This window comes from Acinetobacter sp. yr461 (genome assembly GCF_900110445.1).
GTDB classification, from domain to species: Bacteria; Pseudomonadota; Gammaproteobacteria; order Pseudomonadales; family Moraxellaceae; genus Acinetobacter; species Acinetobacter calcoaceticus.
In genome coordinates this window covers 173015-230685 of record NZ_FODU01000003.1, presented here as the reverse complement: position 1 = coordinate 230685, position 57671 = coordinate 173015, and the positions used below count along the sequence as shown (strand labels likewise).

The following is a 57671-nucleotide window of genomic DNA, read 5'->3' as shown; positions in this document are numbered from 1 at the left end:
CGGCATCAAAAGCCAAAGTCCATGGCACAGTGTTGTTACATAAAACTTTGATGGCTGTACCACCTGTCGTTGTAGTGTCTGCATCGACGTTGCTAGCAAGAGAACTTAAAGTACCAAAATCTAAAACTGCGTTAGCTGTTGTACCTGTAGCTGAAGTATTCAATACACAGCTATTTGTAATTGTTGCTTTAACAGTCAAGGTGCCTGTTGCTGTTGCAGCATTTGCGGCAGTGATAGACATTAAACCCATAGCAATTGCTGGTAAACAAATGAGAGACTTTTTCATGGTAAAAAACCTTTTTTACATTACGCCAATAAAATTAATAGATGTAAAAACTAGCCTTCCCCATCACAATCACTAGCTTTTCTGATTGTTTTTTCAAAGCATTATTTTTTTACTCTACTGACCGCGCATAATACAAAAAAACAACAAAAACACTAACATAAGTTTCATTTTAAATATCAATTAATAATTCAACTTCTGATGAATTTCTCAATTAGAAAAATTTTTATGTTTTATTACACTTTTTATATGAATTTTCGATACTTCTATTCAGCTTTTATTAGTTTTACTAAAAAAATGATAGCTTTTCATTAGTTAAAATTTACCATAACTTTTGATATTTTATAATTTTTTAACCTTTGGTCAAAAAAACAAGAACAAAAAGTAAGCTACTGATTGTTCTATATATTTCAAATGAATAAGAAAATAATATTTTATGAATAAGAAATCTAAGTAATTTATAGCAGTTCTAGGATTTTTTTTAAATTTTCAGTAATTAAAACAACTTATCACCTACCAAAAGAAGTTAGCATTAACTTAACTACTTCTAAAAATTAGATGAAAAAATAAGCCAAGAAATCCACCAACCATAGCAAAACCTAACTGTATATAAGCTTTGCCATACCAAGCCAGTTCCCTAAATTGATAGTCTGCACTGCTAGAGTTGATCACAAACATATTCCTAATATCCCAACTATGAAATCCTTTGGGTCTTTCAGCAAAAAAATCTAAAATAGGTGTAAATCCCAAAACAAATACAATGCCAAGTAAGGGATAAACGATACATCCCGGAAAAATAGGATTATTCTTTCGTTCCATAGAGTCAAAGATGATAGCCGCAGCTACTAACAAACTTTGTATTAGAACGACTCTTTTAAAAGTATCTAAATCAAAACCTAAATAGAACATTAAAGTTAGGAAAAAGACTCCAGTTAGAAGAATAGAGCATATTAATAATTTCCAATTCATTTCAGTCCTTAAATAATTTTTAGAATCTTATATAGTTGTAGTAATGTCTATTAAAAAATATTATTTCAATTTATTTATATTAGCAAAAAACAATTAAATAGCACAGCCTTAATTAAACCAAAAATGTACAAATAGTATTCAAATATTTTTTATTTTTAAATAAATCTAAATTTACATTTAGTTTGTATATATAGATTTTAGAAAATGATTTAACAAAATATATTTTTTAGTACAGCTAAACATTTATAAAATCCATTAATTTTATAATTTATCTTAATGCTAAAAAATTCAGATTAAATATTATTTATAGTCAAAATACTTTCTATTTAAAAATATATTTCTAAATCGAGCGAACCTTTGAATGTACTCTTTCTTATCTCCTAAAACTAACAATTCCATACTTGTAGTTTTACTTGCTTCTTGGCAAGGTATGTGCCAGTAAAACATTAGGAATTTGTTCCAATATGGCGAGTCCAGCACAAATCATTCGACATAAATTTCTCAATACATTCTTTTCACGCCATTCTCTCTGGTTCTTATGTATTTTTACTGCACTCAGCATTACGTGGTTTCGAACCGTATATACGCCTCATAGTATCTATTATTTTATTTCAGATACTCTACTTAACGGTTTATGGGTGCTCACGGGTACACTAAGCTTATTAGGCCTTTATGATGTTTTGCAGAATAAACATTCAATTTTAAGAAACTACCCAATTATGGGGCATTTCCGTTTTTTGTTTGAAGATATACGCCCAGAAATTCGTCAATACTTTATTGAAGCGGATCAAGATGCTCTGCCTTTTTCTCGTATGCAAAGAAGTCTAGTTTATCAACGCGCTAAAAATGAAAATGCAGATAAACCTTTTGGTTCAATCATTGACGTTTATCAAGAAAACTATCGCTTTATTGTCCACTCAATAAGCCCTTGCCCACCAGCAGATCCAAAGAGTTTCCGTATTCAGGTTGGTAATGCACAATGCCTTCAACCTTATAGCGCATCAATCATGAACATCTCTGCCATGAGCTTTGGTAGTTTAAGTGCCAACGCAATTCGTGCGTTAAATAAAGGTGCACAGTTAGGTGGTTTTTATCATGATACTGGCGAAGGTAGTTTAAGCCCTTACCATCTAGAAAATGGCGGTGATATTGTTTGGCAAATTGCCAGTGGTTATTTTGGTTGCCGTACCCTAGACGGAAAATTTGATGAGCAAAAGTTTGCTAAACAATCTCAATTACCACAGATCAAAATGATTGAGCTGAAGCTTTCCCAAGGTGCAAAACCGGGCCATGGCGGTATTTTACCTAAGCATAAAATTACCGCAGAAATTGCCGAAATCCGTGGCGTTTCGCGCGATCATGACTGTATTTCTCCTGCAAAGCATTCTAGTTTTTCTACCCCAATTGAAATGATGCATTTCTTACAGAAGTTGCGCACATTATCTGGCGGTAAACCAGTTGGTTTTAAACTGTGTATTGGTCAGCCTTGGCAATTTATGAGTATTGTTAAAGCAATGCTTGAAACAAAAATTGTTCCTGACTTTATTGTAGTTGATGGTTCTGAAGGCGGTACAGGCGCAGCACCAATTGAGTTTAGCGATAATATTGGTACACCATTACGTGAAGGCTTGCGTTTTGTCCATAACACGCTTGTCGGCGCAGGGCTAAGAGATCAAGTTAAGATCGGTGCGAGTGGTAAAATCATTAGTGCATTCGATATTGCCAGTACTTTTGCACTAGGTGCAGATTGGGTTAATTCAGCACGTGGTTTCATGTTTGCTGTTGGATGTATTCAAGCACAAAGCTGTCACACTAACCAATGCCCTGTAGGTGTTGCAACTCAAGATAAAGACCGTCAAAAAGCCATTGATGTACCGACCAAATCAGAACGAGTATTTAATTTTCATAAAAATACCTTGCATGCTTTGTCAGAAATGATTGCTGCGGCTGGTTTACGCCATCCTTCAGATATTAAAGCCCACCATTTGGCTCAGCGAGTAAACGATCGTGAAATTAAGAACTATGCTCAATTGCATTTTTTCTTAAAAGAAGGTGAACTTTTACAATCTGAACTTAATAACGACGATGATAATTTTTATTATCGAATGTGGAATATGGCTGATGCCAATCATTTTTGATTTATATTAATCCTATAATTTGAGCATTACATTCATAGTGTGATGCTCTTCCATATTTAAAACTAATATGTGATTTTTGATTAAATTCGACTCTCCTTTTAATTTGTATTTAATCGATTTTTCACCTAATATAAAAGTATAAATAACGTACAAATTTTAATTTTATTTAATAAAAACTTTTTAATGCTTATAACAAGAAGGTATCTCATCATGTTGAAAAAAACATTCATCTCTTCTTTTGTTGCACTGGCGATAGGCTTAAGTAGCTATGCTGTTGCTTGTACACGCGCTGTATATTTGGGCAATAACCAACATATTATTACTGCTCGTTCGATGGACTGGAAAGTTGATACGGGTACAAATTTATGGATTATGCCAAGCGGGGTTACCCGTGATGGTAGTGCAGGCTCCAATTCAATAAAATGGACATCTAAATATGGAAGTGTGATTGCTACAGGTTATGAAGTTTCCACAACAGATGGCATGAATGAAGCTGGATTGGTTGCCAATATTTTATGGTTAGTGGAATCTCAATATCCAGATGTGAAAAAAACAGATAAGCCTTTACTCAGTATTGCAGCTTGGGCGCAATATGTACTCGATAATTTTGCAACTGTAGATGAGGCTGTTAAAGCTTTAGAAAAAGAACCTTACACCATTGTTACCGACAATGTTCCAGGTGAATCAAGGCTTACCACCCTGCATTTATCTATTTCTGACAAAACAGGTGATAGCGCAATTATTGAATATATTGACGGAAAGCAGATTATTCATCATAGTCGCAGCTATCAGGTCATGACTAACTCGCCTACTTTCGATAAACAACTTGCACTTGCCGAATATTGGAAACAAATTGGTGGAACGATCATGCTTCCTGGTACAAACCGAGCATCTGATCGCTTTGCACGCGCATCTTTTTACATTAATGCAATTCCTAAAAATGATGATAGTAAACAGGCTCAAGCCTCTGTATTTAGTGTGATTCGAAATGCGTCTGTTCCCTATGGACTAAATACTCAAGAAGAACCTAATATCTCTTCGACTCGCTGGCGAACTGTGGCCGATCATAAACAGCTGCTCTATTTTTTCGAGTCTGCCCTATCACCAAATGTGTTTTGGGTTGACTTAAAAAAGATTAATTTTAAAGATGGTAAAACGCGTAGACTTGATTTAGGGCCCGATCAAAGTCATATCTATGCAGGTGATGCTACTTCTTCCTTTAAAATTGCAAAACCATTTGTATTTTTAAGCCCAACTACACGTTAATTTATGTCAAAATTATTGGTCTTAACATAAATAATATTAAACATACTATCTTGGAATTTATATGATGAAGAAATCTCTACTCTTATTGAGTTCTTGTCTACTTACAACGGCTTGCAGCACCACACAATTTGGTACAGATAAAGCAACAGTTCCTACAGTAGTAAAGACAGCTGGTCAACTCAACTGTTTACCAACTGAATTATGTCCTAGTTTGCTCGTTAAATGGAACGAGAATCAAAAAGATCAGCTGCGTGTAGATGTTCATTTAAGTAGTAGTTATAACTTTTATGATATTAACGAGTTAATATTTGATATTGATGGCAAACGATTTACTTATCAACCCGCTCAAGCGACTGAAAAAACGAATGTAAGTCGATTAGTACCTAAACATTCAACAACTTTCTTTATTATTCCAAGCCAATTCTTGCAAGAGTTTAAAAGTGCTCAAAATGTAAACGTTTTGATAAAAACGGATAAAGGAACGATTGAACGCAATATGTATAGTCCACAAAAACAATCTTCAGTTTATAAAAACTTTATTCAGCTTTATCAAAATTCAAAATAAAGCAGATAGATTAAGCCATGCATCTATCCAGAATTATTGGATAGATGCATTATTTTTTAATAATAAAAATGTTTTGGTTTCGCATGTAAAAAGGCTGGAATCAATCCTGTTAAAGCCGCACGTATATCTGCACGTTCATTAATTAATTGATGTGAACCTTCTTCAAGCATTAATAGCGTTTGAAGCCTAAATTTACGACGAATAAATTCAATGTTGTAACGCCAGTCTACAGTCTGATCGAGAGCACCTTGTGCAAGCCAGACAGGGATACGGCAAGCGGGCCGTTCTTCCATTTCCTGCATCCATTTTGACATTGCCAAAATCCAGTCCATCCCCATCATCCGAGGTTGCAATGGATCTTTTAAGCGAACAAAACGCAAGAATTCAGGATTATGATTATTACGTCTAAAGTGTCTTGGTACTTGGCGTTTAATACGGCGAATAATGCCTAACCCGACCGGATTATGCCACCATGCGGTTTTTGCAGGGCGAATCAAAGGAGAAAGTAATAAGACTCTATCTACAATTGGATCTTGGCGTTTTTCAGCATATTCTAATAAATGATGCATCCAAATTGCCCCGCCCGTGCTTTGTCCAATTCCCACCCAAGGTTTAGGCAACTGATCTGCATGTTTCACATATTGATAAACCGCCATCAGTACTTGTTGATAGTGATCAAAATTTTGAATACTTGCTGGTGAACCATTGCTTAAACCATGCCCTGGTAAATCGTAGGTAATAACACTAAAACCTTGTTCAAGAATTTCACGAATGATGGGCTGATAAATACCGCTATGCTCAAGATAGCCATGTAACAAACAGACGGTACCTTGTATTTTGTCTATTTTAGGTTTGAAAACCTGCACATGTAAGCGAAATAAAGGCATTTGAACATAACCCTGCCAATGGTCACATTCAAGTAAATGCAAACCATACAATTTGCGGTAGGCCAGCAAATCTCGCGATGGTTCCTCTAATGTATTTAAATTGAGGGGACTTAAAACCTGTGGCGTAAGATCACGGTTGGGAACCGGCAAATCTAATTGTTTTAATACGGCAGGATTGAGAAATGGGATATCTGACATTAAGGTACCTCTCGACAATCACTTGAGCCAAACAACATGTCGCGAATTGTCGCAAGTAATTCATAATTCGCACGACGGCTATGATCGTAATTTTGCACACTTGGTTGCCAACGTGTTAGTGCTGTTGGCATTGGAGCCACAACAGGAATTGTTTCTATGCCATTTAAAGCAAATAGTCGACGTGTACGCGGCATATGATATTCATCAGTAACCAACATAACCGTAGGAGCGCCCCCTTTCTTCTGAAGCAACAGAGAGCTAAATCGTGTATTTTCACATGTATTCATACTACGTTTTTCTAATAGTTTTGCTTCCACCCCACGCTCTTTTAACCAAGTTTGCATATAAGGCGCTTCAACACCGCTAAGTACAATAGGAAGATGACTTTGTTTTTCAATTTCTAAAGTTTTTTCCAAGCGTAAGCGTGTGTAGCCATTAACAACAATATCTTTACCATTTTTATCTAAGGTTAATCCTCCCCCCAATACAACAATTGCATAAGGTTCTGATAACTTTTTAGGTTGCACTGGTAATGGATTTTTACGCACATATTCGATTTTCTGTTCAGGTTCACTAACAGCTTTTTGATGCTCTGGTACTTCAGGTTTTCTTGCTAAAAACTCAGTATATTGCTCTGTAAGTGCTTTATTTTCCGAACTATTAATAAAGAGAGCTTCATCAATGGGAGCACTTGCTTCATCGGCAGCATCAATTTCTGAGTTTTTAACCACTAAAGGAACCGTTACAGAAGCGGCTGCCTCTGAATCTTGTTCCTTTTCTTCTAAAAGAATAATTTGCTGCAAAGCCTTATAGTTTTCTTGAAGATAGGTCAGATCTGTTGTCTTTTTTTCACGTAAAGCTTTTTCAGTCAGCTTTAAATATGCTTGACGAGCAATCCATAGATTTGAGCCTGGTTCTAAATTGTCATGCTCACTTAATGCAGCCTGTCTCTGGCTTTCAGCAGCGACTTGATTAACATCAACCGGTACAAAATAATTAAGTCCAGCCACAATTAATTTTGAATAAAACGGCGAATATAAAAAAACCACGAAACAGCCCAATAGTAAAAATAGCACGGTGACTACTTGTACTAAACGTACCATTAAGTGTACTTGTGGCATAAAACTATTCCGTATGATTTTCAATTAAACCTAAACTGTTATAAAGCACAGGCTCTGGTTCTAACATAATATGGAAACGCTGATCAACATCATGTTGTACAGCCTGATAAGTTTTCTTTACATCAGTAAGAGATGCATTGGCATAATTGACCAAAACCAATGCCTGTTTGTAAAACATACCCACCATATCAAGTTGTTTACCTTTCCAACCCACCTGATCAATTAACCATCCTGCTGCAATTTTAACGTTTCCACTCGCTTGAGGATAATGTGGAATTGTTGAGAATTGTGTGACTAACTGCTCAAACTCTTGAGGATTAACTATCGGATTTTTAAAGAAACTTCCTACATTTGGATATTCTTTTGGATCAGGTAACTTACTTTGACGAATATGAATGACTTGATTTTGTAAATTTTCGGCAGTCTGATTATCTCCAACTGCTTGCTTCAAATCACCATAGTTAAGCTTTAAATGGGGATGTTTAAGCAATTTAAAAGTCACATGCGTAATGATATAACGGTTCGGATCATCTTTAAAAATGCTATGACGATAGGCGAAATGGCAGTCTGCTTCTAAAATTGTCTGAGTTTGTTTAAGTTTACGGTCATACACTTGTACCGACTCAATAAACTCACCTACTTCTACCCCATAAGCACCAATATTTTGTACTGGTGAAGCACCAACTAAGCCTGGAATAAGTGCTAGATTTTGCAAGCCAAACCAATTTTGCTGAGTACTGTACAAAACGAAATCATGCCAGACTTGGCCTGCACCGACATTAACTCGAACAAAATCATCATCGTTAGATAAAACTTCGATACCTTGAATATCTAGATGAATAACCAACGCATTGATCTGTTGCGGCAGTAGCATATTACTACCGCCCGATAATACAAGTACATTTAAATTATGCTGTTCAGCAAAACCCAAAGCTTCCTCAATATCCTGAATAGTTTGGACTTTGGTGTAGTGAGACGCTGTTGCATCTAAACTCAAAGTATTGAATGGCTTAAGCTGTACCTGATTTTGAATTTGCATTGTATTAAAAAACCTACTCATAAACATTCAATTGTTTTTTTAAAATATTAATCCATGCCAAACTACTGGACTCGCATTGATTGAGTACACGTTCAAAGCCTTCAGCTCCGCCATAATAAGGGTCAGGCAAGGCTTGTTGTGGATATTCAGGATCATGCTCGCTCATTAAAGCTACTTTTGCACGAATTTGATGAGTCCCAAACTGAGAAACTGCACTTTGTAGCATGTCATGAATGTCATTAAAGTTTTGATGATCCATTGCCAAAATCAAATCAAATTCTAAAAAGTCTAGAGTTGAAAGCTGTCTTGCACGTAAAGAAGATAAGTTATAGCCTCTTTTTTTAGCGTGCAGCTGACTACGCTGATCTGGTGCTTTATTTGGATGATAATTACTCGTTCCAGCAGAATCGACAATTACATTGAGTTGATGTGCATCACAATAATGTCTAAAAACCACTTCAGCCGTGGGAGAACGGCAAATATTTCCTAAACAGACACATAACACCTTATATTGTGTTTCCATTAGAAATTACTTCCAAATATTTGAATTACATAGAAATAAATATGGTGCATGCAACATCCTGACAAAACTATAAATTATTGTCAGAATTGAATTGACCATTGTGACGTGTTGCATTTTGTCAAAACTCACAGGGCTTGAAAAGGAAAATAATGTTTATCAATAGATTAAAAGTTGATAAATCAGTCGATAAACGATCCGATCTTCTAATTTTTAAGAAAATAATAAAGCCCTCATTAGAGGGCTTTCCCACAGAGGAATAACTTTTTTATATTATTTTTTATTAGGTTAATGCCCCTTCTAAGGACTTTAAGGCAAACAATCAAATTAACATTGTTATTAATCGTATGAGCATATTTTTTAATAGAAGAACAAAAGCCTTCACAATGCAATCTGGTTAGCAATTCAACTATAGAAAAATTGTTCTTGATTAGTTTTTTGTTCACAGATTTCAATGTAGCAATGGTCTTACAAGATAACGCCTTTTACATCGCCTTGGTGATAGTTAGTAAGCAGTACCAAGCACTTTAAAGCTTCTTTATTAGCAGCTAAATTTTAGAGGAACATCTTGCATAATATTCTTTTCTTAATATTTAAATTACAAATACTTAAACTGACTTAATTATGAATTTAAGAAAACATATTTTGATATAAACAAAAACATAAACATAAAAAACTCAACGACTAGGATTTAGCTGCCCTGTAGAATTGCTTTCGATTTTAATAACAACAGTCAATACGGATATGCTCTTATCAATTCCCCGGACTAATAATTTCGACCTCATTCGACTTCTAGCAGCCTGTCAAGTCGTATATATCCATAGTCTAAATCACCTGAAAATAAATGGTTTATTACGTGAATTTTTTGATAAATTTTTACAATATTTTCCTGGTGTCCCAATATTCTTTACTGTCAGTGGATTTCTTATCTTTTGGGCATTTGATCGTAATCATGATATTAAAAAATACAGTATTAATCGAATATTAAGGCTTTATCCTGCTCTATACGTATGCTTATTTATTACAGTTTTACTTCTCATTTTTTTCTCTTCATTTTCTCTACTTACACATACAAGTTTTTATATATGGTTAATTAGTCAATTAACAATTTTACAGTTTTATACACCAGAAATTTTAAAATTCTGGGGTGTAGGTACACCCAATGGAGCTTTATGGACAATTACAGTTGAAGTTCAATTTTACATTCTTGTTCCCATTATATTTTTTCTTATGAAAAAACTAAAAGGAGCATTTTTTTACTTCTTCTTTTTATATTATCCCTTATTACAAACTTCTATTTTGCTGGGCTCGATGAAAATATTATTAAAAAATTAAGTTTTGTATCTATCATTCCTTATCTTTTTAATTTTTTGATCGGTTCATCCTTCTATATTTTTTGGACAAAATTATCTAAATTTATTGAAAATAAGTTTATTGTTTGGTTCACGATCTATGTAGTTTATTTTTTAATATTCGGAGTGTATTTAGGTAAAGAGACACATGCTTATGAGATGAGTAACATTTTCCAAATAATTACAACAGTTTTGCTTTCTTTGGTCACTCTATCATTTGCATTTTCTCATAAAAATCTCAGTGATAAGTTGTTAAAACACAATGACATTTCTTATGGGATATATATTTATTATATGCTTGTTGTAAATACTCTTGTGACCATTGGGTTGTTGCATGAACCAATCTATATATTTCTTACATTCATAGTCACAATAATTTTAGCTATATTAAGCTGGAAACTAATAGAAAAACCAGCTCTAAGTTTAAAGAACAGATTCTAAAAAAAGGCCCTGCAATTTGCAGGGCCTTTTATATCAATAAATTATTCGTTAAATGAATAGAATAGAATAGAAATTATTCATAACTTGTCGAGACTTGCTAAATTCATACGAAGCCCGTCTCCTAAAAAGTGACTATTGGCATCACTAACTTCTATGATTATATAGTTTTCATGGTGATTTTCTTAACTTTGTCTTCTGCCTGTTTAGCTACATCAAAACTAAAACTAGTCGTTTTTTTCTTTCCCCCCATAAATTTCTCCCATAAAAAAACCACTAAAATGAGTGGTTTTTAATTTAATGAAATTCTTAACTGGTACTGCCACAAATATCAGTGGTACCTGTTGGATAGGTAAACTGCATATTTGCTTTATCAGTAATTAGCCGAACTGAAACAGTTTTACCAAGAAATTTAGAGTTGGCATTTGGTGATTGTATTCCTGCCCCTTTAAATCCAATACTTTTTAAAGAGTTTTCAGCAAGTAAGTTAAGGTATCCATAATTAGTACCATTGATGATATAACCTATTTGTTTACTAACCTGATTAAAATAAAGTCCAACTCTAACTTTACCATCTGTTGGTACCGTAACAGGAATTACCTTTCGATCAAGCTCCTTTGCAACTACTGAGCCAGAAGTATCTCTTTTAGTACTTGCTCCCGTGAGAGTCACATAGCTTCCATCAACATAATTTGCATCTTTATTAATTAACCCATAACCAAGATCTAAACTAATTTCATTCTTTAAATTAGAGGCTCCCAATACATTAAAAGCTAACTGTTGAACTTCATGGCTATCTCCTAATGCAATGTTTTTAATATTCAAAACATCAAATATAAATTCTGCAGCAACAATATTTGTTCCTATTACTGACTTATCAACTAAAGTAGTCTGTATAGAAGGTAGGCTTATCATTTTACCTGAAGCTACAATCTGGTCAGCTGGTGTACTTCCTATATAACCAATTGTTGCCGTACCTTTTTGCTCAGAAATACTGATCGGAGACATTAATTTAATCGGTCTCCCTCCTGCTGCATTTACCGCATCGACTTGAGCTTGAGTTGCATCAAAATTATAAGTACAGACAGCATAAGTATTTACTGAAAGTCCACTGCAGATTAATAAACCCAAAATAATTTTATTCATGTAATCTTCCTTTTTTATTTGAGCAAATAGTATAGCTAAGCATTTATAAATATTGATTAAAAACTGATAAGCGGTAATTCAAAAAAAGCTTCTATTATGGAATATCAATATTTAATTTCCACTATAATAAAATGAATGGTCATTCTTTGAGCTTTTAGGCTCATCTGGATGAAATAACTATTTTTAGGTTTTGCTTCTAATGGAGTAGTCTTTAGGCTAATTGGAAACACACCCAAAAACACTAAAAGTAATCAGGCAATTTATTAGATTTTTTCATCACCTAACTTTTTAGATTCATTTTTAATATTTAATAATCGTTTTATTAAAATTCAATTTAAAATATTCATCTAGAAAAAAGCCCAATATTATGGGCTTTTTAGTAAAACTAGGATAAAAATCATTTATTTTTAAAAAGTTTATCCGTCATTTTTCTATCAACTTTACTACGATGTCCATTTTGAAAGTATCGATCGACATGGCATAGTTTTGTTTTGGTATCACAGAACACACCATTTGAGAGTGTGAATGCAGAAGTATCAAAATCGCCTTGAGAGAATGCTTTGTTTGCTTTGTTAGTTCCTAAGTATTTGGCTGTAAGTTTTTTAGATACACCTTTCTTGTCAACGCAGATATATTTGTCACAAATTACACCATTTTTAGGTGAATAGACGCTAGAGCTGGTTTTCGCCATTGCTGCTGAGCTGAGCATTAAACAAGAGCATCCAATAAGACTAAGTACAGTTTTAGAAATTTTCACTTTTGAACCGAATAAAATTATAAATTGTTTGGTCATTATATGAATTAGTAGCCTTCAGGAAAATCTACCGAACAGTATAAATAACAAAAAGCCCACCTTTCCATAAACGTTTAAATACCTTGCATGATCTCCGCCTACCTTCCCCCCTCTACCATATGAAAGTAGTGCTTATCTCATACAACACTCAACATAATCACTTCAGAACTACTTTATTTTAAAGTGTCTTATGCTAAGTTACTTAAAGATTGAATCCTAAAGAACCCTTCTACAATAATGTTCAAGAATAAGGAAATAACGTATATGAGCCATTTTCAATTTCAAACCGTTCCAAATATCATCTCAGGCTTAGGCTCTATACAAGAATTACAGAATGTTTTGTCATCAAAAGCTTACCGTAAGTTGTTACTTGTCACCGATGCAGGCATGATCAAAAACCAGCTACATCTACCCATCATTCAAATTTTAGATACCCTTAATATTGAACATGTCATTTATGCCGATGTTCAGGCTGACCCTCCAGAACAAGTGGTATTAGATGCAGCCAATTATGCAAAACAGCAAAATGTAGACGCCATTATTGGTTTTGGTGGTGGCAGTTCTTTAGATGTTGCAAAAGTAATTGCCTTGCTCGCACACCCCGACCAGACTCAAAGCTTGCAAGACATGTATGGCGTAAATCAGGTAACCACAGCTCGCCTTCCACTCATTTTAATTCCCACTACCGCTGGTACAGGCTCAGAAGTGACCCCAATTTCAATTGTGACTACGGGCGAGACAACAAAAATGGGGATTGTCTCTCCAGTGCTTTATGCCGATGCTGCGATTCTTGACGCGACCTTTACTCAAAATTTACCCGCTCATATTACTGCCGCAACAGGTATTGATGCGATGGTGCATGCCATTGAGGCATATACCTCTAAGCATAAAAAGAATATTTATACTGATATTTTAGCCAAAAATGCTTTGAAGTTACTGAACCATAACTTACCGAAAGTTCTTAAAAACGGAAATGACTTAGAAGCCAGACAAAATATGTTGTTCGGTTCGATGCTCGCAGGTCAAGCATTTGCAAATTCACCCGTTGCCGCTGTGCATGCTTTAGCTTATCCACTTGGCGGACATTTTCATTTATCGCATGGGCATACCAATGCCTTAGTGTTGGTTGAAGTATTAAAATTTAATGCACCAAATGCAAAAAAATACTATGCAGAGCTGATGCAATGGCTCGATCCATATAGTAATGGCAGCACCGATGGTCTGTGTGATCTGTTTATTGACCATATGCAGAATCATTTAGATCGTAGTGGTTTGGTCTTAAAACTTAGAGATTTGGATATTGAAGACTCTAGTCTACCTAAGCTAGCTCAAGATGCCATGCTACAAACTCGCTTGCTACAAAATAACCCTCGTGACATGACAGAAGCTGCTGCTTTGGCAATTTATCAGGCGATTCATTGATGACTAAACCAGTTTTAAAAAACCGCGATCAATTTAAGTTCTTTTTAGATATTCAAACCCGATGGGCAGATAACGATATCTATGGTCATGTGAATAATGTGACTTACTATAGCTATTTTGATACGGCAGCAAATGCCTTACTCATTCAAAAAACAGGTTTTGATATTCATCAATCACAATCAATTGGCTTAGTGGTCGATTCAGCTTGTAGTTTTTTTCAGGAATTATCTTTTCCCGAAATTATTCAAGTAGGTGTTGCTATTGGTAAAATCGGTAACACTTCACTGCGCTATGAACTGGCCATCTTTAAACAAGGGCAAGAGCAAGCTTCAGCTCAAGGACATTTTGTGCATGTCTTTGTTGATCGTGAAACGCGTAAGACCGTTCCAATTTCTGAATCTACTCGTGACGTTTTAGAGAAATTTTTATTATAAAAAATGAGGCAAAAAGAAAATGAGTTGTTCTTTTTGCCTCTTTATCATTTAGATCATTGCTGGGTCACTAAACGAATCTTCACTTGTTTCAACCCGACCAGCAAAGCGTCGATAATAAGACACATCACTTTGGCATGTAATTTCAAAATCATACCAATGTCCTACATCAGCCAAAGCCCAGTGTTGTTTAACGACTTGACCCGCTTTTACGGTAAGTTGTAATGGAGCATCCTGTCTGTATGCACAAGGTTTTACAATCAATATTGCATCCTTAGTCCCATCATTCATAAGCTCAACATACACATCGCCATTAGCAATGTCATAACACACTCGAATTTCAGGTTTAATTCCACTATCGACAAGACGTTGAGTGTCTCCTTTAAAATGACGATGATAACCATTTGGGCCTAACACCCATAAATCATAGCGACCTAAGTTATCTTTTAAAGCATCCCATTCATCATCTAAGGTTTTATTCGGCTCTACAATATAACGCTTCGGAATACGGTCGAGATTGAGCTTGTCATATACATGAAAAACCGCCGCTTGCTGACCTGTATTAGAGAAAATCAATTGCACCTTACCATCCGCTTTACAACGCGCACTGGTATGCAACTCATAAGGCAATGCTCGTGACAGACGTATGCCACTTTGCTGAATCGGTAACTTAATATCTGTCGGTACGGGAACAGCTGGCAGAGCTTCTTGATGCTCTCTTAACTCATCTGCCTGCACACGTGTTTGTTTTCCATTGAGCTGCGGTAGAACATCTGCATTTGGAGTTTTAAAATTAAATGCGCTGGTTAAATCACCACACACTGCACGGCGGTATGGACTAATATTCGGCTCTTTTACACCAAATCGTTTTTCTAAAAACATAAGCACGGACGTATGGTCAAAAACTTGAGAGTTGACCCAGCCACCGCGGCTCCATGGAGAAATCACATATAACGGAACACGTGGGCCTGGACCATAAACGCGCCCATCAGATGTAGGTTGAGAATGACTACCCTCTGGTGCAGCATGATCAAAATATTCATCCTGCATATCGGCACTGCTTAATGTTGATTTCCCTGCGTATTGACCATTTTTAAGTCGAGATGGTGCAGATGGTGATGGTACGTGGTCAAAATATCCATCATTTTCATCAAAATTGATAATCAGTGCTGTTTTACTCCAAACTTCTGGTACAGCAGTTAATGCATCAATTATTTCTTGAATAAACCACGCCCCTTGAACTGGGCTTGAAGGGTCTGGATGTTCACAATAAATTGACGGCGCATTAATCCAAGAGACTTGCGGCAATTTGCCTTCACGAATATCTCGTTTAAAAGCGTCGAGATATTCTTCAGGTTTATTGCCCGGTAGCGTATTTGCGATGCCCTTATATAATGGATTTTTGGCATTATCAGTCACAGCATCATAAGCTTTATACGGTAATTTTTGTCCCGTGTCGGCATATGGTTTGTTTGGTTCACCACCGCTTGCAACCGGATAACCAGATGCGATATTTGCCTTTCTAAATGAGCGGAATGCACCAAGCATATTATCGCCCCATTCATCTGGCATATTTTGATAACAAATCCAGTTTACACCGGCTTCTTCCAAACGTTCTGCATAAGTCTTCCACGTATAACCACGATCTGCCGTGGCTGGATTACCATCAATCCAGTCCCATTCATTGTTTACAAATGAACGCTTGGTCGGTGTCGCCCCATTTGTACCCGTTAAATGATAAGAACGGTTCGCATCTGTTCCAGTGTGCATAGAGCAATGGTAGGCATCACAGATGGTAAAGGCATTTGCAAGCGCAAACTGATATGGAATTTCTTTTTCTTTAAAATAGCCCATTGATATATCGGTTTTATGAGCTGGCCAATTCGCCATACGCCCATTGTCCCAAGCTAACTGACTGTCATTCCATGTATGAGGCGTACCATCTGCACGCTGTGCATTATTGGCTGTGCCATCTAAGTGAAAAGGCGTTAAAACTTGCCCGTTACTTCTAAGCTGCTCCCAAACACGGCGTCCACTTGGTAGAGGAATCGTAAAACGATCAGCAAAGCCTCGAACGCCTTTTAATGTTCCAAAATAATGGTCAAAAGATCGGTTTTCCTGCATTAAAATAATAACGTGTTCGACGTCTTGAATTGTGCCTGTTTTATTGTTTGCAGGAATTGCCAAAGCTTTTTGAATACTAGATGGGAAAGCCGCCAATGCCGCAGCACCAAAGCCCATATTTAAAGAGTAATTTAAAAATTTACGACGTGTAATCATGATCAGGTTCTTTTTATTATTTAAGTTTAAGGAGCACAGCGCATTACAGGCTTTTTACCTGTGTCTGGTGCATTTGAATTATCATTTGATGAGTCGTTACAGCCACTCAGCAAAAGTGCGCTGATCAATAAAAAATATGAATATTTAAAAGAAGTTATTCCCGCGTATTGCCTTTTCATATCTATGCACAATCCATTTAAAATCTAAAATGGCTAACATAGAAAAGTACAATGACAGTGACGTGACCTGAATGTTTCAATCCCGTGAAAAAGCATGGAATTGTATAATTTCCAAGCTCATCACAGGACTAAAAAGTTAAGGCTTTAATTGAATATTTTGTAATTCGCCATCAAAGGTCTCTATAAGGCTTTTAATGACTGGCTGTTGTTGTAATAACTCAGCTGCTCTTTGAAAGGCTTTTTCTTTACGCGCACTTTGAATGATATATGGTGTAGCCGTATTTACAGCACCATATTCAACTGTAAATTGGGTATCAGGCCATTGCTCATTTAATGCATCAATAAGACCTTGTTGTAATTGAGTCAACATATTTTCATATTCTTGAGGAATATGGAAAACTGTATTGCCACCAATTTGACCTGTCATCACACCATGCTGAGCAAGCTCTTGAACGGCTGGAGAAAGTTGACTCGTTCTAAACCAATATTCCCATTTTGCTAGTGTCCACTCGCCTTCTAAGGTTTGCGTGGTTAGCTTCAAAATGTCTTGAGGCATAAGCTGCCCGTTATCAGTTGCACTAACTTCTTTTACAACTTCGACCTTCTCAATCACCTCTGGGTTTTCCACCAGTAACGGTTGCTCGACAACGGGTTTTAAGGCTAAATCATTAGTAACAGGCGTATCTTGGGCAAGTGAAAAATCAGTGCTAGGAGCTTCAAATAAACCTATAGGCTCAGCATTGAAAGCTGGTTCAGGTTCAATACTTCGGGTCTGGGTTTCAGCCTGAACTTGTACTGACTTTTGTTCTGGTACCGGAATAAAATCTTCCTCCAAAACATTACTTGTCTCTTGAACAGACGCTGACTCAAATCCAATTAACTCATGATGATTTGGGTCAAATACCATTAGATCCTGATTAGACTCAGGTTCAGGTTCAGGTTCAGGTTCAGGTTCAGGTTCAGGTTCAGGTTCAGGTTCAGGTTCAGGTTCAGGTTCAGGTTCAGGTTCAACCATAGCGGGTTGGTTAATAACTTCAACTGGCTGCACAGCACTTACAGGAGCAATATCTTGAGCTGTTTGCTGAACTTGCTGATTCACCACAACTTGCTGATTTTGTTGAACAGGCTCTGACACTACAATTTCATTTGGCGTTAGAGGACGGAACGCTAATAAGCGTAAAACGCACATTTCAAAACCTTGTTCTTGCGTCACGGCAAGTTGTAGGTCAGATCGTCCTTTACATGCAATCTGGTAATAAAGCTGTAAATCTTGAGCAGAAATCAGCTTAGACAGTTGCATAATTTTGCGATTGATTTCATCGCTATATTTCAAACTCAAATCAGGCAAATATTGCAAAATTGCCAATTCATGCAATGTCGAAATCAACTGATCAAGTACAAGTGAAACATCGAGCGCTTGATGTCTAAATTGTAATAAAAGCTGACTAACTTTTTCACGTTGGTTCTGATGAATCGCTAAAATCAAATCATAAATAATGGTGCGGTCAATTAGACCGAGCATTTCTTTAACATCTTGATGCTGTACAGCACCCTGACCATAGGCAATTGCCTGATCGGTTAAAGATAACGCATCACGCAATGAACCTTGAGCAGACTCGGCAATTTGCCAAATTGCATCTTGGTCAGAAACAATCTGTTCTTTTTCAAGAATAGTGCCAAGATGCTTTGTAATTTCATCGACAGCTAAAGGGCGCAATGTAAATTGCAAACAACGTGAAATAACCGTAATCGGCAGCTTTTGTGGATCAGTCGTTGCAAATAAAAATTTAACGTGTTCTGGTGGTTCTTCTAATGTTTTTAATAACGCATTAAAGGAATGCGTAGATAACATATGTACTTCGTCAATCAGGTAAACTTTAAAACGACCTTGCGTTGGCGCATAAGGAACGTTGTCTAAAAGTTCACGCGTATCTTCTACTTTTGTTCTTGAAGCAGCATCAATTTCAATCAGGTCAATAAAACGGCCTTCGTTTACCGCTTTACAAGTTGCACAGACTTCACATGGTGTAGAGGTCACACCTGTTTCACAGTTTAAACACTTGGCTAAAATACGTGCAATTGTGGTCTTCCCCACACCACGCGTTCCTGTAAATAAATAAGCATGGTGTAGACGACCGCGTTCCAATGCACTGCTTAATGCACGAGAAACATGGTTTTGCCCCACTAACTCATTGAAATTACGTGGACGGTATTTTCTAGCAAGTACTTGATACATGTATGCTCCTTGTTACAGGCATAAGCATACTTTGTTTTTAAAAGAGAGTGAACGCATAAAGCTCATATCCGTACAGATAAACTGCGAACTATACTCTTTTCTCATCTGAACCATTTATTTGACTAAGGGTGATCATGATGTAACTCCTGATCAGTGACTCCGTCATCCATCGTTTGGACCAACCCAACACCATCTTTAATTTCAGCCGAATAATTTCCTTTCTCGGTAAAAATTTGCATGATCGTATAGTGGTCTTTTTGACTTTGGGTGATGGTAAAGAAATTCTGATTTGGATCTCCCTGATCAAATTTCCCTGTCCACCGAACAATATCTTGGTCAACAGGTTCGATCTCTACAATTTTCCCTGTGCGGTTAATGCCATATTCCAACATTTGAAACTTAAGAGTATCACCCACTTTTTTGAGTTCAATCACGTTTGGATCATACTTAATCACCATGCCTTGTCCATTTTTAATCAATGGAAAATTAACATTAGAAGGTAGCTGATCCTTTTCTATCTCCTTAAAAACAATTTGTTGCTTAGATAATCTTTCTTTCTCTGACGGACTCAGATTCATTGTATTTTGACGAGCAAAACCATTCTGACTTTCAACTTGCTTTAAGCCAAATTTCTCTTGTCGACTATCTACAGATGAAGTTAAAGCAGAAGAACTTTGCTGTGAAAATGCGAGCCAGATGAGAACTGCTAGCGCTAAACAAGCGATAGCAGTCCCTATTAACAATTTATTTTTTTTCATTATTTACAGCTAAAAATAGAGATTAGTTATATAGAGAAATTTTCTGTGCATTTAGGTTAATAACACTCACCGCATCAATTTTTCCTTCTTCCCCTAAACGTACACCATATTTAGGGTTGTATAAGTATGGGCTGGAGTAAAAATTAATATTATTACCACCCATCGCAGTACTTCCTAAAGGATGGGCAAAGCCTGAACCAATATTGGTTGAACCATTATGATACAGGCCAAGATTATGCCCCACCTCATGGCGCATAGCTGCAAAAGAACAACCTGCAATATCATTTGCACCAATCATGTTATATGAAGATGCATTAATCCATGCCCAACCACAACCGCCATCGCCTAGTTCATTGCCTTGATAATAGACACCATCAGCCAATACACGTTTGCGTTCATTTTGTACGGTCGTGTCATCGCGCCCAAAAGAAATCGCTTCTTTTAAAGTTGCAGCAGGGATTTTATAAGTCAAATAGCCCACATCTCTTAAGTAAAAACGTGCATTCGAATTTTCAGCAGTTAAATTCGTTAAATTGACACCTTCAATCATTCTAAGTTTTGCAGCACTTTCACCTAAAATTGAATTTACTTCTGGACTAGAAACCAACAACATATCAATCGTATAACTATCTACTGACCAGCCTTGAGCCGTGTAAATAAAACGGCGATTTTCACCATTTTTAATTGCTGTAGACAAACCATTAGCCGCATTAATAAAGGTGTCTGCCGATGCATTTGACGCAATAACCACCTTATCCCCGACTTGAGCTTTAACTGGTAGTTGCAAGGTTGGCTGCCAATTTGAGGTAGAAAGTTTTACCTTTAAAGCGGGTTGAGTCATATTCGGTAAAATTGCAGGAATTGTTGCCGATGAATCAATCACCTTCGTTGGTGAAGAGATCAGCTGCCAATATCCTTTATCACTGACATACATAAACTCATATTGATCGCCTGTTTTTAGCGTTAAAGTCGCTTGGCTATTAATATTGGTATTATTAATTTTTGCAGACCAAGTCGCCGTAGATTTAATAACAATTCTATCGCGATCATTTGCAGTCGCAGGAAGAGTAAAATTGGATACCCAGTTCCCATCTCCAAATGAAACTTCCGTAAGTGGACTATTTACAGCTGCTAAAGATGTTCCAATTTGCTGAACATTTAGCTTCTGAGGTTTTATATATTCTGGCACCCATTTCCCTAAAGCCGAATAATATTTAAACCAATATTCAGAGCCATTTTTTAATAAAAAACTGCTTGGAAATAGCAAATTTGCTTTATCTATATTGGAATCAGCACTTGCTGTGGAAACAATTTGTACAGTCGTTCCATCGCGCACATCACTGGGTAATGCAATGGTTTGTGCCCATTTGTCATTTTGAATGAGTACTTTTTGTATAGATGCAGTTGTTAACGGTACAACCTCATAGTTAGCACCATTCGTAGGACTCAATGTCGCTAACTGAGCAATCCATTTATTTTGACTACTATTAAAGACGAACTGGTAAACATCCCCGCTATTTATCTTCAACACTTCTAACGGAATATTCGTATTAGAAGTATCTAAATAACTACTATAAGCCGCACTAGAGCGAATTGTAATTTTGTCTAAATTATTAGCACTTGCTGGTAAAGAGAGATTTTTGACCCAATTCCCATTTGCTAAAGAAAATTCTAAATCTGAATAACCAGAGGGAATTGATCCACTATTATTATTCTGATTGGGTGAAAGTACAGTTGCGGCATATACAAGTGAAGATGCAACAATTGCTCCAATAATAAATGATGTTTTTAATTTTAAATTCACAGCAGCCTCTTTTATTTGTTTTTAGATTTTTCGAGTAGCAGATTAACAAACCATTTTTTTATAGTCAATTTTCGATCAATTAATTTTTTATTAAATTTCAATTACATGACCACTGAATCATTTTGAAATAAAAATATGAAACTTATTAAATAATAATTTTTTTATGAGAATTACATAACTAAAAACATTCTGAGATGAAGAAAGCTTTATCAATTTATATGTATTTAAAAATTATATTTATAACAAGAAAAAGAGAGAAATTTTTCTCTCTTTTTCCACGACTGTTAAGCTTGTTTAGATCATTAACTCACTTTCTTTGGAAAACTAAACCAGACAAATACAGTTAAAAGGAAGAAACAAATGGCTGAGATTGTAAGTACCCAACTATGTGCATAGCTAAAAGCTTGCTGAGCAACTGCAATTAATTGTCCTCCCAAAGGACTTTCAATGTTAGATGCTAATTGCATGGTTTCACCAATCGAAATACTCGCTTTTTCAATTAAGTTCGTCGGGAGTTCCTCTGGCAAAATAATTGAGCGACTATAAAACCAAGACAACATTAAACCAAAAATAGCGACACCTAAACCAGCACCAAGCTCATAGGCCATCCCTTCAATCGCACCTGCTGCACTTGCTTTGTTTGATGGTACAGAAGACATAATCGCAGCTGTTGAAGCCAGTAAGGCAATCTCAATGCTAAAACCTAAAAAGACCATACACGTCCATGCTAAAAAGTGATCGGTCGAAAAGTTAAGCTGGGCAAGTCCCCATAGACTAAAGCCACTTATTAAAATCCCAACAGTAGATACAAGTCTAAGTCCCCATTTATTTAAACAGATTCCTGCTAATGGACCACCTAAACTAATTGCAATCATGAATGGAATAATAAACATGGCTGCCTTTAATGGAGAAAAGCCATGCACAAACTGCAATTCTTGAGACAAGAGTAATTCAAAACCAACCAAAGCAATCATTGAAACGACAGCCATGACAATGCTGGTAGAAATGACTGGATGTTTAAACAACTCCAAATCAATCATTGGAGTCGTACTTCTTTTTTGGCTACGAATAAAGTGAATTAAAGAACTTACCCCAATTACAAACATCACGACTGTAAGTACTGAGAAGTTATACATGGCCGATTTGATCGAATAGATCAGACTTAAAATCGCCACAACCAACACTAAAGCTTGGCCTAAATTAATTGGCTGGTCGGTTTTCTCTTCCTGCTTAGGAATGATCATGACAATCATGACCAGAACAACCAAAATAATTGGGATATTGATGAGGAATACTGCTCCCCAATGGAAATGCTCTAGTAAAAAACCGCCAACTAATGGACCAAAAGCGGCACCACCGCCCCCTACTGTCGACCAAAGGCCAAGTGCAAAATTCCTTTGCTTTTCTTCGGTAAAAGCATTTCGAATTCCCGATAAAGTTGCAGGAATAAGCATAGCTGCCCCTAGCCCTAAAAGAGCACGGGAAGCAATTAAAGCATAGGCTGTTGGTGAAAAAGCAGCTGCCAGTGAACCGACTCCAAAAATTGCAGTTCCAATAAATAATAATTTTTTAAAGCCAATACGATCACCGAGTGCACCCATCGGCAAAATCAAACCCGCCATAATCAGTGAGTAAATATCAATGATCCATAAAAGCTGATTGGCGGTTAAATTTAATGCTGCGCTTAAAGACGGTGTTGCAACATGCATAACTGTTGCATCAATCGTAACTGGTAAATAAATAAGGACGATAATCGTCAGGATTAACCATTTCTTTTGCATAACGCTCTTCGATATCCAAAACTTGGACATGTGTTCAAATTACGGTTATTATATACACAATTGGACACTTGTCCAACTTTATATTTTAATGTAGTTTGTGTCGAATTCAGTCAGGTGAAATAAACATGGCCTATCTTAATCGTGATCAACGCAGAGAAATGATTCTGCAAGCTGCCATGCAAGTTGCGTTGGCTGAAGGTTTTACAGCCATGACAGTACGTAGAATCGCAAGTGAAGCCCAAACCTCGACTGGACAAGTTCATCATCACTTTTCGTCGGCATCTCATTTAAAAGCTGAAGCTTTTTTAAAGCTTATGGAACAGCTGGATGAAATTGAACAAGCCCTACAAACCAATAGTCAGTTTCAAAGACTTTTCATTTTGTTAGGTGCGGAAAACATAGACAGACTCCAGCCCTACTTACGATTATGGAATGAAGCTGAACTCTTGATTGAACAAGATATAGAAATACAAAAAGCTTATAACTTGGCCATGCAAAGTTGGCATCAAACGATTGTTCAAGCGATTGAATGTGGCAAAAGAGAAGGTGAATTTAAAACTCTATCGAACTCAACAGACATTGCTTGGCGTTTGATTGCTTTTGTATGCGGTTTAGAAGGTATTTATAAACTTGGATTACAAGGTTTAGCTGAAGAAGACTTTAAACGCCATACCGAAGTGATTATTCGCTTAGAATTGTTATAAGCGTAGAGCTAGCATTTATTCAAATACCAGCATTTTGAAAGTATAGAATTTAGAACCAGCCTTTTCGGCCTTTTAAAATTTGGTCGGTGCAGCGTAAGGCTTCTTGAGTAAGCCCCCACAAACGATAGTCACCCGTTATTGAGCCAATCTGAAAGTTATGGGTATAAGCAAAGCTAAGATCACGCTCAGGATCACACCATGCACCTGAACCATTGTAGCCAATATGCCCAAAACCATTTTTAGCACGCTTACCCATAGTAATAATACGGTGATATCCTAAACGCCAATTCATCGGAATTGGCATGACACGATCACGTGCATAACTTTGGATGGTACTCAATTCTTTAAATACTTCTGGGCGAATCAGTTGCTGTCCATCCCATTCACCGTGATTTGCCAGCATCGCATAAATTTTGGCAAGGCTACTTGCAGTAAATGTCCCATTTGCTGCCGGAATAACGGCTTGTAATCCTTCATCACTAAAGAAACTAAAATGCTTCATTCCTTTTGGAATCATAGCATCCTGAAAATCTTGCGGGTCTTGTCCAGTCCACGTAATCATTTTTTCAGAGAGTGAACTTTTGTGTGCCTGAAGCTTTTTAGGTTTTTCCGGCTGCGTAGATGCAGGTTTAGTTTCTGGTTTCGGTTGAGTAATTAAACGTGCCACACGGTCCAGTTCACTTGCAGGCGTTCCAAAATAAGCGCCGTCTAATTGCAACGGTTCAACCAGATATTTTTGCATAAGCTGATCTAAAGATTGACCAGTTGCTTTTTCAAGTACACCACCTATAAGCCACCCAAATGTTAAAGCTTGATAAGCATTGCCCTCTCCTGCAAGAAATCTTGGCTTAGTCGCCGCGACCACATCTAACATATGTGACCAGTCGAGCATTTCTCTCGCACTTTCGATGATATTTCGAATATCAAACATACCGCTTTGATGGCTCAGCACATGACGCAATGTCATTTGCTCTTTATCATTTTGTGCAAATTCAGGCCAATAAGCCGAAATCGGTTTGTCGTATTCTAAAAAACCCTCACTTACTAAAATGTGAGCTAAAGTCGCAAGTATACCTTTACCTGTAGAGTAGCAAACTGCCAAGGTATCTGGTTGCCAAGCTTCAGTTTGTGACTTTAGACCAGTGTAGATATCCACAACTTTCTGGCCTCTAAAATAAACCGCTAATGCAGCTCCACCTTGCCCAGTTCTAGCATCTTGAAGACGGCTAAACTGGTGAGCTAAATCAATAAAACGTTCATCTAAAATACCGTAATAGTTTTGGGTATCGGCCAGTAAAATCTCTTTAATCACATGAAGTTCCTTGCATTTTTTGTTATTTTGCTCAAAAGCAGCCCAAACATCTGTTCAGGCTGCTGATATTTTTATAATGCTTTTACAGTTCCTGCAACATGCGGTTTTTGTGATTTCGTATTACGAATCAAGAAATCAGTCTTTTTGTCTGCATTGGCAGTTAAGAACTCAACTTTTGAAGGTAAGAACATTGGCAGCTTAAACCACACATCTGCTTCATAAGCATTTGGTAATTCAAGATTCGCTAGTGCTTTAGCTTTGCTCCACATGCCATGTGCAATTGCTTGCTTAAAGCCAAATGCTTTCGCAGTAAGGGCATGGATATGAATTAAGTTAAAATCACCTGACACTTTCGCATAACGTCGACCCGTGTTTTCTAAAATATCCCACTCTGCCTTTGGCACATAAGCTGGGACCTGCTCTTCTTTAGCTTTCTCGCCGACTCTTTTCTCAACTTTTTGACGAGATAAATAAGTCGTTAGACCTTCCATAACCACTTCATTGCCAACTTTTGCCGTGGTAATAAAGTCAAACTGAACACCTTTATCATGCGGTTTTAGTTCCCCAAATTTACATGACAGGGTTAATTTTTCAGTTACACCAATCGGTCTGGTTTGTTTAATCTGGTTACGAATATGGACTAAGCCTAAAATCGGAAATGGAAAAGCTTCTGCCGTCATCATGTGCATTTGCAAACTTTGCGACAGCACAGCCAAATAAATCGCTGGGACAAAGCCATTATTTTTAAAGCCACATACTTCGTTATAAGCTTTTAAATGTTGTTGATCAATTTCAAGGCTATCTACCACGTATTCAACTTGTGGCAAGTTTTTTGGACCTTTTGGCTTTTTAAAGATTAAACCTTGCACTACTTTTGGGTAAGCCAATGCCGCTTTTGGTAGCTGGCTAAAATGACGAGTATTCATACCTAACCTTTTATAATTTATAGATTCTTGAATAAAAAAGGGATGCCCAAGCACCCCTTATCTTTAGCTAAGAGTGCTTAAGCGCCTAACAAGCTTTGACCACACACACGTACCACGTTGCCATTTACGCCTGTAGAAGCAGTTGATGCAAACCATGCAATCGTTTCTGCTACATCAACAGGTAAACCGCCTTGTTGCATTGAGTTCATACGACGGCCAGCTTCACGAATTGCAAATGGAATCGCAGCAGTCATTTGTGTCTCAATAAAACCAGGAGCTACTGCGTTAATGGTAATCCCATTTTTTAGAATAGGTGCAGTAAATTTAACTAAACCAATCACACCTGCTTTAGATGCAGCATAGTTAGTTTGACCAAGGTTACCTGCAATACCACTAATTGATGATACGCAAACAATACGGCCATTTGCATTTAGACCATCGTTTTCTAACAAGTAGTCATTTACACGTTCAGCAGCAGACAAGTTAATGTTGATCACTAAATCCCAAAGCTCTGGCTTCATGTTTGCCAAAGTTTTGTCACGAGTAATACCCGCGTTATGAACGATAATATCTAAACCGCCTTGTTTTGCCGCAGCAGCTTTAATTTTTTCACCTGCATCGGCAGCTGTAATATCAATTGCCAATGTAGAACCGCCAATGTCAGCAGCTACACGGTCAAGGTCAGCTTGCTGCTGAGGTACATCTAGACAAATGACATGAGCGCCATCACGCGCCAATACATGTGCAATTGCCTCACCAATACCACGGCTTGCACCTGTTACTAACGCAGTTTTACCAGCAAGTGGTTTTGCCCAATCAACATCAACGACATCTGCTTTAGAAACACGAACAACTTGACCAGATACATAAGCTGAACGCGGAGAAAGCAAGAAGCGTAAAGTTGATTCAAGGTTTGCAGCAGCACCTTCATCTACATAGACAACTTGAGCAGTAATACCCTTTTTAAATTCTTTACCTACAGATTTGATAAAGCCTTCAAGTGCACGCTGAGCAATCGCCTGTTTTACAGTTTTTGCAGTTTCAGGAGTAGTACCAATCACAATAACACGACCAGAAGTAGCAACTTGACGTGCGATCGGGTTAAAGAATTTATAAAGCTCATTTAACTGTTCTGAGTTTTGAATACCAGAAGCATCAAATACAACTGCTTTAAATTTTGATTCTTTATCGCCTGCATTGAATGGACGTAAATTTAAACCAACTTTTGCAGCGTCTTGTTGTAGTGCAACATTATTGCCTACATAGCTGTCCGCATGAATATTGCTAAGTACTTGTGCAATCGCACCAGACAATACACTTGACGGCGCCGCGCCAACCAATACTGCCCCATTCACTACCGGTTGAGCATTTTCAAAACGCTCTAATGCTACAGGCGATGGTAAACCCAGATTTTTAACAACGAATTTACCAATTGGAGATTGTGTAAATGCTTGGTATTGATCAGTCATGATTATTATCTCTCAAAAAAATGATTTTCTACGACAGGCTTCATTATGTTAGGAAATGCGGAGAAACAATATGAAAGCAGTCGTTCATTAGAGTCATCCCAAATCATACTTGAGTTGATCTTTTGATGTCTTGACCTGAATGCTATCTACAATGTCATTCTAGTCAATACAGGTCTATTTGAATTGTGTTAAGGTAGCGTATAAGAATATCGTTAATATGCTTGGAAAAGCCTTATGAGCAAAACAACTCAAGAAAATCCAGCAGTCGAGAATTCTGCTCAGGAAAAAGTGTCAAATACATCAAAGCCGGCTTCTAACACGGCTAAGCGTAACAGCACTACTCCTAAAGCAGCAACTAATACATCAAAAACGACACGTACTCGTTCAACGACTGCACCTGCACGAAGCCCTCGTAATAAGAGCGCGGCTTCTGCACCCCCTTCTACATCTTCTAATGTAGCTGCAGCACCAAAAGCAACAAAAACCAAAACTTCTGTTCAACAGGATAAAACCATGAGCCAAAATACTGTTCGCCGCGTTGCAATTATTGGTGGCAACCGCATTCCATTTGCACGTTCAAATACTGCTTATTTTAAAGCATCGAATTCTGACATGCTGACAGCAGCATTGAATGGTTTGGTTGAGCGCTTTAACTTACAAGGTAAGCGTATTGGTGAAGTCGTTGCTGGTGCTGTTTTAAAACACAGCCGTGACTTTAATATGACTCGTGAAGTTGTATTGAGCACTGATCTTGCTCCTGAAACTCCTGCTTACGACATTCAAATTGCTTGTGGTACAGGTTTACAAGCTGCTTTTGTTGTTGCTAACAAAATTGCGCTTGGTCAAATTGATGTCGGTATTGCAGGCGGTGTAGACACCACTTCTGATGCCCCAATCGCTGTTGGTGATGGCTTACGTAAAGTTTTACTTGAGCTCAATGTTGCTAAAACAGGTAAAGACCGTCTTAAAGCATTAACAAAAATTGATTTTAAAAAGCTTCTTGATGCGCCAAGCAATGGTGAACCACGTACTGGCCTTTCAATGGGTGAGCACCAAGCAATTACTGCATTAGAATGGGGTATTACTCGCGAAGCTCAAGACGAACTCGCAGCAAGCAGCCATCAAAAACTTGCTGCTGCTTATGAGCGAGGTTTCTTTGATGACTTAATCACTCCATTCTTAGGCTTAAACCGTGACAACAACTTACGTGCAGACAGTACAGTTGAAAAACTTGCTAAATTAAAACCTGTTTTCGGTAAAGGCGAAACTGCAACAATGACAGCGGGTAACTCAACTCCGTTGACTGATGGTGCATCTGTTGTATTACTTGCTTCTGAAGAATGGGCAAAAGAAAATGGTCATGAAGTTTTAGCTTACCTTTCTTTCTCAGAAACAGCTGCTGTAGATTTCATTGGTAAAAATGGTCCTAAAGAAGGCTTATTGATGGCTCCTGCTTATGCAGTACCTCGTATGCTTAAACGCGCTAACCTTAAACTTCAAGATTTTGATTTCTACGAAATTCATGAAGCATTTGCATCTCAAGTATTGTCTACACTTAAAGCATGGGAAGACGAAAAATTCTGTAAAGAACGTCTTGGCTTAGATGCACCTTTAGGTTCAATTGACCGCTCTAAACTTAACGTAAATGGCTCATCTTTAGGTGCAGGCCATCCATTTGCTGCAACTGGTGGCCGTATCTTGGCAACTGCTGCTAAATTGATTAATCAAAAAGGTTCAGGCCGCGCATTAATCTCTATCTGTACTGCTGGCGGTGAAGGTGTAGTTGCAATTGTAGAGAAATAATTTCTACATCTAACTACAAAAAATAAGCACCCATTTGGGTGCTTATTTTATTTTAGGATTTATAAATTTAGTGCAGTGAGGCAGCTTTTGCTTCAGGGAAAAACTTATCTTCGATATGGTCATAACACCATTGGAAAATAAAGGTATAGACCAAAATACAAAGTGTTAAACCAATATCTAAAATAAGCGCATCAATGACACTCATTTGTAGCATATAAGCAATCATCGGCACTGTTGCAATCAGCAAACCGCCTTCAAAACCAACCGCATGCAAAATCCTTACAGGGATTGTTCTTTCCCAATTATATTTATGCTCTACTTTTTCAAAGTAGTGGTTAAAAATCATATTCCAGAAAACTGAAACCACTGCCATAAACACACCGAGTGTTCCGGTTACGTCCATAGGCATATCAAAAATAAAACTTAATGCAATCGCAATGATGACCAATAAAATTCCTTCATAACTGATTGCATGAATGAGCCTTCTCTTGGAAATCAACATTTTTAAATACTCAATAATACTTGGATAATGTGTATTTTATTTTTATAATATTGATTAATCCAATCAGGTTCTTTCAGTTTTTTTGACAGATGAATATTAATCAAGAACAATTACTCATGTTTCAGGCCGTTATAGAAACTGGATCCTTTTCAGCAGCAGCACGTAAACTTGGAAAAGTTCCTTCGGCTGTAAGCATGTCTATTGCCAACTTAGAAATTGATCTGGACTTAACCTTATTTGATCGTAAAGGTCGTGAGCCCGTCCCTACTGACGAAGCACGGGTCTTATATGAAAAGACTTCTCAGCTTTTGATTGAGATGAATCAATGGAAACAACATGCCCATGCGTTAAGCACAGGGTTAGAAGCTAATTTAACTCTTGTGATTGTCTCTGAACTCTTACACACCAATTGGACCGACTATATTTGCCTGCTAGAGAGTCGTTTCCCTGACCTGCAAATTAATATTGTTTCTGCACCCCAAGAAGATGCTCTTCAAATGTTGTTAGATGGTTCTGCCCAACTTGCACTCATGTTTGAACGTGAGCATCTAGATAACAGAGAACAATTCGTAGAGCTCAAACGTGAGGCTTTAATTCCCGTTATTTCAAAAGATCATCCACTTGCAAGCCAAAATCAAGTTTCTTATGAACAGATCCTCACAACACGACAAATTGTAGTGGCAAGTCGAGATGAAACATTAAAACCCGAATTACTTTTTTCGAAACATTACTGGCGTACAGATAACCACCACTCTGCTTGCTTAATGATTTTACGTGATCTGGGCTGGGGAGTTCTCCCTCAAGAAATGTTTAAAGAAAATCCCGAACTAAAAAATAAGCTTAAGATATTGAATTTATTAGATTTCACTCCAAGATTTGAATATTACGTAGATTTGGTATGGAGTCGTGAAAGTGAGCTCGGTGCCGCTGCCAGATTCCTTATTGAACATATCCGTAAGCAACGAACGCAGCAGGTCCCTTAAAATTATTTCAATTTAGATGCAGAACCTAAACGTTTTTCTTTGAAATATAACAATTGATATATCGACAGCATGAATAGACTTTGTGCTATAAAGAAAATATAAGATTTATTACTGAAGATGTTGAATATCAATGACTCATACAGCACTTGACCAATTAAAAACACTAACGACCGTTGTTGCCGACAGTAGCGACCTTGATGCAATTCGTAAATTTCGTCCATTAGACGCGACGACTAATCCTTCATTGATTACGGCAGCAGCAGAACAACCAGAAAGTAAAGAACTCATTGAAGATGCTTATTATCAAGCCAAAGAAGAAGGCTATAGCAACGATGAGTTAATCGAAAGAACCATTGATATTTTAACCGTAAAATTTGGCGTAGAAATTTTAAAACTGATTGAAGGTCGCGTTTCGACTGAAGTTGATGCTGCACTTTCATATAACACCGAAGCGACCATTCAAAAAGCGCATGAATTATGTGAACTTTACAAAGGTTACGGTATTGATCAGTCACGTATTCTTATTAAAATTGCGTCAACTTGGGAAGGTATTCAAGCCGCGAAAGTACTCGAAGCTGAAGGTATTGCTTGTAACCTCACTCTGCTTTTCGGTTTACATCAAGCTCAAGCATGCGCAGATGCAAAAGTAACTTTAATATCACCATTTGTAGGTCGTATTCTAGACTGGTACAAAAAGGCTGAAGGTGTCGATTCTTACCCAATCGAAAAAGACCCAGGTGTCGTTTCAGTTAAAAAGATCTATACCTATTACAAACAGCAAAATATCCCGACTCAAGTAATGGGTGCGAGCTTCCGTAGTATCGATCAAGTTCTTGGACTTGCTGGTTGTGATTTGCTAACGATCTCTCCGGGCTTACTTACTCAGCTTGAGCAAGATACACGTACAGTTGATGCAGCTCTTGATGCAACTAAATCAAAGCAAGCAGATGCTATTGTTAGACCAGCTCAAGATGAACAAAGTTTTAAAGATGAACTTAATCATGACTTAATGGCATTCCAGCTTTTACAAGGTGGTGTAGATGGCTTTATTAAAGCTCGTGACCAATTAAGTTTTTTATTACGTCAATCTTTTGGAATTGATGCGGAAATTAAACCTTAAAAAACTGCACTTTTCATACAAAATCACCGATTTTTGTTATCATGGCAAAAATCGGTTTTTTATTGGGTTTCTCGTGTTCGGCATAACAGATTTAACAACATATATTATTGGTACATTCCTAATTGTGTTATTGCCAGGGCCTAATTCTCTTTATGTGATGTCAATTGCTTCACGTTATGGCATTAAAACTGGATATATGGGTGCATTAGGTATTTTTACCGGTGATCTTATTTTAATGCTATGTACCGTATTAGGTGCAGCCTCTTTATTAAAAGCATTTCCATGGGTATTTGTTATTCTTAAATTAACAGGTGCACTTTATCTATCTTATCTAGGCTTTAAGCTCTTACAAGGTAGTATTCAACGCTGGAAACAACGTAATCAACCACAACCTGAAATGGCTGATTTACCAGCTTTAGATAAAATTCATCCTTATAAAACAGCATTAAGCATTAGTTTACTCAACCCTAAAGCGATTTTATTTTTCTTATCTTTCTTTGTTCAATTTGTCGAACCCGATTATGCCTACCCAGCACTAAGTTTCTTAATTTTAGCGATTATTTTACAAATTATTAGTTTTAGTTATTTAACTGCATTAATCTTCTCGGGAATTAAGCTTTCAGCATTTTTTAAACAGAACCATAAAAGTGCAGCAAGTAGTATTTTTTTAGTAGGGATTCTATTTTTCGGATTCGGTTTAAAACTGGCAACCTCAACAATCTAATCATCTTTACCCTAGTTTTTGCATCATAAAGTTAAATATAGTGAACTGCTAAAATGCCAGCATGCCATCTGTTTTAACTTCATTGAGCACAAAAAACGTTCTCACTTGTCTTACTCCCGGTAAGGCAATAATTTTTTCACTATGAAATCGGTTAAAAGCAGCTAAATCTTTGACGCGAATTTTTAGAAAATAATCGACTTCTCCAGCAACCAGATAGCACTCCAGAACATTCTCCAAATCACCAGATGCTTGTTCAAATGCCTGAAAGCTGTCTGGAGTTGAGCGGTCCAAAACTACACCGACTAGCACCACCGTATCACGCTGCACCATACTCGGATTGATCCGAGCGCGCACATCTAGAATTGCCCCAATTTTAAAAAGACGCTGTGTATGATTCCAACAAGATGAAGTACTTATGCCTACAAGCTTAGCCAGTTCAGCATTACTTAAGCGCCCATTTTCTTGTAAAGCACGCATAATTTTCAATTCAAGTGGTGACAAATTTTCAGCCTGTTCTTCCATAAAACAATATCCCAAATTTAGTATTATTTATGAAAGGAATAATAGCATTATTCAATATTTTTAAAATATTATTTCTATTTTAAGTTAAAAATAGAAAGCACCTTCTTAAAAAAAATTGTTAGATTTACCTAGCTGAAAGCAGAGACAGAAACATATTAATTTTTCAGGGATTTAGAACATTTAGCTATGCAAAAGATTCTTCAAGATTTTTCAATTCCAGCCGTATTTGCTGGCTTTATTACCTTTTTAATAGGTATTAGTGTTTCAGCCATTTTAGTGATTCAGGCGGCTCAAGCTTTAGGTGCTTCATCCGAGCAAATCACCTCATGGTTTTGGGCTTTAGGCTTAGGTATTGGTTTATCAGGATTCATACTTTCTTGGAAATTTAAATATCCTGTAGCGACAGCATGGTCAACTGCTGGCCTCGCTTTAATTATGGCAACAGGCAGTGGCTATAGTATAAATGAAGCCATTGGTGCTTTTTTAGTGGGTGGTTTACTGACTGCTATTTTAGGCTTTTCAGGTATATTTCAAAAAGCACTTTCGTATATCCCTCAAAGCTTAACGAGTGCAATGCTTGCAGGTGTTTTACTCAAATTTGGTATTTCTCTGTTCGCCAGTTTGCAAAATGATTGGGAATTCGTTTTATCCTTACTGGCCATTTATATAATTACAAAAAGAATATGGCCCCGCTATAGCATTGTATTCACAGCACTTGCGGGTATTGCCCTGTGCCCTGTCTTTTTAGAATTTCATATGCCTACACTTCAGTGGTCTTTGGCTAAACCTGTTTGGATTAGTCCTGAATTTAGTTGGTCAGCACTTTTGGGATTAGCTCTGCCACTTTTTGTGATTAGCATGGCTTCGCAATATTTACCCGGAATTGCAATGATCAAGAGCTATGGCTATAAACCGCATGTTAATCAACTGATTGGCTGGACAGGTTTAACCCAAGTTTTACTTGCACCTTTTGGTTGTTATAGCGTAAATATTGCTGCGATTAGTGCTGCTGTAAGCTTAGACGATCAAGTCCACCCAGACCCAAGTAAACGATATATTGCAGGCATGAGCTGTGGTTTTTTCTACATTTTAATGGGCTTGTTTGCTGCAACACTGACAAGCTTACTCATGTCTTTTCCACATATCTTTATTGTAGCTTTAGCTGGCATTGCATTATTTGGTACGATCAGCCACAACATTGCAATCGCATTTGCTCAAGTTGAAGACCGTGAAGCTGCATTATTTACCTTTTTGTGTAGCGCCTCGGGCATTCAATTTTTCGGTATCGGCTCAGCCTTTTGGGGACTTATTGTAGGTGTAATGGTGTACTTTATTTTAAAACTCAGAATCAAAAAAAGTTAATAAAAAAAGCGTTCATAGACCCTATTCTCAATGCTATGAACGCTTTTTCGTCTTATTTCTTATAGCTCTCTCACTACAACTGACTTCGCCATTTTGTCATGCCAGCCTTGTTTTTTAGCATCAAATGCTACCCAAAAAAGACCAATACCAAAGACTAAAATTGATGGAATATAGCCAATGTATCGAATAATACTCTGCATGACTGTTAGCTTATTGCCTGTTTTTTCATCTAAAACTTTTAATCGCATCAATCGTTTACCTGGAGTACCTGCAAAATACAGCCAACATAAAATTGAATACAATAAAGGAAATACATAGTTCACGATTAAATCAAACCCATAATTTTGTGGTTTCGCACTTAAGCCTGTGGCAAAGACTAAGTCATAATCCCCCTGATAAAAAATCCATGCCGCAGGAATAATTGCCAAAAAAAGAATAAGAGTATCAATAATCATTGCACCAAATCTTAACCAGAACCCTGCATACTCATACTTATAAGTCATGCTCACCTCGCTTTGTTATTGTTTAATCGCTACAAACGCTTTTACAATTTTACTTTTATCCTAAATGAAACTTTTTTATTTTTAAATACTTAAATAAATTTAAAATTTTCCACTTTTATATTTTATTGTAATAATTTTGATCAAAAAAACGTTATTACATCAATATTCACCATAAAAATTAATTTAATCTTTTTAGAACTGAAATTTTTCGTTTCAGCTCTATTGAAACAGTTTTATAGATAATTAAAAATATAAATACATATTATATTTATTTCCAGAACAAAATATCTAATTTAAATTCTGTTTTTAATAATAATGCTGCAAATAATAGAGCTAATCCAATAAAAATTAAAAAAACAATTAAACTGACTAATCCATAAACAATAGCTACACTACCTAATATAGCTAAAAAATAAAATATAATTACACTGAGTGTTGGCATCTCGATTTATTCCACTACTTAAAAATAAAAGCAATTTATTCTATCGAGTTTATAAACGATTGCTGTTTTCAAATGTTGGTTACACTATTAATTTGTTTCATCATACAATAATCATGTTATTAAACTTATTTAGTGTTATTTTACTTTAATAAGCAGTGATGTATTTCACATAAATTTTATTTGATTTCAAAGTAATGCTTTTCAGTCACAAGTTTAATTTTTAAATTTTTATATAACCGCTCTTTTGAATCTTCGAGCGACGGAACAACTTTCTCTGCAAATTTATCTTCAGTCATGAGTCTGGCATACGTTTTATAACCAACGACTAATTTTTCGGGTTCTTTACCTGTTTGACGAAACTCTTCAATGAGTTTATTGATTTTCTTTGCTGTTAAATCAGCCATCTTCATCACTCTCCCCTTAGTTTACTATTTTGTTATACGTTTTCTATATGACAGAAATATGAACAGTAATTTTTTGTAATTTTCATATAAATATTATCAATTATTCAGCAATAGCTCTTAAACTCCATCACAATCAATATAAGAATAAACATAAGCAAATGATTTAAAATAATTTTATTTAATTTCCCTTTCCTTTAGTCGAATAGATGTTTACCGAGAATGAAATATGTTAATCTTTAATTAATAAATGCTTCATACATATAACAACTGTAAATAAGAGGAATAACATTATGAATTACCAACATATTATTGTACCTGTCGATGGTTCTGAAATTTCTTTAGCAGCAGCAAGACAAGCAGCTCATATTGCAAAGGCATTTGGGAGTAAATTGACCGCTATTAGCTTAGTTGCGGTAGATCCTTTTAGCGGCGTAGATTTTTATTACATCTCACCTGTTGTAAAAGATTATTTTGTTGAAGCACGTGCCAATGCAGAAAAAACTCTCGCAAAAGTAAAAGCTTTATGTGCTGAAGAAGGTATTGATGCCGAAACTCAGATTATCCAAGGTGAAATTTCTTCAGATGGTATCTTAAAAGCTGTAGAAGGCTTAGGTTCCGATTTGATTGTGATTGGTTCTCATGGTCGCAAAGGCTTCCAAAAGCTTATTTTGGGTAGTTTTGCTCAAGATGTTTTAAACAGTACCAAAATTCAGGTATTGGTTGTAAAAGAATAAACTTTTTTAGATGCAAAAAACCCAATCCAATGATTGGGTTTTTAATAAAATAGATTGTATAAATTTTACACTAGCCAAAAACCCAGATAGAATAATTTCTTATTCTTTCAATTTCGTGAGTCACGCCAATGAAGTAAGTCTTTTTTCTCATCATTTTTTCTTTTTTTGATGTGCAAAATAGACTATTTTTGTGATTTAACGTCTCTGCTTAAAACTGCTTTTTCCTATTTTGTACATCCTGTATTTATGAGGTTTTTATGACTCAGCAGGCATGTGTAATATCACAGCTGACTTTAGAATTTCCATCTAAAGTCATGTTTAAACAACTAAATTTTAGCCTTGAATCGAATCAGGTGTCTGCCTTAATTGGCCGTAATGGTCAAGGTAAATCTTTGCTTATGCAAATGTTAAATCAGACGCTTAAAGCAGATTCAATTCTTACATCTGGACAAATATCTTGGCATGTAAAACATGCTTATTTACCTCAACTACATCGGTTAACGGGACTGACCATAGCTGAAGCATTAGATATCTTAGACATTTATCAAGCTTTTAAAAGAGTTGAGCAAGGTGTTGCCAACTTCGATGATTATGATTTGTTAGAAGGTAAATGGGACTTCCCCACCTTATGGAATAATTTATTGGAGTCTGCGGGTTTACCAACAGATTTAGACTTTCCAGTTAAAAACTTAAGTGAAGGTCAAAAAACCAAATTGGCTTTAAGCTGTTTATTTCTAAAATCAGATCACTACTTACTTCTCGATGAACCCAGTAATCATTTAGATCAAGAATCTAGAAAATGGTTAATTGACCACTTAAGAAAACACCCAACAGGCACTTTAATTATTAGCCATGACCGCACTTTGTTGAATGAAGTAGACCATATCTATCACTTAAATGAACATGGCTTACATCACACAACTGGAAACTATGAGAAATTTGATGAGCAATATCAAACTCATGTTGCAGCTTTAGAGCAATCTGTTCAACAAAGCCAACGCGATGTTAAACAAATGAAGCAAAAGCAACATGATGTATTAATGAAAGCTCAAAAACGTGAACGTGCTGGCAATAAATTACGTGAATCAAATTCTCAAGCCAAAATTCTGCTCGATTTTAAAAAGGAACAAGCGGGCCAAAGTATTGCGGCTATACAGTCTCGGCACCAACGACAAATTTCAAATAGTCAAAATGATTTAAAAGACAAAAAAATGCGTCTTGAAACCGTCAAGTCACAACAGTTTGTCTTCCCCACTTTTCATAAAAAATCTGGAGAAATTCTTCGAATTAAAAAACTCAAACTGAAATATGGAACTCAACAACCCATAGATTTAGCTGTACAAGCAGCCCAAAAAATTCACATAACAGGTCAAAATGGAATTGGAAAATCGACTTTGCTTAAAGCAATTAATGCACAGAAGAATCAGTCCTGTGACAGCATTCAATTATTTGTAGAGTGCTTTTATCTCGATCAAAACTTTAGCTTTTTATGTGATGACATGACTGTTACTGAGAACCTAACTCACATGAATAGCGACGTTTCAGAATTAGAGTGGAGAAATTTATTAGGTCAACTTCGAATTCGCGGTGATAAAAGTACTTATCTCTTGTCACAGCTAAGTGGGGGTGAAAAACTCAAAGTAGCTTTATTAGCGCTTAGCCAGTTACATCCTACCCCCGAACTCCTGTTATTAGATGAACCCGAAAATCATTTAGATATTGAATCTAGACAATTATTAGCTACTGCTATTCAGAGTTATGAAGGTGCTGTATTACTAGTTTCACATGATCAAATGTTTGTTGAAAGTTGTGGCATTTACGAGTCATTTTCTTTAACCGAATAGTGACTATCTCTATCATTTTTCAAATTTACTAGTTCTCATTTGAAAGCTAGTAAATTTTATAAAATATTATTTTTTTACTTTATTTAATAATTCGAAATCTAGACTATATTTCACAGTTTTATGTTTACGAGCACTATTACGCATTTGATAAACTTGAATAATATAATCGCCATCAACTGGCAAAGCGAGCTCTCCTTTCGATCCTACAGTTGAACCAATTAATAATGCATTATCTTTACCTGGTTTTTTCCCCGGTGCAAAAATATTGACATAGGCTAAATTACCAAGACTATTAATATTAAATTTTAATACTTGTCCATTCTTTGCATAAACCTTGTACCTTACATCATCATAGCCCTGAAATTTTCCAGTTAATGTGGTACTCCTTGAACCTTGTAAAAAATTAACTTTTTGCTCAACATTTTTAGCTAAAACAGAGAATGATGTAGTTGAAATCAGTGTAGATAATAATAAAGTTTTAATGATTTTTTCCAATTTCCAATCCTCAAAATAATTTTAAAATTATTATATTAAAAATACTTTTTATAAAATTTTACTTTATGTATGAGTTTGATAATTAGTAGTTGTTTTTTATAACCAGTAACAAATAAAGTATCTCAAAGTTCCAGCTTTACTTTCTCTTTGAGATACTACATTTAAACAATTAAAATTTTAGAACCGATAGCCTACCCCTAAATAGGTAATCAGTGGATCAATATCAACTTTTGTTGTTGCGTGTATTAAGCGAGTACCCGTATTTTGATTGACTACATCAATTTGTGCTTTATTGCTCAACTTTGCATACGATACTGAAGCAACCGTATACCATGAATCATTAAAATCATAAGTAAAGCCAGCAGTAAAAATAGGAGCTATCGCATCATCGGCATCAACATTAACAACCATTTTTCCACTCGATTCTTTTCGGTCTAAAGCTGCTCCTGCTTTACCATCTAACACATTCTGAATCATATGGCCTGCGGAGACTAAATCAGAACGAATCCCATCATTGAGTTTAATATCATTAAAATGGGCATACATTAAACCAGCTCCAATATAGGGTCTAAACTTATTTACCCCACTTTTACCAAACTGATATTGTGCTTCTATGGTTGGCGTCCATGCTCGAATAGATGCAGCTTTAGATTTATTCCCTAGGTTGGTAATTGGAATCGCTTGACCCAAGGTAATCCCATTAGGAAAAAGATATTTCACCAAGTCATTGGGAGACATTGCGACTCCGCTTAATGGCGCTAAGATTTCTCCTTTTCCTTTAATATCTACTTTAGGTGGAATTCCGCCAATAAATTGTAAAGACACATGATCATTAAGATAATAGTTAAAGGTTAAACCCAACGTATCTGCATCATCGACCTCAAGACCTGCATCATTTTGTTGCCAGTTTTCTATTCCATGGATCGTCGCAGTACCAGAAACTTCGGGTTTAATATTACCGTTGGCATCAAGAATAATCTCTCGCATGTACTCATCTTTTAAAGCTAACTCTAGAAACTCCTTTTGATTAAAGACTTCTCCTCCTAAGTCTATTTCAGTGGCATTCGGATCAACCGAATTTAAAAAACTTGTTGTTGAAATAGTACCGACTTTAGCAGCGGTTCCATTTTTAACAGCTGTATTAATATTAAATGGATTAGCTTTACCCTGTGGCATTACATGTATCCAACCAGCAGAGACAGAGAATCTTTTAAATTCCTGCGCATAACTCATGCTCGTTATTACATATAATGAACTCACTATTGCTATTTTTATTACTCTTTTTTTCATTTTTATTCCATCCTAGAAATATATTGCTGATTTTGCAATATATGTATGGAATATAGACAAGTTGCCGTTTTTATCAATCGGTATATTTTAAAACATAATTAATTTAGATAAACTCATCAATTTATGCTGTTAATTACATGAAATAGTTATCTAATTTTTCTGACAAATGGAAACATTATGAAAATAAATAATTTAACGATCGGTAAAATACTTTAAAGTTTTAAATAGTCTGATTTTAATACTCGTCCGCTTTTCTGATTGAACCAATTAGATAGAAATGAGGTCGAAATTTAACTCCACGCCTCACTACTATTTCGAAAAAAATTAAAGAAGTTAACTTAATTTAAAAAATTAAAGCGTATGATTGGTCAATAAATAAGGAAGAATTTTAATGAATATTACGGTTCGTGATGAACGAAATGAGGATATTGAAGCAATAGAAAAACTAACAAAAGCAGCTTTTGAAAATGCTGAGCACACTAGTCATACAGAACATTTTATTGTGAGTAGTTTAAGAAACCACCGACAATTGATCATTTCTCTAGTCGCGATTGAAGACGGATCTATTGTTGGACATGTTGCTATTTCTCCAGTTCAAATGAGTTCAGGGGAAATGGGTTGGTATGGTTTAGGCCCTATTTCTGTTCATCCAAATAAACAGGGGCTTGGTATTGGCTCGCTTTTGATGAATAAATCACTAGAAAAATTAAAAAAATTAGGTGCAAAAGGATGCGTTTTACTGGGTGATCCCAACTATTACAGCCGATTTGGTTTTAAAACCTATCCCGAGTTAATTTTGCCCGATGTACCAAGTGAATATTTCCAAGCCTTAAGTTTTTCAGGCAAGATTGCTAAAGGATATGTAAGCTATCATGAGGCATTTAATGCAACACAATAATAAAAATTATCGTCGTTAAAAAGAGAACTCCTCTGGAAATAGGAGTTCTCTTTTTTGTTTGCTTTGAGCAATATTTATATAAATGATCTGGTTTTATTTAACACGCTCAATCTTAAAAACCTCAATATCAGTTGGCTTAACTCTATGAGTGTCCACCTCTCCTACAACACGGACTTTATCTCCAGCTTTTAGTTGTAAAGGCTTCCACAAATCATCATCTACATCAATTACAATTGAACCTGTAGCATCTTTAAACTCAAAATGATCACCAGCAATATGCTTTACGATCGTACCCGTTAAAGTTACTCCAGATTCATCAGCCAAGGTTTTTGCTTTAGACACCGTGACTATATTTTTTGTCGCTTCTTTTAATAAGGCAGCATCTGGTTTAGCCAATACCGCATTACTACCCAATAAAGCCAACCCAGTGAGTGTTGCTAAGAATATTTTTTTCATTACGATGACCTACTTTTAATGTTCTTAGTTATATAAACAAATTCTTTTAAAGTTATAGATTTAGCTTTTGTGGTTTTTTGTATCTTATTAGAGTCTTTGTTTAATGAGGATGGATAAAAACAACAAATAGTTTCTTTAAGTTTTTTCTTCCAACAACCATTTTGAGCCTTTAGTTGTGTCGTTAATTTACTTAAGAAAACGCTTTCCTTAAGTAAATTAAACTCAGCATTAAAATATCACTTAATTGTTAAGCAACAAGTTGTCCTAAATTCGATAAAATATTTATGGCTTCCGTTTCATCCTCTGTTTGCCCAACAATCATTCGGTCATATGAAATTCCACCAATCTCAATATAAATTTTCGGATTTGGAAGTTGAGGGATATAAACTTTTAGTGGTTGATAAAGAGCTAGAAGATAACCAAATGAATCATAAGGATAATGATCATTTTTTAATGTCTTCTTTATCACCATGTAAGTGTTCAAGATATCTAGAATAAAACCATATTCATTTTCAGAATGAAATTTAGCGTCCATACCTACCTCCTTGATTAATTAATATTTTTATAATCAAATTTAAAGGTTAAATTTCTGATCTGATGGCATTTGAACCAATTTACTTTAAATATAGAGTTATATTTAAAATGATTGGTGTTGGATTTAAATATATTTAAAACCTAGCATATTAGTCAACATATTTTGAACAGCACCATTAAAAATAAATATTGTGAGTTACAAATCACACTTTAGAACAAAGATACAAAGATATAAAAAAGCCCATCTTACGACGGGCCTAAGTATTCATCTAGATTATGAATCTTTGTCCATTGAATGAGGGGTTGTCGTTTTATCTTGCTGTTTTGTATCGTTTTCACCTTGGCAAGCGCTCACACTTAAAGAAATAATCGCAGCTAAACCTAAGGTAGCCATAATTTTTGTCATACTTCGCCTCATGAATTGTTGTGATTGATGAGTTAATAAATACTTTTTATTCGTTTTACGATCAGCATATGTTTCTAGGCTTTTTTGTAGATTTAGCGCAAAAATGTAAAGCTCTTTAGTTTTACATTTAAATATCAACTTAAGATTTGGCCATTAAACGTTAACTGAGTGTCTGAGCGTTTTAATGAGTAATTCATATAAGTGATCTACAGCCTTCGACTCTAACGATGCTCTACTCCGATAAACCGCAGCCTCCATCGGCTCTAAAGGTCCTAGGCCATGATCTGCACCTAATATAGTTAAATGCTCAGGAGCGCTACACTGCGTAAACACGGCGATTGCTAAACCACTTTCAACTGCTGCAATTTGACCAGCTAAACTTGAACTGTTGTAGACCACACGATAACGGCGCCCTTGTAATGCTAAAGAATGAATAGCGCTCTTTTTGGCTTGGCTCGTACTTTCATAAACTGCAATGGGGAGTGGATCTTCTCGCCAAAGTTCAAACTGTGGAGACCCTACCCATACCATTGGTTCATGAAATAAAAGTGTTCCTTGACGAGCGTTATCTCTCGAAATTAATGCCAAATCTATATCACCACTTTCTACCCGCGGAATTAAAGACGTAGATTGTTCACAGATCAATTCGATTTCAACACCTCCATAACGTGGTGCAAAACGCTTGAGTACGGGTGTTAAATATTTAGCAGCATAATCATCGGGTACTCCAAGGCGTATACGGCCCTTCAACTCATCTCCATGAAATGCCATTTGTGCTTCTGCATGTAAGTCAAGAATACGGCGTGCGTAACCTAAAAGTAGCTGTCCTTGCGACGTTAATTCAATTTGTCGGTGCGTTCGTATTAAAAGTTGGCAATGTAGAGCTTCTTCTAATTTTTTCAATTGCATACTAACAGCAGATTGCGAACGATATAGCTCAGGCGCTGCATTTGACAATGAGCCTGTATCTACTACTGTGACAAAACACTTCAGCCAATCAATCTGTAGGTTTTTTAAAGTCATTACAATTTATCTATTCGATTTTCAAATAGTATATAAAAGAATTATGCGCTTTTCTTTACCTATTCTCTCTTCCATACTGAAATCATAATAAGTTCAACGCGATTTATTTGCCCTATTCACAATTTTAACCAATATCAGTACATGATTAATGACTGAACAAGACATTAATAGCCGCACTTACTAACAATTTTATCACTTCGTATTTCTTAGGTATTACACACTAGGAGGAGGTTTTATGCGCCTAAATAAACAGATGCTTGCATCACAAAGTGCAACATCCGCTTTTGTTTTACTCTGGGGTAGTGCCGCAATTTTTACTCGATGGGGGTTAGATAATGCCTCACCCATAGCATTATTAATTCTACGTTTTTCTACTGCTTTGATTGTTCTGTCGTTACTTGCTCTTTTTAGAAAAAGACTTTTACCCAAACATGGAACTCGAAAACAAGTTCTACTTACTGGGTTGCTTATTATTGCAGGTTATTCAATTTGCTATTTTAAAGCGATGGCCCATGGGGTCACTCCTGGTTTAATGGCAACAATTATGGGAATACAGCCCATACTCACGCTTTGTCTTATGGAAAAGAATTGGCAAAAAGAAAGGCTATTAGGTTTATTCATTGCTTTAGCTGGGCTCATACTTTTAGTCTGGAAAAGCCTGACAATGTCTTTTATTGCTCCAATTGGTGTGCTGTTTGCCTTAGCTGCTCTCATCTGTATAACTTTTGGGGCCATCATGCAAAAGAACATTCAACAAGCCCCGACTGATGTCTTACCTCTACAATATGTAATCAGCCTTGTCGTCTGCTTGTTTATAGTTCCCTTTGAACATTTTGAAATCACGTGGAATTCACAACTGATTATTTCAGTCTTATTTCTCGGAATTTTAATTTCTGTAGTTGCTCAGCTTTTACTTTACCGACTTCTAAGTCAGGGCAATATTGTAAATGTGACAAGCCTGTTCTATCTGGTCCCGATCGTGACTGCACTTTTAGATTTTCTAATTTTAAAAAATAAGCTACCGCTGGCAGGCTTAATAGGAATGATTGCAATTTTACTGGGCTTAATACTCGTATTTAAAAAGAAATAATTCTTAAAAATTTTAGGATAGAACCCTCAATCGAGGGTTTATTTTTAAGTAAAAACTTAGCCCAACTTTTTCCAATCAGTTCCAATTTGAGCTAATGCGGGTAATTCATCACTATTAAAAACATTAAAATTTCGGTCAATGGCAAATCGGTAGATAGGTATCGAATCAGCTTCAGTTTTCTTAAAGAAACTGAAGTTTTCAGTAGGGTGATAATTACCAGCTTCTGTAAATTTCTTTGCTGTTCCTGAAGGTATATGAATATAACTTTCACATACTACTTCAACGTTCTTTCCAGCAAGATCTTGATATGAAAATTTCATGTTTCAATCCTTTTTAAATTTTTATGATTGAGAAAAACTTAACATGCTATTTGATAAGATTACGGAAACTTTTTTCAACTAATTGTTTAACTGTGTATATTTGGTTAAAACTAGAATATTTTTTAAAGATAAAAACGCTAATCAAATATTAAGCACCTTTCAAACACTTTAGTTAAGTCTATTGAAAGACGATATGAGTAATTAAGATGTTTTAAATAACTGTCATAAGTTTTCTTCTTTCTTGCTTCAATTTCAGATATACTGCACTTAGTATGAGATGAGCCTTATATAGTTCATTGCTAGATCAATGAACGACTAAGCCCTTCGCTTTCGAGCAAGGGCTTTTTTAACGCCTATAATTTGAGAAAATTATGCCTATATGAACTGTTCGGTCGGCCATTGGTTTGCCTTTATAGAGCAGGTCTGTTAGATTGGTCTTGTTCATCAACTCCTATTGTTGATGAATACTGAAGCCTGATTCGTAGCATCAGGCTTTTTTTACACCTAAAACTTGTATAAATGATCCTGTCAAAATGATGACATATGATCTCGGCGTGACCTGAAACAAAGTAAATAAAACTATAAAATAAACTGCACTATCTTACTTTTAGCCAAGAGCCAACTTCTTTTAGCACCTCAACTAAACCGTTTAATTTCTTACCATCTTCCGTCAATGAGTACACAACTTTAACAGGAACTTCCGCAAAAACTTCTCTGTTAATAAAACCTTCCTCTTCAAGAAAACGTAATTCCAAAGTTAACATTCTTTGAGAAATATTAGGAATTGCTCGTCTTAACTCATTAAAACGCATAGGTCTTTCGATGAGAAATGAAATAATTAACATTCTCCAGCGACCACCCAATACTGTCATTGCCTCTTCCACAGAACAGCCAGAAATATTATCTTTCATTGTCTAATTAGGTATAAAAAATATACCTATATAACAAAATAGTGCCTAATTTACAATCTATACCTAGTGATGAATAATAGTTTTTTATTACGAAAAAACTGGTCTATATGATGGAATATAAGGAAGTTGCTAAAAAAACGATTAATCATTTGTACTCAGCACATGCATCTATACGAACCTCAGGCATTGATCCTCAGATAGTTGCTTTAGCTGAGTTATATGTGTCACAAATCAACGGCTGTGCTTACTGCTGCGCTTTTCATGCTCAAGAATTAAGAGATATGGGAGTAAGCCAAGAAGTCATTGATAAAATTCCGGGGTATAAACATTCAAATGTCTTTTCAAAGAAGCAGTTTCTTGCTCTTGAACTTGCAGAGGCAGTCACTTTTCTATCTGAAAAAATTGAAACTGTAAAAGCTCATTTAGCCGAGTATTTTAATGAACGAGAGATTGTAGAGTTGACCACTAGCATTTCACTCATGGGAGCATTAAACAGACTCAGAATCACCTTAGGGGATAAGAGTTAATCGATTCAATTCCTATATGAAAAAGCCCTGACCATTCGAGGCTTTTTCATGACTTTTTAACCAAGTTTAATAAAAAATTGAGACAACTACTTTGATGATAAAAATAACTTCTTTTCCATTGCACGGCGATTAACCAGCCCCTGCAAACGCTTACCGCCTGCATTTACCCATACATCAAACTGGTTTGCTGCTTCTTTGTAATCACCTGAATTTAACTTTTTGAGTAAGGTCGAATGTTTAAAGGCACCTACCCCAATGTTATAAGTTAAAGAGACTAATGCATCGAATTGATTCTGTTTTAAAGGCACTTTTACAGAACTATTTACTGCATGCTCAAATATCTTTAAATCATGCTGCATATAAGTTTTAGCTTGCTCAAGAGTGCATCGGTCTCCTTCACTTACACGCTTACCATTAGGATATCGCGTCGTGCCATATCCAATAGTCCATACGCCAGTACCATCATCATAAGCACTGAGCTTTAACCCTTCAAAATTACAGATTTGGTTTACACCTTCCACACTAAGAGACATCTCATCAACAGCAACTCCTATCAATTCATCGCCATGGTCAGTTGCCATAGCAATGAGGTCATCCGCTGTTGCATCTTGCTGAGGCTTGGCAGTAAAAATTTTGCGGAGATAATCCAATATTTTTTGCATTTAATGCCCTGTTATTTACTTTTTCTCTGTAACCCAAAGCGTAATATATCCTTGAACTACTGGTTGCCCATCCGCTCTATAAGCGTTAATTTTTATTTGCATATCTCCAACCTTCCATTCCTCATCAATTGTTGCAACTAACTTAATATCAGAATCTGCCTTAGCGACATAATTTACACTCATACCTTTAGGTAACCATCTTAAATGTTGAGGCACAGATGCTTCAGCTAACACTCCCATGACAAATTCCAATCCATTACATATCGCAATAACGTGTACCGTCCCGATATGATTTTCGATTGATTTATTTTTTTTGATTGAGGCTTCACACACGTCTACATCTAATTTTTGGATAATTGGATTTACAGTCTGAAAATATGGAGCGACTCGACTAACAATTTTTGATAATAGCGTTAATCCACCTGGTACTGTTTTCAAAGTCCTAAATGCGAGCAGAACATCATTGACAGGTGGAACAGCTTTATTTTTGATTTTGTTGGTAAATGTAGAAATATAATTACTCATAGTTTTACTTCAATTGGAGAATAAATCATTCAATAAATATATATGTACACATCTCTACACTCATTGCTTAGTTCTCAATTTTTTGAGTCATTAATGATAATAATTGAATAACCTCTGACGTATCGTACTTTTCAGATAAAAAAGTCAAACCTATTAAAAATGCCCAATATGGAATTGGGCTTTGAGTTATTGTTCGATTTCGATGGGATCCCCATCTTCAGGGCGAATGTGTCGCTCACCATCATCTGCCGGATCTACACTTGAGCCATCTTTTGTAATGCTGTTATATAACTCATCCTCTTTTTTATCATCGATGAATTCTTCATCGGCAAAATCGAGAGGTTCTTCATCATCGTCAAAATTTAAGGGTTTTTCTTCATCTATCATGAGATTCATCCTTTACTTAACTTGTGTCACTCCATGCTTAAATAATTAACGGATACATTCAACCCCAAACAATCATCATTTGTGTAACTGACACTTTAAGATACATTTATCCCCGCTAAAAAGAGGTTAATGAACTCTTATAAATTAGCTTTTATTATTTTCAAGATGGTTCAAAATACTACTAATTTTTAAAAGCAAGTAGCCGAACAGTAGCCCATTAAATATAATGAAGAGACCCACTGTAATCATTTCTTTAGACCAGATTTGAATAATATCAAGATTATCATTTCTTGTTTCAACTTGCCCATATGACAAAATAAAGGCCAGTCCTGCCACAATTCCAAATAAAATTACGCTCCACGCTACAACTGAAGTTGCCTTACTTTCTTTCAGAGATTTCTTTGCTTCATTCATACTTCGTCTTTAACATATTTATGGATTCACATATTTTTTATAATAATTTAATACCCTTTTAAAGTTTTGTTTATGTTATGTTTTGATAGCAATGTAACTAATGTTTATATTTTGTTTGCTAATAAATAAAATGTCTTATTTGTTATCTAGAATCAGAATGAAATATTTATTTTAAAGAAAATCTTTATAGCAATTAAACTAACTATTTTCGGTATTTCATGAAACTAGAGAGCAAATTTATATACATTAACAATTTTAAATTCGCCCCTAATAATTAAGAAGAACTCATTTATTTCGCCTGAAATTTCATATTGAATCTTCTTGCTTGTTTTCTTACTTCTGGATTGGAAGGCAAAGCAAATGGACTTGCACGCCAGATCGCTTTTTCAATACTTGTTTTAAATTTTTGTTCTTCTTTATCTAAAAAGATGATTTGCTCAATTTCCCCACTATCACTTAAAAATACTTTAACACTTGCACTCATCCCTGTAGAAGAATTTGGAACTTCCCATAATTTATAAATTTTCTTTTGATATTGTTTTTTATATTTATCAGCCTCAGAAGTGATTTTATTATCAGTCACTTGAACGGGAGTGGCTTGTTTATGACCAGTAGTACACCCAACTAATAAAAATAAAGAAGCAATAATAGTGAATTTTTTCATTTTAAATACCTTTTTTCAATAACTAAAATTTAACAGTTTAAAATTTAAAAAACCACCCGAAGGTGATATTAATCATTAATTATTCCTCATCAACAAAGGTGGTAAGCCACGCTTATTCCACCTTTTTTTTAAATTAATGCTCTATTTTTCATTAAAAAGGGACTTCATAACGAAAATTCATATTTGAATTCTCAGGCATATTATAGATATCTTGATCGGTAAAAACTCCGTGTTCAGGTGTTTTAAAATTATTAAAGGCTTTATTTTCTGGAACAATTGGAGACTTATTTAAGTAATTTTCTTGAGAATTATATGTAGATGAAGCACAGCCAATCAGCCCAAAACCCAATAAAGATATAACTAAAAACGTCTTCATAAATTTCGTCCACTGTTATAAAAACCACGTAACTTAACAAATTGAATCGCCCTTGTCACACCTGTACTATTTAGTTGAGCTTAACAATAAATTTAAAAGAAGTATTTTAAAAAATTAGAATCTGTTACGGGGCAAATATTAAAATTAGATAATGGACAAACACTCTAAAATGAAGGATTTTAGATCTTATATTATATAAAGTTTTTTGCGGAGCTCTCAATAGAACTTCACGCAAATCTGTCCATTCAACTTGTTGTTGACCAGATGATCAAATACCCTAAAAATTTAACCTTTAAAAAATAAAATTTAATGTTACAATACAGTGATTTACTCAATTTCAATTGGACTTCAAAAGAAATGAATAGATTGTTATTAACTTTTTTATTTTTAAATATTAGTCTTTTTTCTTCCTCTGCATTTTCTGAAACAAACACATTTCAAATGAAACAAGAATATAGCTACCCCAACTTTAATAAGCATAAGAGCATGCTTGCAGTAAACGCGAATTCTCAAGAATATAAATTTAATGGGCAACCAAAAGACTCTTCTAATTCTGCCGCTCATCATCAAAATGTAGATTTTTTTGAGATTGCGAAACAGTATCAAGAAAATGAAGCTAAGCCGTCCTACTCTACTGATGAAACAGTCAATATGAGTGATCATGAGCGTAGTCTTTACTACATTAGAAATCATGATAATGTAAATATTCAAAGAGAAATTCATGGTCAGCAGTTTAAATCGCTAAAACAGCAGCGAGATAAAGGCGTAATTTCCAACGATGTATATAAAGAAAAGGTCTACAAAATTTTAAGCCAACCTTCTTTTAAATAAGTTAGAAGCCCTCGCTAGAGGGCTTTTTGAATATTACTTTGCGGCTTGGGGGGTATTTCTAAAACTAATTGCCATACGGTTATATGCGTTCATCAAGCTAATGGCTATCGTCAAATCAACCAGTTCTTTTTCATCAAATACCGAATGGGCAAGTTGATAAATATCATCAGGTACTCCAGTAGTAGAGACTTTAGTTACTGACTCAGCCCAAGCTAAAGCTGCTCTCTCCCGTTCATCAAAAAGATGTCCACCTTCTTGCCAAGCCTGAACTAAAGCTAGTTTTTCAATTGCTACGCCTTTCTTGATTAAATCTCTCGTATGCATGTCCAAACAATATGCACAGTTATTAATTTGCGATATACGTAGATAAACCAATTCAACTAACTCTGCTGCCAAACCGCTTTGCACTACGTAGCTATAGACACCACCTAGAGCTTTAACACCTGCTGGAGCGACCTGATTATAATCAATACGTTGAACCATAATAGACACCTGTTTACTTTCAATTATTTTACTGGGGTAACTAACTCTTTATCGTCAGTATCTACAACAAATACTGCCAATAGCTTTGCTGGTTTAGTCTTACTTATATTGCGACTAATAGAATGAACTGCTCCTGGCTCTTCAAACCAACTCTGACCTGCCTGATAAATTTTTGGCTTCTCACTATTCACTTTAGACTCAATGCTACCCTCAACCACATAGGCATATATAAAAGATGATTTCGCATGAGTATGAGGAATAGAAGCACCACCAGGCGGATAATCCACCTCTAAAGCGATAAGAGACTTGCCCGGTATATTAGAAATTGCATGTTCAAAATTAGGCGTAACTTTTTCCACTGGCTCCTGTGCCATAGATGGTGTAATACTCGCAAGCATTAGACCTATACCTAAAAAGAATGTGCTTTTGATTATTTTCATTTCAAATTAAACCTACATAAAGATAGGAAGTTGTTTTTATTTTATAGATCCGTAGTATAAATTCATGAACCAAAAATGCATTAAAAGGCTGTACCACGCATGTATCAGCAGCTCAAAATCAATTTAGATCGCAAATTAAAGACTCCATTAGCTGAACAAATACGCCTTGGGATTGAACAAGCTATTATTTCCGGGACGCTACAACAAGGTGATCGTTTACCCTCTTGGATCGATTTAGCCAGTCAACTTGGTGTTTCTAGAGGGACGGTAAAAGTTGCATATGAAAGACTTGCCGATGGCCAATTTATCATTGCATCCAGATCACAAGGTACACGTGTTGCCTATCAAGCAGTTAAGCCACCCTCTACTCAAGATGATTATAAAAATAGTTCGTTTACACAGATGTATTTAGATATGACAACTGTGCAGGGCATTTTTCAATTAGGCGTCCCCTCGAAAGAAATTTTTCCAGCAAAGTTATTTTCAAAAATCAGATCAAGATCTGTGCGTAATGAATCTAGTGGGTGGCCTAGCTATCCAGACGCTCGAGGTGAACATGGTCTTCGTCGAGAAATTGCTGCTTATTTAGCTCTATCAAGGGGCATTCAATGTACTCCTGACCAAGTATTTATCACTTCAGGTTTCTCTGGTGGGCTGGGCCTTACGTTGCATGTTTTAGGATTAGGTGGAAAAAAGGCATGGGTTGAAGATCCCGGTTTCCCTTTCTCTAAACATGCGCTTGAAGTTGGAAGACTGGAAATATGTCCAATCCCTGTTGATAAAGATGGGATAGATGTAGAGTTCGCAATGAAAAATGTACCGGATGCCTCCCTTGCATTAGTCACACCGGGACAGCAAGCACCTTTAGGAATGTCACTTTCTTTGACCAGACGATTAAAGTTACTTGATTGGGCTAACCAGAACAGAAGCTGGATTATTGAAGATGATTATTTAGGAGAATTACAATTAGATGGCCGAGCAGCACCCGCTTTATTTTCATTAGATACTGCTGGAAGAGTTATTCATTTAGGAAGCTTTAGTAAAACAATTAGCCCCAAATTACGGATAGGATTTGCAGTTGTACCTTTTCACATGATTAATCACTTTGCAGAAACGACAGCAACTTTAGTACCCGCTCCATCTCCATCTTTACAACTTTCAATTCAAGAGTTTATGCATGAAGGTCATTTTTTAAGACATTTAAGACGAACAAAAAGAACTTATAGTGCTCAGCGTGATGAATTAATTAAGTGTTTAAAACGATTTAATCTGCAAACCTATACTGCTGGCTTATCCGTACTCATTAATTTACCGCCCTCTTTATCTGATCAAAAAATTGTGAATGAAGCATTAGCTTTCAATTTGGCTCCCTCTCCATTATCACTTTGGTACCAAGACCCTAAAAATGCTGTTTCAGGTTTAATGTTAGGTGTTGCAACCTCACCCTTATCAAAAGTAAATCAGTCATGTGAACAGTTAGTAGAGATCATCGAGCAAAATAAAGTTCAGTCATAAAAAACTTTAAAGTTTAGTTGCACAGTCAATATGGCTTTTACACTACTTTTTATTCGTATTAATTAGTACTTTAATGTTCTGCATCTCATAGTTCTATTTGGAAAAATTGGCTTCTAACTTTTACTATTTGAATTAAGCATTTTTACTTTTTATCATAATACTTTTTATACCAAATGGTTTACAATTAAGACTAACATCATTGGTTTTAAAATAGATTTTTTTACTTACTACTAAAAAATCCTTAGTAATCAATTTAAATATAAATAAGCCATTAGCAGAGGAACTAAATGGATTATCACCAAGAGTTAATTGAAAATGGTTTATCGGCTACGCCTTCGCGAATTGCTATTTTCCGTTTTTTACACGAGAACGATAAGGGAATAACCGCAGAAGAAATATATCTGTTATCCCAAAAGAAAAACCTAAAAATTAGTCTAGCCACTACCTATCGTACTTTAGCGGAACTTGAACATAGAAAATTAATTAAAAGAGTTGTTTTGGGTAAAAGTAATAGAGGAATTTATAGACCAGCCTCTAATAAAATTAGTTTAAATCTTATTAATACTCAAACTGGCAAATCTCATCCTTTCGAATATGATGAAAAAGTAGAAGAACTATTAGAATGTTTATTGAAAAAAATTGATGAAAAAGCATTAAATATTGAAGTAAATGTCTATAAGTAGCGTATTAAATAATTTACGCTACTTCATTACTTTTCTTGTTATTTAAACCTCAGCCCACTTACGAATTAAGTTGTGATAAGTATTTGTTAAGTTCAAGACTTCTTTGTGATCATCACCCAGTTGCATACGTAAGTTTTGAATAGTTTGATCTAGGTTAAATAACATATGTCGCTCTGCATCATCACGAATCATGCTCTGTACCCAGAAAAAAGATGCTATACGACAGCCTGAAGTAATAGCTGTCACTTCATGTAGACTGGTAGATGGATACAAAATCATATCACCAGCAGGCAATTTAATTTCGTGATATCCATACGTATCTTCAACTACCAGTTCCCCTCCCTCATACTCTTCTGGTTCACTTAAAAAAACTGTACAAGACAAGTCTGTTCTTAAACGCTGATTACTACCACGTATGAGCCGTATTGAATTATCTACATGAAAACCAAAAGATTCATGATTTTCATAACGATTAAATAAAGGCGGTATAATATTTAGTGGAATTGCAGCAGATAGGAATAATGGATGTTTTCCTAAAGCATCAAGGATGATATTACTCAGTTGATGGGTTAAAGGATGATCTTCAGGCAATTGTTGATTATGTTTTACTGTAGCTGAAAGTGTACCAGCAGTGACTTTTCCATTAACCCATTCTACTTTGGCCATTTCTTGACGGAAAAACTGGACTTGTTCTTTACTAAGTACATTAGGAATATGGTGAATCACGGCGATACCTTTAAAATAGCTTTAATTAATAAAATAGCCTCAAATTGAGGCTATTTTAGATTACTTCTTTAGACTAATAAATTTTTAAACTTATTAGTATTTGAAGTTAACGGATAATACTGCACTACGTCCTTCTGCTTCAGTTGCATAGTGTGAAGCATACGCTTTAGTAAAGTAACGCTTATCAGAAAGGTTATTTAAGTTAAGTTGCAAGTTAACATTCTTGTTAACGTCATAACGAGCCATCGCGTCATATCGAACATACGATGGAACCCATTTTGTATTAGCTGCATCACCATATACTTTGTCAGCATAGAAAGCGCCAGCACCCACAGTAACTTGTGGCAATACTTTATATGTAGTCCATAAAGTTGCTGAGTTTTTAGGTACGTTTGGAAGTTGCTTGCCTTTAGCTGCATTTTCAGGAGTACATACACCAGCACGACTACAACTTGGCCCTGGATCAGTATTTTCACTATCTAAGTAGGTGTAACCTGCGCTCATAGCCCATTTATCAGTGATATTACCATTTGCTGAAAGTTCAATACCATCAACTTTACTATCACCACCATTCGTATAAGTACTTGAGTCTACTTGAATACGTGTATTTTGTTTCTCTGTACGGAAAATGGCAGCAGTCAAATTAAGTTTTTCATTTAAGACATTCCACTTTGTACCAAGTTCAATGGTTTGGCTTTCTTCTGGCTTAAGGTCCATATAAGCTTGACCAATTGACTCAGAACCATCACCACTGTCTACACCTACAGGGTTTGCAGATGTTGCGTAACTCGCATAGATACTGCCGTTTTCGGTAGGCTTAAAGGTGATGCCAGCATTGTAAGTAACAAAATCTTTATTACTTTCAATTTTTGCTCCAGTCGCATTTGTTACTTGCTCTGTATCAAATTTATCCCAACGAACGCCTAGATCCAATAACCATTGAGGATTAAATTCAATGTTATCTAATAGATAAACCCCAGTAGTCTTAGTGGTAGTTGTAGTTGTTGCTTTATTCGCAATACGGTCCCCTAACCACACATCTTTAGAATTAGGGTTTGTTAATGAAGTACACCAAGCATCGTTTATAGCACAATCACTATTGAAACCACCTGTTGTAGAACCCGCATAACCTGGGTATGTAGTTGAATAACTACCTTTATCTGACTCTTGATCGCTGTATTCTGCGCCAACATTGAAACTATGCTTGATAGCTCCAGTATTAAACTTACCTCTTAAAGATAACTGATCGGTAAAAATATCAGTGTCTGTAATTCGAGAGTTAATACGACGCCAAACTTTGCCGTTTGCTACATTACCTTTTGAATCATCTGGTTGAGTCCAAAGATAATCATTTTTTGATTTACTGTAGAGTAAAGTGTTACTAAGCGTAAGATTTTCATTTAAATCATGTTCTACTTTAAAAGTACCAATATGATTTTCTTGTTTTTGGAAATCACGACCTTTTAAGCCATAGTAAATACCTTGTTTAACATCAACAGGTTTACCAACAGTAGCCTTCTTAGTCGTATCGTAATTATATGGAACACCTGAATCCGGAGTGTCATCAGATCTTAAGTAGTAATAACTTAAAGTTGCGCGTGTTGGCGTATCTAATCCAAATGTAATGCTAGGCGCGATACCTACACGCTTGTATTCAGCACCATCACTTTGACCAGCTTTTTCATTTTTGTGCCCCATTAGGACAACGCGAGCAGCCGTACCATTACCAAAGTCTTTATTACCATCTAAGGTAATACGTTGGTAGTTATCGGTACCAGCTTGAACAGAACCTTCTAAAGAGTCACCTTTTTTAGCCACTTTAGAAATCATGTTGATGCTACCACCAACAGAACCTGCCCCGCCCATAGAAGAAGCAGAACCTTTAGTCACTTCAACTTGCTCAATAGCAAACATTTCACGGTTTTGTGATGATGAGTTACGAATACCATCAACGTACATTGAACTTTCTGAGTTGTAACCACGAATAAATGGTCGATCTCCATTCGGGTTACCGCCTTCACCTGCACCTAAGGTAATGCCTGGTACAGTACGAAGTGCATCACTCAATGTATTTACTTTCGTATCTTCAATAAGTTGTTTTGAAATTACTGAAACTGATTTTGGAGTATTTAACAGAGGTGCTACGAATTTAGAATTAGCCGATTTATCAACTTTAAGGCTCTGTACAACTTCTGCATCTGCTTGAACATGAATTAATGGAAGTGGTACTGAATTTTCCTGAGCAGCCATTGCTGTTGTAGCTACAATTGATAATGAAGAGGCTATTGCTGATTTAGCAATCTTCTTGCGAGACTTAATAAATTCCATATGTATTTTGTGTGTTCATGTAAATATTAGCGCGAATAATAATGATTATTGATTAATAAAACAATAATTTAATATAAAAATCCTATAACAAATGTTCAGTAAAAATTAATAATTCTTTGATTTTCATTAAAAATATTTATTAAATTATTTTCCTTTTCACACAAATAGCTTTAAAAGTCAATTTATTACCGATTTATCTATATCAAGATGGCAACAACATACTTGTGAGCATCCTAATACTTTTATACTTCTAGTGTCTTTAAACAGAAGTTGTACATTGCTCTACATAAGAAAACTGCATTCTATTAACATCCATTGTCTAGCTAAAACTTTATTGTTTATACCTAAATGATAGCCAGCAATTTAAAATTGCTATCAATTCTAATTTTTTAGAAATTGTTTAAAATTCTAAGAAAAAAAATATAAACCCCTTTATAAAATTTTGTTACTTTTCGCTATAATGATTATAATTATCGTTTAGGATTTCGATACATAAACATGGAACGCTCATCTACTCTTTCACTCCCAAATTTTAAGTTCAAAGTTTCTACTCTTAGCTATGCGATCGGACTTGCTTGTACTTATCTAGCAATTCCAGCACATGCCGAAGATACAGCTACCAGCGCCTTACCAACCATCACTATTAAGGCGCAAGGTAACTGGTTAGAAGAAGCAAATGCAGAAACGGTTCACAAACATGCTGGTGCTCGAACTATTGTTGACCGCA

General features: G+C 35.8%; 59 protein-coding genes and 1 pseudogene (2 of these 60 running past the window's edge). 20 read left to right on the top strand and 40 right to left on the bottom strand.

Translation table 11 applies throughout. The annotated features are described in order from the left end of the window. Together BMW38_RS07430 and BMW38_RS07425 are read right to left on the bottom strand one after the other, a co-directional pair. A protein-coding gene (locus BMW38_RS07430; RefSeq protein ID WP_017392181.1) for a Csu type fimbrial protein crosses the window boundary here: on the bottom strand, window positions 1-286 show its 5' portion. 245 nt of this gene lie to the left of the window's left edge; 286 of the gene's 531 nt are visible here — the first part of the coding sequence; the start codon lies at window positions 284-286; its stop codon lies beyond the left edge, outside the window. Window positions 287-820: 534 nt separating this feature from the next. Then, window positions 821-1252, bottom strand: a complete 432-nt coding sequence (locus tag BMW38_RS07425; RefSeq protein ID WP_092706975.1) for a hypothetical protein — start codon at window positions 1250-1252, stop codon at window positions 821-823. A gap of 464 nt (window positions 1253-1716) precedes the next feature. Between BMW38_RS07425 and BMW38_RS07420 the strand changes: the two genes are divergently transcribed. The 3 genes from BMW38_RS07420 to BMW38_RS07410 all read left to right on the top strand — a co-directional run bounded on the left by BMW38_RS07420 (window position 1717) and on the right by BMW38_RS07410 (window position 5221). Continuing rightward, a complete protein-coding gene (locus BMW38_RS07420) occupies window positions 1717-3390 on the top strand; it encodes an FMN-binding glutamate synthase family protein (RefSeq protein ID WP_213031119.1) in 1674 nt (557 codons plus the stop codon). A 210-nt stretch (window positions 3391-3600) separates the two neighbouring features. Then, window positions 3601-4656 (top strand): linear amide C-N hydrolase, encoded by a 1056-nt coding sequence (locus tag BMW38_RS07415; protein ID WP_092706973.1) that lies wholly within the window; start codon window positions 3601-3603, stop codon window positions 4654-4656. A 61-nt stretch (window positions 4657-4717) separates the two neighbouring features. After that, window positions 4718-5221, top strand: a complete 504-nt coding sequence (locus BMW38_RS07410) for a hypothetical protein (protein WP_092706971.1) — start codon at window positions 4718-4720, stop codon at window positions 5219-5221. Between the two features lie 56 nt (window positions 5222-5277). On the opposite strand, the gene BMW38_RS07405 is transcribed toward BMW38_RS07410, so the two are convergent. The 7 genes and pseudogenes from BMW38_RS07405 to BMW38_RS07370 form a co-directional block, all read right to left on the bottom strand. Beyond that, window positions 5278-6306, bottom strand: a complete 1029-nt coding sequence (locus BMW38_RS07405) for an alpha/beta hydrolase (RefSeq protein ID WP_092706969.1) — start codon at window positions 6304-6306, stop codon at window positions 5278-5280. After that, complete coding sequence (locus BMW38_RS07400) at window positions 6306-7427, bottom strand: YdcF family protein (protein WP_092706967.1); 1122 nt, start codon at window positions 7425-7427, stop codon at window positions 6306-6308. Before BMW38_RS07400 ends, BMW38_RS07405 begins: the two co-directional genes overlap by 1 nt. 4 nt (window positions 7428-7431) lie before the next feature. Next, on the bottom strand, window positions 7432-8466 hold the full coding sequence (murB, locus tag BMW38_RS07395) for a UDP-N-acetylmuramate dehydrogenase (RefSeq protein WP_092706965.1): 1035 nt from the start codon (window positions 8464-8466) through the stop codon (window positions 7432-7434). Between the two features lie 13 nt (window positions 8467-8479). Next, entirely contained in the window at window positions 8480-8989 is a 510-nt protein-coding gene (locus BMW38_RS07390) for a low molecular weight protein-tyrosine-phosphatase (RefSeq protein ID WP_092706963.1), read from the bottom strand. A gap of 1950 nt (window positions 8990-10939) precedes the next feature. Next, window positions 10940-11029: pseudogene (locus BMW38_RS19590) on the bottom strand (HK97 gp10 family phage protein); the annotation flags it as partial. Between the two features lie 56 nt (window positions 11030-11085). Then, window positions 11086-11922 carry a DUF4882 family protein gene (locus BMW38_RS07375; RefSeq protein ID WP_092706957.1) on the bottom strand — a complete coding sequence of 279 codons (837 nt, stop codon included), beginning with the start codon at window positions 11920-11922 and terminating at the stop codon, window positions 11086-11088. A 397-nt stretch (window positions 11923-12319) separates the two neighbouring features. Next, window positions 12320-12631, bottom strand: a complete 312-nt coding sequence (locus BMW38_RS07370) for a YcgJ family protein (protein ID WP_092707160.1) — start codon at window positions 12629-12631, stop codon at window positions 12320-12322. 348 nt (window positions 12632-12979) lie between these two features. Between BMW38_RS07370 and BMW38_RS07365 the strand changes: the two genes are divergently transcribed. Continuing rightward, complete coding sequence (locus BMW38_RS07365) at window positions 12980-14137, top strand: iron-containing alcohol dehydrogenase (RefSeq protein ID WP_092706955.1); 1158 nt, start codon at window positions 12980-12982, stop codon at window positions 14135-14137. Further along, window positions 14137-14571 carry an acyl-CoA thioesterase gene (locus BMW38_RS07360; protein WP_092706953.1) on the top strand — a complete coding sequence of 145 codons (435 nt, stop codon included), beginning with the start codon at window positions 14137-14139 and terminating at the stop codon, window positions 14569-14571. Before BMW38_RS07365 ends, BMW38_RS07360 begins: the two co-directional genes overlap by 1 nt. A 48-nt stretch (window positions 14572-14619) precedes the next feature. On the opposite strand, the gene BMW38_RS07355 is transcribed toward BMW38_RS07360, so the two are convergent. The 5 genes from BMW38_RS07355 to amvA all read right to left on the bottom strand — a co-directional run bounded on the left by BMW38_RS07355 (window position 14620) and on the right by amvA (window position 23606). Further along, window positions 14620-16848, bottom strand: a complete 2229-nt coding sequence (locus tag BMW38_RS07355) for a phosphocholine-specific phospholipase C (protein WP_092706951.1) — start codon at window positions 16846-16848, stop codon at window positions 14620-14622. 315 nt (window positions 16849-17163) lie between these two features. Continuing rightward, a complete protein-coding gene (locus tag BMW38_RS07350; RefSeq protein WP_092706949.1) occupies window positions 17164-19263 on the bottom strand; it encodes a DNA polymerase III subunit gamma/tau in 2100 nt (699 codons plus the stop codon). A gap of 122 nt (window positions 19264-19385) precedes the next feature. Continuing rightward, window positions 19386-20021, bottom strand: coding sequence for a metalloprotease secretion chaperone CpaB (gene cpaB, locus BMW38_RS07345; protein WP_092706947.1), 636 nt, complete (start codon window positions 20019-20021; stop codon window positions 19386-19388). Window positions 20022-20043: 22 nt separating this feature from the next. Continuing rightward, the gene (gene cpaA, locus BMW38_RS07340) at window positions 20044-21825 is read right to left on the bottom strand and encodes a metalloendopeptidase CpaA (protein WP_092706945.1); all 1782 of its coding nucleotides are present in this window, start codon (window positions 21823-21825) and stop codon (window positions 20044-20046) included. 302 nt (window positions 21826-22127) lie between these two features. Further along, a complete protein-coding gene (amvA, locus tag BMW38_RS07335; protein ID WP_092706942.1) occupies window positions 22128-23606 on the bottom strand; it encodes a multidrug efflux MFS transporter AmvA in 1479 nt (492 codons plus the stop codon). 125 nt (window positions 23607-23731) lie between these two features. Between amvA and BMW38_RS07330 the strand changes: the two genes are divergently transcribed. Then, complete coding sequence (locus tag BMW38_RS07330) at window positions 23732-24310, top strand: TetR family transcriptional regulator (protein ID WP_092706940.1); 579 nt, start codon at window positions 23732-23734, stop codon at window positions 24308-24310. Between the two features lie 49 nt (window positions 24311-24359). Here BMW38_RS07330 and BMW38_RS07325 read toward each other — a convergent pair whose 3' ends face one another. The 3 genes from BMW38_RS07325 to BMW38_RS07315 all read right to left on the bottom strand — a co-directional run bounded on the left by BMW38_RS07325 (window position 24360) and on the right by BMW38_RS07315 (window position 28017). Continuing rightward, complete coding sequence (locus BMW38_RS07325) at window positions 24360-25622, bottom strand: serine hydrolase domain-containing protein (protein WP_092706938.1); 1263 nt, start codon at window positions 25620-25622, stop codon at window positions 24360-24362. A gap of 71 nt (window positions 25623-25693) precedes the next feature. Then, window positions 25694-26548 carry a MaoC family dehydratase gene (locus BMW38_RS07320; protein WP_092706936.1) on the bottom strand — a complete coding sequence of 285 codons (855 nt, stop codon included), beginning with the start codon at window positions 26546-26548 and terminating at the stop codon, window positions 25694-25696. 77 nt (window positions 26549-26625) lie between these two features. Next, window positions 26626-28017, bottom strand: coding sequence for a 3-oxoacyl-ACP reductase (locus BMW38_RS07315; RefSeq protein WP_092706934.1), 1392 nt, complete (start codon window positions 28015-28017; stop codon window positions 26626-26628). 234 nt (window positions 28018-28251) lie between these two features. Here BMW38_RS07315 and BMW38_RS07310 point away from each other — a divergent pair, with 234 nt between their 5' ends. Further along, window positions 28252-29820 carry an acetyl-CoA C-acetyltransferase gene (locus BMW38_RS07310; protein WP_092706932.1) on the top strand — a complete coding sequence of 523 codons (1569 nt, stop codon included), beginning with the start codon at window positions 28252-28254 and terminating at the stop codon, window positions 29818-29820. Between the two features lie 67 nt (window positions 29821-29887). Here the strand turns inward: BMW38_RS07310 and aceI are convergent, their stop codons facing one another. Next, entirely contained in the window at window positions 29888-30322 is a 435-nt protein-coding gene (aceI, locus tag BMW38_RS07305; RefSeq protein WP_005039851.1) for a chlorhexidine efflux PACE transporter AceI, read from the bottom strand. 89 nt (window positions 30323-30411) lie between these two features. Here aceI and BMW38_RS07300 point away from each other — a divergent pair, with 89 nt between their 5' ends. The 3 genes from BMW38_RS07300 (at window position 30412) to leuE (ending at window position 33149) form a co-directional block, all read left to right on the top strand. Continuing rightward, entirely contained in the window at window positions 30412-31305 is an 894-nt protein-coding gene (locus BMW38_RS07300) for an HTH-type transcriptional regulator AceR (RefSeq protein WP_092706930.1), read from the top strand. A 130-nt stretch (window positions 31306-31435) separates the two neighbouring features. Continuing rightward, window positions 31436-32425, top strand: coding sequence for a transaldolase (tal, locus tag BMW38_RS07295; RefSeq protein ID WP_092706928.1), 990 nt, complete (start codon window positions 31436-31438; stop codon window positions 32423-32425). 73 nt (window positions 32426-32498) lie between these two features. After that, window positions 32499-33149: a leucine efflux protein LeuE gene (gene leuE / locus BMW38_RS07290; RefSeq protein ID WP_092707158.1), complete on the top strand. Its 651-nt coding sequence runs from the start codon at window positions 32499-32501 to the stop codon at window positions 33147-33149. A 48-nt stretch (window positions 33150-33197) separates the two neighbouring features. Here the strand turns inward: leuE and BMW38_RS07285 are convergent, their stop codons facing one another. After that, a complete protein-coding gene (locus BMW38_RS07285; RefSeq protein WP_004791690.1) occupies window positions 33198-33671 on the bottom strand; it encodes an Lrp/AsnC family transcriptional regulator in 474 nt (157 codons plus the stop codon). 186 nt (window positions 33672-33857) lie between these two features. On the opposite strand from BMW38_RS07285, the gene BMW38_RS07280 reads away from it, so the two are divergent. Further along, complete coding sequence (locus BMW38_RS07280) at window positions 33858-35033, top strand: benzoate/H(+) symporter BenE family transporter (protein WP_092706926.1); 1176 nt, start codon at window positions 33858-33860, stop codon at window positions 35031-35033. 59 nt (window positions 35034-35092) lie between these two features. On the opposite strand, the gene BMW38_RS07275 is transcribed toward BMW38_RS07280, so the two are convergent. From BMW38_RS07275 to BMW38_RS07265, 3 genes are all read right to left on the bottom strand, one after another. Then, complete coding sequence (locus BMW38_RS07275) at window positions 35093-35536, bottom strand: RDD family protein (RefSeq protein ID WP_092706924.1); 444 nt, start codon at window positions 35534-35536, stop codon at window positions 35093-35095. A gap of 268 nt (window positions 35537-35804) precedes the next feature. Continuing rightward, window positions 35805-35978, bottom strand: coding sequence for a hypothetical protein (locus tag BMW38_RS07270; protein WP_092706922.1), 174 nt, complete (start codon window positions 35976-35978; stop codon window positions 35805-35807). A gap of 176 nt (window positions 35979-36154) precedes the next feature. Further along, window positions 36155-36382 carry a hypothetical protein gene (locus BMW38_RS07265; protein WP_092707156.1) on the bottom strand — a complete coding sequence of 76 codons (228 nt, stop codon included), beginning with the start codon at window positions 36380-36382 and terminating at the stop codon, window positions 36155-36157. 290 nt (window positions 36383-36672) lie between these two features. Between BMW38_RS07265 and BMW38_RS07260 the strand changes: the two genes are divergently transcribed. Both BMW38_RS07260 and BMW38_RS07250 read left to right on the top strand, forming a co-directional pair. Further along, window positions 36673-37116: a universal stress protein gene (locus tag BMW38_RS07260; RefSeq protein ID WP_004643207.1), complete on the top strand. Its 444-nt coding sequence runs from the start codon at window positions 36673-36675 to the stop codon at window positions 37114-37116. Between the two features lie 257 nt (window positions 37117-37373). Then, window positions 37374-38960, top strand: a complete 1587-nt coding sequence (locus BMW38_RS07250; RefSeq protein WP_213031118.1) for an ATP-binding cassette domain-containing protein — start codon at window positions 37374-37376, stop codon at window positions 38958-38960. Window positions 38961-39026: 66 nt separating this feature from the next. Here the strand turns inward: BMW38_RS07250 and BMW38_RS07245 are convergent, their stop codons facing one another. Both BMW38_RS07245 and BMW38_RS07240 read right to left on the bottom strand, forming a co-directional pair. Beyond that, complete coding sequence (locus BMW38_RS07245) at window positions 39027-39455, bottom strand: DNA breaking-rejoining protein (protein WP_092706920.1); 429 nt, start codon at window positions 39453-39455, stop codon at window positions 39027-39029. A 177-nt stretch (window positions 39456-39632) separates the two neighbouring features. Continuing rightward, window positions 39633-40745: an OmpW/AlkL family protein gene (locus BMW38_RS07240; RefSeq protein WP_092706918.1), complete on the bottom strand. Its 1113-nt coding sequence runs from the start codon at window positions 40743-40745 to the stop codon at window positions 39633-39635. A 391-nt stretch (window positions 40746-41136) separates the two neighbouring features. On the opposite strand from BMW38_RS07240, the gene BMW38_RS07235 reads away from it, so the two are divergent. Next, a complete protein-coding gene (locus BMW38_RS07235; RefSeq protein ID WP_092706916.1) occupies window positions 41137-41643 on the top strand; it encodes a GNAT family N-acetyltransferase in 507 nt (168 codons plus the stop codon). A gap of 93 nt (window positions 41644-41736) precedes the next feature. Here BMW38_RS07235 and BMW38_RS07230 read toward each other — a convergent pair whose 3' ends face one another. The 4 genes from BMW38_RS07230 to BMW38_RS07215 all read right to left on the bottom strand — a co-directional run bounded on the left by BMW38_RS07230 (window position 41737) and on the right by BMW38_RS07215 (window position 44062). Continuing rightward, window positions 41737-42099: a NirD/YgiW/YdeI family stress tolerance protein gene (locus BMW38_RS07230; RefSeq protein ID WP_092706913.1), complete on the bottom strand. Its 363-nt coding sequence runs from the start codon at window positions 42097-42099 to the stop codon at window positions 41737-41739. A gap of 247 nt (window positions 42100-42346) precedes the next feature. Beyond that, window positions 42347-42634, bottom strand: a complete 288-nt coding sequence (locus tag BMW38_RS07225; RefSeq protein WP_092706911.1) for a hypothetical protein — start codon at window positions 42632-42634, stop codon at window positions 42347-42349. A 273-nt stretch (window positions 42635-42907) separates the two neighbouring features. Beyond that, window positions 42908-43039, bottom strand: a complete 132-nt coding sequence (locus BMW38_RS07220) for a hypothetical protein (protein WP_004643213.1) — start codon at window positions 43037-43039, stop codon at window positions 42908-42910. Between the two features lie 153 nt (window positions 43040-43192). Next, window positions 43193-44062, bottom strand: coding sequence for a LysR family transcriptional regulator (locus BMW38_RS07215; protein WP_092706909.1), 870 nt, complete (start codon window positions 44060-44062; stop codon window positions 43193-43195). A 235-nt stretch (window positions 44063-44297) separates the two neighbouring features. Between BMW38_RS07215 and BMW38_RS07210 the strand changes: the two genes are divergently transcribed. Beyond that, window positions 44298-45152, top strand: a complete 855-nt coding sequence (locus BMW38_RS07210) for a DMT family transporter (protein WP_092706907.1) — start codon at window positions 44298-44300, stop codon at window positions 45150-45152. A gap of 56 nt (window positions 45153-45208) precedes the next feature. On the opposite strand, the gene BMW38_RS07205 is transcribed toward BMW38_RS07210, so the two are convergent. Both BMW38_RS07205 and BMW38_RS07200 read right to left on the bottom strand, forming a co-directional pair. Continuing rightward, window positions 45209-45472 carry a hypothetical protein gene (locus BMW38_RS07205; protein WP_092706905.1) on the bottom strand — a complete coding sequence of 88 codons (264 nt, stop codon included), beginning with the start codon at window positions 45470-45472 and terminating at the stop codon, window positions 45209-45211. Between the two features lie 596 nt (window positions 45473-46068). Then, entirely contained in the window at window positions 46069-46383 is a 315-nt protein-coding gene (locus tag BMW38_RS07200; protein ID WP_092706903.1) for a winged helix-turn-helix transcriptional regulator, read from the bottom strand. A 110-nt stretch (window positions 46384-46493) separates the two neighbouring features. On the opposite strand from BMW38_RS07200, the gene BMW38_RS07195 reads away from it, so the two are divergent. After that, window positions 46494-46910 (top strand): carboxymuconolactone decarboxylase family protein, encoded by a 417-nt coding sequence (locus BMW38_RS07195; protein ID WP_026055625.1) that lies wholly within the window; start codon window positions 46494-46496, stop codon window positions 46908-46910. 86 nt (window positions 46911-46996) lie between these two features. Here BMW38_RS07195 and BMW38_RS07190 read toward each other — a convergent pair whose 3' ends face one another. The 6 genes from BMW38_RS07190 to BMW38_RS07165 all read right to left on the bottom strand — a co-directional run bounded on the left by BMW38_RS07190 (window position 46997) and on the right by BMW38_RS07165 (window position 49938). Next, entirely contained in the window at window positions 46997-47572 is a 576-nt protein-coding gene (locus BMW38_RS07190; RefSeq protein WP_092706901.1) for a lysozyme, read from the bottom strand. A gap of 15 nt (window positions 47573-47587) precedes the next feature. Continuing rightward, complete coding sequence (locus BMW38_RS07185; RefSeq protein WP_092706899.1) at window positions 47588-48097, bottom strand: hotdog fold domain-containing protein; 510 nt, start codon at window positions 48095-48097, stop codon at window positions 47588-47590. A 186-nt stretch (window positions 48098-48283) separates the two neighbouring features. Further along, on the bottom strand, window positions 48284-48484 hold the full coding sequence (locus BMW38_RS07180) for a hypothetical protein (RefSeq protein ID WP_003652344.1): 201 nt from the start codon (window positions 48482-48484) through the stop codon (window positions 48284-48286). 144 nt (window positions 48485-48628) lie between these two features. Further along, window positions 48629-48898 (bottom strand): hypothetical protein, encoded by a 270-nt coding sequence (locus BMW38_RS07175; protein ID WP_092706897.1) that lies wholly within the window; start codon window positions 48896-48898, stop codon window positions 48629-48631. 289 nt (window positions 48899-49187) lie between these two features. Next, window positions 49188-49562: a TonB C-terminal domain-containing protein gene (locus tag BMW38_RS07170; RefSeq protein ID WP_092706895.1), complete on the bottom strand. Its 375-nt coding sequence runs from the start codon at window positions 49560-49562 to the stop codon at window positions 49188-49190. Between the two features lie 151 nt (window positions 49563-49713). After that, window positions 49714-49938, bottom strand: a complete 225-nt coding sequence (locus tag BMW38_RS07165) for a hypothetical protein (protein ID WP_092706893.1) — start codon at window positions 49936-49938, stop codon at window positions 49714-49716. Window positions 49939-50247: 309 nt separating this feature from the next. Here BMW38_RS07165 and BMW38_RS07160 point away from each other — a divergent pair, with 309 nt between their 5' ends. Next, on the top strand, window positions 50248-50769 hold the full coding sequence (locus BMW38_RS07160) for a hypothetical protein (RefSeq protein ID WP_092706891.1): 522 nt from the start codon (window positions 50248-50250) through the stop codon (window positions 50767-50769). Window positions 50770-50802: 33 nt separating this feature from the next. On the opposite strand, the gene BMW38_RS07155 is transcribed toward BMW38_RS07160, so the two are convergent. Together BMW38_RS07155 and BMW38_RS07150 are read right to left on the bottom strand one after the other, a co-directional pair. Continuing rightward, on the bottom strand, window positions 50803-51252 hold the full coding sequence (locus tag BMW38_RS07155; RefSeq protein ID WP_092706889.1) for a carboxymuconolactone decarboxylase family protein: 450 nt from the start codon (window positions 51250-51252) through the stop codon (window positions 50803-50805). Window positions 51253-51275: 23 nt separating this feature from the next. Next, a complete protein-coding gene (locus BMW38_RS07150; protein ID WP_092707151.1) occupies window positions 51276-51650 on the bottom strand; it encodes a cupin domain-containing protein in 375 nt (124 codons plus the stop codon). A 141-nt stretch (window positions 51651-51791) separates the two neighbouring features. Here BMW38_RS07150 and BMW38_RS07145 point away from each other — a divergent pair, with 141 nt between their 5' ends. Then, window positions 51792-53207, top strand: a complete 1416-nt coding sequence (locus BMW38_RS07145) for a MocR-like pyridoxine biosynthesis transcription factor PdxR (protein WP_092706887.1) — start codon at window positions 51792-51794, stop codon at window positions 53205-53207. A 287-nt stretch (window positions 53208-53494) separates the two neighbouring features. Further along, on the top strand, window positions 53495-53890 hold the full coding sequence (locus tag BMW38_RS07140) for a Fur family transcriptional regulator (RefSeq protein ID WP_092706885.1): 396 nt from the start codon (window positions 53495-53497) through the stop codon (window positions 53888-53890). Between the two features lie 42 nt (window positions 53891-53932). Here the strand turns inward: BMW38_RS07140 and BMW38_RS07135 are convergent, their stop codons facing one another. Continuing rightward, a complete protein-coding gene (locus BMW38_RS07135; protein WP_092706883.1) occupies window positions 53933-54616 on the bottom strand; it encodes a Fe2+-dependent dioxygenase in 684 nt (227 codons plus the stop codon). A gap of 93 nt (window positions 54617-54709) precedes the next feature. Beyond that, complete coding sequence (locus tag BMW38_RS07130) at window positions 54710-56944, bottom strand: TonB-dependent receptor (RefSeq protein WP_092706881.1); 2235 nt, start codon at window positions 56942-56944, stop codon at window positions 54710-54712. 498 nt (window positions 56945-57442) lie between these two features. On the opposite strand from BMW38_RS07130, the gene BMW38_RS07125 reads away from it, so the two are divergent. Further along, a protein-coding gene (locus BMW38_RS07125; RefSeq protein WP_092706879.1) for a TonB-dependent receptor family protein crosses the window boundary here: on the top strand, window positions 57443-57671 show its start. Its footprint extends 1961 nt past the window's final position; only the first 229 of its 2190 coding nucleotides appear in the window; the start codon lies at window positions 57443-57445; its stop codon lies off the right edge, out of view.

Excerpts from the sequence above, each read along its gene's own strand:
- BMW38_RS07265 (WP_092707156.1), bottom strand. The coding sequence starts at position 36,382 with ATGGCTGATTTAACAGCAAAGAAAATCAATAAACTCATTGAAGAGTTT.
- BMW38_RS07315 (WP_092706934.1), bottom strand. The coding sequence starts at position 28,017 with ATGACTGATCAATACCAAGCATTTACACAATCTCCAATTGGTAAATTC.
- BMW38_RS07355 (WP_092706951.1), bottom strand. The coding sequence starts at position 16,848 with ATGATTACACGTCGTAAATTTTTAAATTACTCTTTAAATATGGGCTTT.
- BMW38_RS07425 (WP_092706975.1), bottom strand. The coding sequence starts at position 1,252 with ATGAATTGGAAATTATTAATATGCTCTATTCTTCTAACTGGAGTCTTT.
- BMW38_RS07350 (WP_092706949.1), bottom strand. The coding sequence starts at position 19,263 with ATGTATCAAGTACTTGCTAGAAAATACCGTCCACGTAATTTCAATGAG.
- murB (WP_092706965.1), bottom strand. The coding sequence starts at position 8,466 with ATGCAAATTCAAAATCAGGTACAGCTTAAGCCATTCAATACTTTGAGT.
- BMW38_RS07260 (WP_004643207.1), top strand. The coding sequence starts at position 36,673 with ATGAATTACCAACATATTATTGTACCTGTCGATGGTTCTGAAATTTCT.
- amvA (WP_092706942.1), bottom strand. The coding sequence starts at position 23,606 with ATGCAAAAGAAATGGTTAATCCTGACGATTATCGTCCTTATTTATTTA.
- BMW38_RS07420 (WP_213031119.1), top strand. The coding sequence starts at position 1,717 with ATGGCGAGTCCAGCACAAATCATTCGACATAAATTTCTCAATACATTC.
- BMW38_RS07370 (WP_092707160.1), bottom strand. The coding sequence starts at position 12,631 with ATGCTCAGCTCAGCAGCAATGGCGAAAACCAGCTCTAGCGTCTATTCA.
- BMW38_RS07270 (WP_092706922.1), bottom strand. The coding sequence starts at position 35,978 with ATGCCAACACTCAGTGTAATTATATTTTATTTTTTAGCTATATTAGGT.
- BMW38_RS07375 (WP_092706957.1), bottom strand. The coding sequence starts at position 11,922 with ATGAATAAAATTATTTTGGGTTTATTAATCTGCAGTGGACTTTCAGTA.
- BMW38_RS07205 (WP_092706905.1), bottom strand. The coding sequence starts at position 45,472 with ATGAAATTTTCATATCAAGATCTTGCTGGAAAGAACGTTGAAGTAGTA.
- BMW38_RS07170 (WP_092706895.1), bottom strand. The coding sequence starts at position 49,562 with ATGAAAAAATTCACTATTATTGCTTCTTTATTTTTATTAGTTGGGTGT.
- BMW38_RS07150 (WP_092707151.1), bottom strand. The coding sequence starts at position 51,650 with ATGCTTGCGAGTATTACACCATCTATGGCACAGGAGCCAGTGGAAAAA.
- BMW38_RS07235 (WP_092706916.1), top strand. The coding sequence starts at position 41,137 with ATGAATATTACGGTTCGTGATGAACGAAATGAGGATATTGAAGCAATA.
- BMW38_RS07390 (WP_092706963.1), bottom strand. The coding sequence starts at position 8,989 with ATGGAAACACAATATAAGGTGTTATGTGTCTGTTTAGGAAATATTTGC.
- BMW38_RS07165 (WP_092706893.1), bottom strand. The coding sequence starts at position 49,938 with ATGAAGACGTTTTTAGTTATATCTTTATTGGGTTTTGGGCTGATTGGC.
- BMW38_RS07285 (WP_004791690.1), bottom strand. The coding sequence starts at position 33,671 with ATGGAAGAACAGGCTGAAAATTTGTCACCACTTGAATTGAAAATTATG.
- BMW38_RS07230 (WP_092706913.1), bottom strand. The coding sequence starts at position 42,099 with ATGAAAAAAATATTCTTAGCAACACTCACTGGGTTGGCTTTATTGGGT.
- BMW38_RS07400 (WP_092706967.1), bottom strand. The coding sequence starts at position 7,427 with ATGCCACAAGTACACTTAATGGTACGTTTAGTACAAGTAGTCACCGTG.
- BMW38_RS07330 (WP_092706940.1), top strand. The coding sequence starts at position 23,732 with ATGGCCTATCTTAATCGTGATCAACGCAGAGAAATGATTCTGCAAGCT.
- BMW38_RS07410 (WP_092706971.1), top strand. The coding sequence starts at position 4,718 with ATGATGAAGAAATCTCTACTCTTATTGAGTTCTTGTCTACTTACAACG.
- BMW38_RS07215 (WP_092706909.1), bottom strand. The coding sequence starts at position 44,062 with ATGACTTTAAAAAACCTACAGATTGATTGGCTGAAGTGTTTTGTCACA.
- BMW38_RS07160 (WP_092706891.1), top strand. The coding sequence starts at position 50,248 with ATGTTACAATACAGTGATTTACTCAATTTCAATTGGACTTCAAAAGAA.
- BMW38_RS07225 (WP_092706911.1), bottom strand. The coding sequence starts at position 42,634 with ATGGACGCTAAATTTCATTCTGAAAATGAATATGGTTTTATTCTAGAT.
- BMW38_RS07275 (WP_092706924.1), bottom strand. The coding sequence starts at position 35,536 with ATGACTTATAAGTATGAGTATGCAGGGTTCTGGTTAAGATTTGGTGCA.
- BMW38_RS07140 (WP_092706885.1), top strand. The coding sequence starts at position 53,495 with ATGGATTATCACCAAGAGTTAATTGAAAATGGTTTATCGGCTACGCCT.
- BMW38_RS07175 (WP_092706897.1), bottom strand. The coding sequence starts at position 48,898 with ATGAATGAAGCAAAGAAATCTCTGAAAGAAAGTAAGGCAACTTCAGTT.
- BMW38_RS07405 (WP_092706969.1), bottom strand. The coding sequence starts at position 6,306 with ATGTCAGATATCCCATTTCTCAATCCTGCCGTATTAAAACAATTAGAT.
- BMW38_RS07220 (WP_004643213.1), bottom strand. The coding sequence starts at position 43,039 with ATGACAAAAATTATGGCTACCTTAGGTTTAGCTGCGATTATTTCTTTA.
- BMW38_RS07130 (WP_092706881.1), bottom strand. The coding sequence starts at position 56,944 with ATGGAATTTATTAAGTCTCGCAAGAAGATTGCTAAATCAGCAATAGCC.
- BMW38_RS07210 (WP_092706907.1), top strand. The coding sequence starts at position 44,298 with ATGCGCCTAAATAAACAGATGCTTGCATCACAAAGTGCAACATCCGCT.
- BMW38_RS07310 (WP_092706932.1), top strand. The coding sequence starts at position 28,252 with ATGAGCAAAACAACTCAAGAAAATCCAGCAGTCGAGAATTCTGCTCAG.
- BMW38_RS07415 (WP_092706973.1), top strand. The coding sequence starts at position 3,601 with ATGTTGAAAAAAACATTCATCTCTTCTTTTGTTGCACTGGCGATAGGC.
- BMW38_RS07240 (WP_092706918.1), bottom strand. The coding sequence starts at position 40,745 with ATGAAAAAAAGAGTAATAAAAATAGCAATAGTGAGTTCATTATATGTA.
- BMW38_RS07195 (WP_026055625.1), top strand. The coding sequence starts at position 46,494 with ATGGAATATAAGGAAGTTGCTAAAAAAACGATTAATCATTTGTACTCA.
- BMW38_RS07185 (WP_092706899.1), bottom strand. The coding sequence starts at position 48,097 with ATGAGTAATTATATTTCTACATTTACCAACAAAATCAAAAATAAAGCT.
- BMW38_RS07180 (WP_003652344.1), bottom strand. The coding sequence starts at position 48,484 with ATGATAGATGAAGAAAAACCCTTAAATTTTGACGATGATGAAGAACCT.
- BMW38_RS07155 (WP_092706889.1), bottom strand. The coding sequence starts at position 51,252 with ATGGTTCAACGTATTGATTATAATCAGGTCGCTCCAGCAGGTGTTAAA.
- BMW38_RS07145 (WP_092706887.1), top strand. The coding sequence starts at position 51,792 with ATGTATCAGCAGCTCAAAATCAATTTAGATCGCAAATTAAAGACTCCA.
- aceI (WP_005039851.1), bottom strand. The coding sequence starts at position 30,322 with ATGTTGATTTCCAAGAGAAGGCTCATTCATGCAATCAGTTATGAAGGA.
- BMW38_RS07190 (WP_092706901.1), bottom strand. The coding sequence starts at position 47,572 with ATGCAAAAAATATTGGATTATCTCCGCAAAATTTTTACTGCCAAGCCT.
- tal (WP_092706928.1), top strand. The coding sequence starts at position 31,436 with ATGACTCATACAGCACTTGACCAATTAAAAACACTAACGACCGTTGTT.
- BMW38_RS07280 (WP_092706926.1), top strand. The coding sequence starts at position 33,858 with ATGCAAAAGATTCTTCAAGATTTTTCAATTCCAGCCGTATTTGCTGGC.
- cpaB (WP_092706947.1), bottom strand. The coding sequence starts at position 20,021 with ATGAAAAAAAATAAATTGTTAATAGGGACTGCTATCGCTTGTTTAGCG.
- BMW38_RS07250 (WP_213031118.1), top strand. The coding sequence starts at position 37,374 with ATGACTCAGCAGGCATGTGTAATATCACAGCTGACTTTAGAATTTCCA.
- BMW38_RS07320 (WP_092706936.1), bottom strand. The coding sequence starts at position 26,548 with ATGAATACTCGTCATTTTAGCCAGCTACCAAAAGCGGCATTGGCTTAC.
- BMW38_RS07360 (WP_092706953.1), top strand. The coding sequence starts at position 14,137 with ATGACTAAACCAGTTTTAAAAAACCGCGATCAATTTAAGTTCTTTTTA.
- BMW38_RS07200 (WP_092706903.1), bottom strand. The coding sequence starts at position 46,383 with ATGAAAGATAATATTTCTGGCTGTTCTGTGGAAGAGGCAATGACAGTA.
- BMW38_RS07365 (WP_092706955.1), top strand. The coding sequence starts at position 12,980 with ATGAGCCATTTTCAATTTCAAACCGTTCCAAATATCATCTCAGGCTTA.
- BMW38_RS07300 (WP_092706930.1), top strand. The coding sequence starts at position 30,412 with ATGAATATTAATCAAGAACAATTACTCATGTTTCAGGCCGTTATAGAA.